Annotated in this window: 55 protein-coding genes and 1 riboswitch (2 of these 56 cut by a window edge); of the genes, 22 read left to right on the forward strand and 33 right to left on the reverse strand. The window is 38.4% G+C overall.

Annotated features, from left to right (window positions below):
- The 8 genes from V6C21_RS06040 to tyrS form a co-directional block, all read left to right on the forward strand.
- Positions 1–183 carry the final stretch of a polyprenyl synthetase family protein gene (locus V6C21_RS06040; RefSeq protein ID WP_034835766.1) on the forward strand. 714 nt of this gene lie to the left of the window's left edge, so 183 of the gene's 897 nt are visible here — the last part of the coding sequence; its start codon lies beyond the left edge, outside the window; its stop codon occupies positions 181–183.
- A 102-nt stretch (positions 184–285) separates the two neighbouring features.
- Positions 286–750, forward strand: coding sequence for a divergent PAP2 family protein (locus V6C21_RS06045; protein ID WP_045085480.1), 465 nt, complete (start codon positions 286–288; stop codon positions 748–750).
- Positions 751–792: 42 nt separating this feature from the next.
- The gene (gene dxs / locus V6C21_RS06050) at positions 793–2,667 is read left to right on the forward strand and encodes a 1-deoxy-D-xylulose-5-phosphate synthase (protein WP_479268571.1); all 1,875 of its coding nucleotides are present in this window, start codon (positions 793–795) and stop codon (positions 2,665–2,667) included.
- Positions 2,664–3,482, forward strand: coding sequence for a TlyA family RNA methyltransferase (locus tag V6C21_RS06055; RefSeq protein ID WP_479268572.1), 819 nt, complete (start codon positions 2,664–2,666; stop codon positions 3,480–3,482). The genes dxs and V6C21_RS06055 overlap by 4 nt, the downstream gene beginning before the upstream one ends.
- A 3-nt stretch (positions 3,483–3,485) precedes the next feature.
- Positions 3,486–4,337, forward strand: coding sequence for an NAD(+)/NADH kinase (locus V6C21_RS06060; protein ID WP_479268573.1), 852 nt, complete (start codon positions 3,486–3,488; stop codon positions 4,335–4,337).
- 2 nt (positions 4,338–4,339) lie between these two features.
- Positions 4,340–4,795, forward strand: a complete 456-nt coding sequence (gene argR / locus V6C21_RS06065; RefSeq protein ID WP_034835777.1) for an arginine repressor — start codon at positions 4,340–4,342, stop codon at positions 4,793–4,795.
- Between the two features lie 38 nt (positions 4,796–4,833).
- A complete protein-coding gene (gene recN / locus V6C21_RS06070) occupies positions 4,834–6,510 on the forward strand; it encodes a DNA repair protein RecN (RefSeq protein ID WP_034835781.1) in 1,677 nt (558 codons plus the stop codon).
- Between the two features lie 40 nt (positions 6,511–6,550).
- Positions 6,551–7,777 (forward strand): tyrosine--tRNA ligase, encoded by a 1,227-nt coding sequence (gene tyrS, locus V6C21_RS06075; protein WP_479268574.1) that lies wholly within the window; start codon positions 6,551–6,553, stop codon positions 7,775–7,777.
- 25 nt (positions 7,778–7,802) lie between these two features.
- Here tyrS and V6C21_RS06080 read toward each other — a convergent pair whose 3' ends face one another.
- A complete protein-coding gene (locus V6C21_RS06080) occupies positions 7,803–8,756 on the reverse strand; it encodes a zinc dependent phospholipase C family protein (protein ID WP_479268575.1) in 954 nt (317 codons plus the stop codon).
- Positions 8,757–8,909: 153 nt separating this feature from the next.
- Between V6C21_RS06080 and V6C21_RS06085 the strand changes: the two genes are divergently transcribed.
- Positions 8,910–9,896 (forward strand): spore photoproduct lyase family protein, encoded by a 987-nt coding sequence (locus V6C21_RS06085; RefSeq protein ID WP_479268576.1) that lies wholly within the window; start codon positions 8,910–8,912, stop codon positions 9,894–9,896.
- A gap of 83 nt (positions 9,897–9,979) precedes the next feature.
- Here the strand turns inward: V6C21_RS06085 and V6C21_RS06090 are convergent, their stop codons facing one another.
- Genes V6C21_RS06090 through V6C21_RS06100 form a run of 3 tightly spaced genes read right to left on the reverse strand, consistent with a single transcriptional unit; the run spans position 9,980 to position 13,086 of the window.
- The gene (locus V6C21_RS06090) at positions 9,980–10,756 is read right to left on the reverse strand and encodes a DUF6873 family GME fold protein (RefSeq protein WP_034835790.1); all 777 of its coding nucleotides are present in this window, start codon (positions 10,754–10,756) and stop codon (positions 9,980–9,982) included.
- Between the two features lie 14 nt (positions 10,757–10,770).
- Positions 10,771–11,964 carry an ABC transporter permease gene (locus tag V6C21_RS06095; protein ID WP_034835792.1) on the reverse strand — a complete coding sequence of 398 codons (1,194 nt, stop codon included), beginning with the start codon at positions 11,962–11,964 and terminating at the stop codon, positions 10,771–10,773.
- A 21-nt stretch (positions 11,965–11,985) separates the two neighbouring features.
- Positions 11,986–13,086: an efflux RND transporter periplasmic adaptor subunit gene (locus V6C21_RS06100; RefSeq protein ID WP_479268577.1), complete on the reverse strand. Its 1,101-nt coding sequence runs from the start codon at positions 13,084–13,086 to the stop codon at positions 11,986–11,988.
- A 156-nt stretch (positions 13,087–13,242) separates the two neighbouring features.
- On the opposite strand from V6C21_RS06100, the gene V6C21_RS06105 reads away from it, so the two are divergent.
- Positions 13,243–13,404, forward strand: a complete 162-nt coding sequence (locus tag V6C21_RS06105; RefSeq protein ID WP_479268578.1) for a hypothetical protein — start codon at positions 13,243–13,245, stop codon at positions 13,402–13,404.
- A gap of 175 nt (positions 13,405–13,579) precedes the next feature.
- Here the strand turns inward: V6C21_RS06105 and radA are convergent, their stop codons facing one another.
- The 3 genes from radA to V6C21_RS06120 all read right to left on the reverse strand — a co-directional run bounded on the left by radA (position 13,580) and on the right by V6C21_RS06120 (position 16,181).
- Positions 13,580–14,953 (reverse strand): DNA repair protein RadA, encoded by a 1,374-nt coding sequence (radA, locus tag V6C21_RS06110; RefSeq protein ID WP_034835798.1) that lies wholly within the window; start codon positions 14,951–14,953, stop codon positions 13,580–13,582.
- Positions 14,954–14,973: 20 nt separating this feature from the next.
- A complete protein-coding gene (gene cwlD / locus V6C21_RS06115; protein ID WP_051492246.1) occupies positions 14,974–15,678 on the reverse strand; it encodes an N-acetylmuramoyl-L-alanine amidase CwlD in 705 nt (234 codons plus the stop codon).
- 89 nt (positions 15,679–15,767) lie between these two features.
- A complete protein-coding gene (locus V6C21_RS06120) occupies positions 15,768–16,181 on the reverse strand; it encodes a hypothetical protein (protein WP_479268579.1) in 414 nt (137 codons plus the stop codon).
- 4 nt (positions 16,182–16,185) lie between these two features.
- On the opposite strand from V6C21_RS06120, the gene V6C21_RS06125 reads away from it, so the two are divergent.
- The gene (locus V6C21_RS06125; RefSeq protein WP_479268580.1) at positions 16,186–16,440 is read left to right on the forward strand and encodes a hypothetical protein; all 255 of its coding nucleotides are present in this window, start codon (positions 16,186–16,188) and stop codon (positions 16,438–16,440) included.
- Positions 16,441–16,572: 132 nt separating this feature from the next.
- Complete coding sequence (locus tag V6C21_RS06130; protein WP_034835803.1) at positions 16,573–17,280, forward strand: L,D-transpeptidase family protein; 708 nt, start codon at positions 16,573–16,575, stop codon at positions 17,278–17,280.
- Here V6C21_RS06130 and V6C21_RS06135 read toward each other — a convergent pair.
- On the reverse strand, positions 17,277–17,777 hold the full coding sequence (locus V6C21_RS06135; protein WP_034835806.1) for a methylated-DNA--[protein]-cysteine S-methyltransferase: 501 nt from the start codon (positions 17,775–17,777) through the stop codon (positions 17,277–17,279). The two genes, V6C21_RS06130 and V6C21_RS06135, sit on opposite strands and share 4 nt — an antisense overlap.
- A 36-nt stretch (positions 17,778–17,813) precedes the next feature.
- Here V6C21_RS06135 and V6C21_RS06140 point away from each other — a divergent pair, with 36 nt between their 5' ends.
- Positions 17,814–18,806 (forward strand): tyrosine recombinase XerC, encoded by a 993-nt coding sequence (locus tag V6C21_RS06140; protein WP_034835808.1) that lies wholly within the window; start codon positions 17,814–17,816, stop codon positions 18,804–18,806.
- A gap of 37 nt (positions 18,807–18,843) precedes the next feature.
- Here the strand turns inward: V6C21_RS06140 and V6C21_RS06145 are convergent, their stop codons facing one another.
- The 10 genes from V6C21_RS06145 to queA all read right to left on the reverse strand — a co-directional run bounded on the left by V6C21_RS06145 (position 18,844) and on the right by queA (position 27,258).
- Entirely contained in the window at positions 18,844–19,662 is an 819-nt protein-coding gene (locus V6C21_RS06145) for a DUF624 domain-containing protein (protein ID WP_051492228.1), read from the reverse strand.
- A 48-nt stretch (positions 19,663–19,710) separates the two neighbouring features.
- Positions 19,711–20,592 (reverse strand): site-specific tyrosine recombinase/integron integrase, encoded by an 882-nt coding sequence (xerA, locus tag V6C21_RS06150; protein WP_479268581.1) that lies wholly within the window; start codon positions 20,590–20,592, stop codon positions 19,711–19,713.
- A gap of 85 nt (positions 20,593–20,677) precedes the next feature.
- Entirely contained in the window at positions 20,678–21,334 is a 657-nt protein-coding gene (locus V6C21_RS06155) for a stage II sporulation protein M (RefSeq protein ID WP_034835814.1), read from the reverse strand.
- 76 nt (positions 21,335–21,410) lie between these two features.
- Complete coding sequence (gene proC, locus V6C21_RS06160) at positions 21,411–22,211, reverse strand: pyrroline-5-carboxylate reductase (protein ID WP_479268582.1); 801 nt, start codon at positions 22,209–22,211, stop codon at positions 21,411–21,413.
- A gap of 159 nt (positions 22,212–22,370) precedes the next feature.
- Entirely contained in the window at positions 22,371–23,738 is a 1,368-nt protein-coding gene (gene scfB / locus V6C21_RS06165) for a thioether cross-link-forming SCIFF peptide maturase (protein WP_045085489.1), read from the reverse strand.
- Between the two features lie 93 nt (positions 23,739–23,831).
- On the reverse strand, positions 23,832–23,969 hold the full coding sequence (scfA, locus tag V6C21_RS06170; RefSeq protein WP_084228740.1) for a six-cysteine ranthipeptide SCIFF: 138 nt from the start codon (positions 23,967–23,969) through the stop codon (positions 23,832–23,834).
- A gap of 94 nt (positions 23,970–24,063) precedes the next feature.
- The gene (locus tag V6C21_RS06175) at positions 24,064–24,480 is read right to left on the reverse strand and encodes a TIGR04086 family membrane protein (protein ID WP_034835824.1); all 417 of its coding nucleotides are present in this window, start codon (positions 24,478–24,480) and stop codon (positions 24,064–24,066) included.
- A gap of 121 nt (positions 24,481–24,601) precedes the next feature.
- Complete coding sequence (yajC, locus tag V6C21_RS06180; RefSeq protein ID WP_479268583.1) at positions 24,602–24,955, reverse strand: preprotein translocase subunit YajC; 354 nt, start codon at positions 24,953–24,955, stop codon at positions 24,602–24,604.
- A 114-nt stretch (positions 24,956–25,069) separates the two neighbouring features.
- Complete coding sequence (tgt, locus tag V6C21_RS06185; protein ID WP_479268584.1) at positions 25,070–26,200, reverse strand: tRNA guanosine(34) transglycosylase Tgt; 1,131 nt, start codon at positions 26,198–26,200, stop codon at positions 25,070–25,072.
- 32 nt (positions 26,201–26,232) lie between these two features.
- On the reverse strand, positions 26,233–27,258 hold the full coding sequence (gene queA / locus V6C21_RS06190; RefSeq protein WP_479268585.1) for a tRNA preQ1(34) S-adenosylmethionine ribosyltransferase-isomerase QueA: 1,026 nt from the start codon (positions 27,256–27,258) through the stop codon (positions 26,233–26,235).
- A gap of 232 nt (positions 27,259–27,490) precedes the next feature.
- Positions 27,491–27,661, forward strand: a riboswitch (Lysine riboswitch).
- A gap of 174 nt (positions 27,662–27,835) precedes the next feature.
- On the opposite strand from queA, the gene asd reads away from it, so the two are divergent.
- From asd to V6C21_RS06210, 4 genes are read left to right on the forward strand one after another with little or no spacing between them, the layout of a single operon-like run.
- Complete coding sequence (asd, locus tag V6C21_RS06195; protein ID WP_479268586.1) at positions 27,836–28,915, forward strand: aspartate-semialdehyde dehydrogenase; 1,080 nt, start codon at positions 27,836–27,838, stop codon at positions 28,913–28,915.
- Between the two features lie 54 nt (positions 28,916–28,969).
- A complete protein-coding gene (dapA, locus tag V6C21_RS06200; RefSeq protein ID WP_034835835.1) occupies positions 28,970–29,860 on the forward strand; it encodes a 4-hydroxy-tetrahydrodipicolinate synthase in 891 nt (296 codons plus the stop codon).
- Positions 29,861–29,914: 54 nt separating this feature from the next.
- Complete coding sequence (gene dapB / locus V6C21_RS06205; RefSeq protein ID WP_479268587.1) at positions 29,915–30,679, forward strand: 4-hydroxy-tetrahydrodipicolinate reductase; 765 nt, start codon at positions 29,915–29,917, stop codon at positions 30,677–30,679.
- Between the two features lie 2 nt (positions 30,680–30,681).
- Positions 30,682–31,149, forward strand: coding sequence for an ACT domain-containing protein (locus tag V6C21_RS06210; protein WP_034835841.1), 468 nt, complete (start codon positions 30,682–30,684; stop codon positions 31,147–31,149).
- Between the two features lie 228 nt (positions 31,150–31,377).
- Here the strand turns inward: V6C21_RS06210 and coaC are convergent, their stop codons facing one another.
- The 7 genes from coaC to V6C21_RS06245 all read right to left on the reverse strand — a co-directional run bounded on the left by coaC (position 31,378) and on the right by V6C21_RS06245 (position 40,162).
- The gene (coaC, locus tag V6C21_RS06215; RefSeq protein WP_034835843.1) at positions 31,378–31,923 is read right to left on the reverse strand and encodes a phosphopantothenoylcysteine decarboxylase; all 546 of its coding nucleotides are present in this window, start codon (positions 31,921–31,923) and stop codon (positions 31,378–31,380) included.
- Positions 31,924–31,930: 7 nt separating this feature from the next.
- Positions 31,931–32,713, reverse strand: coding sequence for a phosphopantothenoylcysteine decarboxylase domain-containing protein (locus V6C21_RS06220; protein ID WP_479268588.1), 783 nt, complete (start codon positions 32,711–32,713; stop codon positions 31,931–31,933).
- Between the two features lie 21 nt (positions 32,714–32,734).
- Positions 32,735–33,502: a type III pantothenate kinase gene (locus tag V6C21_RS06225; RefSeq protein ID WP_479268589.1), complete on the reverse strand. Its 768-nt coding sequence runs from the start codon at positions 33,500–33,502 to the stop codon at positions 32,735–32,737.
- Positions 33,503–33,889: 387 nt separating this feature from the next.
- On the reverse strand, positions 33,890–34,378 hold the full coding sequence (gene ybaK, locus V6C21_RS06230; protein ID WP_034835849.1) for a Cys-tRNA(Pro) deacylase: 489 nt from the start codon (positions 34,376–34,378) through the stop codon (positions 33,890–33,892).
- A 79-nt stretch (positions 34,379–34,457) separates the two neighbouring features.
- Positions 34,458–37,283 (reverse strand): excinuclease ABC subunit UvrA, encoded by a 2,826-nt coding sequence (gene uvrA, locus V6C21_RS06235; protein WP_479268590.1) that lies wholly within the window; start codon positions 37,281–37,283, stop codon positions 34,458–34,460.
- Between the two features lie 70 nt (positions 37,284–37,353).
- Entirely contained in the window at positions 37,354–39,318 is a 1,965-nt protein-coding gene (uvrB, locus tag V6C21_RS06240) for an excinuclease ABC subunit UvrB (RefSeq protein ID WP_034835855.1), read from the reverse strand.
- A 103-nt stretch (positions 39,319–39,421) separates the two neighbouring features.
- A complete protein-coding gene (locus tag V6C21_RS06245) occupies positions 39,422–40,162 on the reverse strand; it encodes a JAB domain-containing protein (protein WP_045085496.1) in 741 nt (246 codons plus the stop codon).
- Between the two features lie 205 nt (positions 40,163–40,367).
- Here V6C21_RS06245 and V6C21_RS06250 point away from each other — a divergent pair, with 205 nt between their 5' ends.
- From V6C21_RS06250 to V6C21_RS06265, 4 genes are all read left to right on the forward strand, one after another.
- Positions 40,368–41,333: an RluA family pseudouridine synthase gene (locus tag V6C21_RS06250; protein WP_034835861.1), complete on the forward strand. Its 966-nt coding sequence runs from the start codon at positions 40,368–40,370 to the stop codon at positions 41,331–41,333.
- Positions 41,334–41,489: 156 nt separating this feature from the next.
- Positions 41,490–41,843, forward strand: coding sequence for a GntR family transcriptional regulator (locus tag V6C21_RS06255; protein ID WP_479268608.1), 354 nt, complete (start codon positions 41,490–41,492; stop codon positions 41,841–41,843).
- Positions 41,840–42,739: an ABC transporter ATP-binding protein gene (locus V6C21_RS06260; protein WP_479268591.1), complete on the forward strand. Its 900-nt coding sequence runs from the start codon at positions 41,840–41,842 to the stop codon at positions 42,737–42,739. Before V6C21_RS06255 ends, V6C21_RS06260 begins: the two co-directional genes overlap by 4 nt.
- A gap of 16 nt (positions 42,740–42,755) precedes the next feature.
- Complete coding sequence (locus tag V6C21_RS06265; RefSeq protein WP_479268592.1) at positions 42,756–44,798, forward strand: hypothetical protein; 2,043 nt, start codon at positions 42,756–42,758, stop codon at positions 44,796–44,798.
- A 187-nt stretch (positions 44,799–44,985) separates the two neighbouring features.
- Here the strand turns inward: V6C21_RS06265 and V6C21_RS06270 are convergent, their stop codons facing one another.
- Genes V6C21_RS06270 through V6C21_RS06290 form a run of 5 tightly spaced genes read right to left on the reverse strand, consistent with a single transcriptional unit; the run spans position 44,986 to position 50,484 of the window.
- Positions 44,986–47,004, reverse strand: a complete 2,019-nt coding sequence (locus V6C21_RS06270; RefSeq protein WP_479268593.1) for a bifunctional 4-hydroxy-3-methylbut-2-enyl diphosphate reductase/30S ribosomal protein S1 — start codon at positions 47,002–47,004, stop codon at positions 44,986–44,988.
- Between the two features lie 23 nt (positions 47,005–47,027).
- On the reverse strand, positions 47,028–47,630 hold the full coding sequence (locus tag V6C21_RS06275; RefSeq protein ID WP_034835870.1) for a lysophospholipid acyltransferase family protein: 603 nt from the start codon (positions 47,628–47,630) through the stop codon (positions 47,028–47,030).
- Positions 47,627–48,310: a (d)CMP kinase gene (gene cmk, locus V6C21_RS06280; RefSeq protein ID WP_034835873.1), complete on the reverse strand. Its 684-nt coding sequence runs from the start codon at positions 48,308–48,310 to the stop codon at positions 47,627–47,629. Before cmk ends, V6C21_RS06275 begins: the two co-directional genes overlap by 4 nt.
- Positions 48,311–48,347: 37 nt before the next feature.
- Entirely contained in the window at positions 48,348–49,628 is a 1,281-nt protein-coding gene (locus tag V6C21_RS06285) for an aminoacetone oxidase family FAD-binding enzyme (protein WP_051492252.1), read from the reverse strand.
- Positions 49,591–50,484, reverse strand: a complete 894-nt coding sequence (locus V6C21_RS06290; RefSeq protein ID WP_479268594.1) for a MurR/RpiR family transcriptional regulator — start codon at positions 50,482–50,484, stop codon at positions 49,591–49,593. The genes V6C21_RS06285 and V6C21_RS06290 overlap by 38 nt, the downstream gene beginning before the upstream one ends.
- A gap of 337 nt (positions 50,485–50,821) precedes the next feature.
- On the opposite strand from V6C21_RS06290, the gene V6C21_RS06295 reads away from it, so the two are divergent.
- On the forward strand, positions 50,822–52,963 hold the full coding sequence (locus tag V6C21_RS06295; RefSeq protein WP_479268609.1) for a sodium-translocating pyrophosphatase: 2,142 nt from the start codon (positions 50,822–50,824) through the stop codon (positions 52,961–52,963).
- 186 nt (positions 52,964–53,149) lie between these two features.
- Here V6C21_RS06295 and V6C21_RS06300 read toward each other — a convergent pair whose 3' ends face one another.
- The 3 genes from V6C21_RS06300 to arfA form a co-directional block, all read right to left on the reverse strand.
- On the reverse strand, positions 53,150–54,778 hold the full coding sequence (locus tag V6C21_RS06300; RefSeq protein ID WP_034835878.1) for a response regulator: 1,629 nt from the start codon (positions 54,776–54,778) through the stop codon (positions 53,150–53,152).
- A 15-nt stretch (positions 54,779–54,793) separates the two neighbouring features.
- Complete coding sequence (locus V6C21_RS06305) at positions 54,794–56,755, reverse strand: cache domain-containing sensor histidine kinase (RefSeq protein ID WP_479268595.1); 1,962 nt, start codon at positions 56,753–56,755, stop codon at positions 54,794–54,796.
- A gap of 488 nt (positions 56,756–57,243) precedes the next feature.
- Positions 57,244–57,671: the 3' end of an arabinosylfuranosidase ArfA gene (arfA, locus tag V6C21_RS06310; protein WP_479268596.1), read on the reverse strand. Its footprint extends 1,066 nt past the window's final position; 428 of the gene's 1,494 nt are visible here — the last part of the coding sequence; its start codon lies off the right edge, out of view — the gene reads right to left on this strand; the stop codon is at positions 57,244–57,246.

The raw sequence follows: 57,671 nt of genomic DNA on the forward strand, positions 1-57,671 counted from the left end.
GGAAAACCTACGGGCAGCGACGACGTCAATAATAAAAATACTTATGTATCGCTGCTTGGCATACAAAAATCCAAAGAGATGGTCGAAAAGCTTACAGATGAGGCGATTGATTTTCTGAAAGTTTTTGATGACAATACATTTTTAGCAATGCTTGCCGAAAAGCTCGCAAAACGTGACCGGTAGTGGTTTTATATATTCCGCTCGAAGTTACAGTTTTGGTAAAACACTGAATATTATTTTGCGTTGCCAGAGGTCGGCGTAGAATAATTCAGGAGGAAAAATATAATGTCAATTCCGCAATATTCGCCGATTTTTAAAGGCATATTTTCCAATACAACACTTTTAGCGGCTTTTTTAAGCTGGGTATTAGCGCAGACCATAAAAACTGTTATCGCAGCTATACGCACGAAAACTTTTGTCCCTGAAAGACTTTTTGGTGCAGGTGGAATGCCGAGTGCTCATTCGGCCATGGCGTGCGCTCTTACAATGTGCGTGGCACATGAATGCGGGCTTGAATCTCCGGAATTTGCCATAACAATATGCTTTACTGCTGTCATTATTTACGATGCAATGGGGGTACGGAGGGCCGCAGGTGAACAGGCAAAAGTAATCAATAAAATGGTCGACATTATGGAAAAAGAGGGTTCTGAGATAACTGAAAAAGAGTTAACAGAATATCTCGGGCATACACCTATTGAAGTGCTTGCTGGAATTTTGCTTGGAATAGTCGTATCACTAATTCTAAATTAATTTTATATAAGCGCTTTTCAAAGCTAATATTGGAGGCATTAAATGGAAAGCGGCAATTTATTAGATAGTATTAATTCACCCAATGACATAAAAAAATTTAATATAAATCAGCTTGAGGCTCTTTGTGCTGAGATTCGTGAAAAATTGATAAGTACCGTTTCCAAAAACGGCGGTCATTTAGCGTCAAATCTTGGCGTAGTAGAGTTGACCGTCGCTATTCATTATGTATTTGATTCCCCAAATGACCAGATTGTTTGGGACGTAGGTCACCAATGCTATGTGCATAAACTCCTGACTGGAAGACGGGAACAATTTGACACCATTCGCAAGTTCGGCGGTATTTCAGGTTTTACGAAACCTCCCGAAAGCAAACATGATCCATTTGGCGCGGGCCATAGCAGCACATCTATTTCTGCCGCTGCGGGGCTTGCAAAGGCTAAAAAATTGAAGAACGAACCGGGTTCTGTTGTGGCCGTTATTGGCGATGGCGCTCTTTCCGGTGGGCTTGCATTTGAGGGTATTAATAACGCCGGTCGAAGCCATGATAAGCTTATTATCATACTGAACGATAATAAGATGTTTATTTCCCGCAATGTTGGAGCAATGGCAAGACATTTGGCGCTAATTAGGACAAAACCATGGTACTTTAAGGTTAAGGATAATGTCGAATTTATATTGCAACATACACCACTCATTGGATCTCCAATAAGAAATGCGCTTGTCAAATCAAAGTCAATAATCAAAAATGCACTTTACCACAGCACAATATTCGAAGAAATGGGTTTGTTATATTTAGGTCCTGTTGACGGTCACAATCTTGCCCAGATAATTAGAGTTCTTCAACGTGCCAAATCTTTAAATAAACCCGTACTAATTCATACATTAACAGTCAAAGGAAAAGGCTATCAATTCGCCGAAAGTAATCCGGGATTATACCACGGAGTTTCGAAATTTGATGTTGATACAGGCGACCCGATAGGTCCCCCGCACAGCGAGACATACTCAGAAATTTTTGGTGAATCTCTGTGCCTATATGCCGGAGCCGACAAGAGGATTTGTGCAATTACAGCAGCAATGAAAGACGGTACAGGGCTTACCGAATTTTCAGAAAAGTATAAAGACCGATTTTTTGATGTCGGGATAGCGGAAGAGCATGCTGTTGTTTTTGCGGCGGGACTTGCACGCAACGGGATGAAGCCTGTTTTTGCTGTTTACTCGACTTTTTTGCAGCGTTCTTATGACCAGATTTTACATGACGCTGCCCTTCAAAAACTAAATGTTGTTTTGGCTGTTGACCGTGCAGGCATTGTCGGGGAAGATGGCGAAACCCATCAGGGCATTTTTGATGTTGCAATGTTAAGCAATATACCCGGCATTATCATTTACAGTCCTTCTACAAAATCTGAGCTTCAGAATTTTCTTTATTCTGCTTTATATGAATGTGAAGGTCCTGTCGTTGTAAGATATCCACGAGGGACTCCGGAGATCGAACCTGATGGGTTTCATGCTGATTTTGGAAATTACAACTTATTCACATTAAGTAAAAATGCCAATATATTAATAGTAACATATGGTAGATTATTCTTCCATGCGGCTCGGGCAATGGAAGATTTAGAAAAAGATAATATTCATACTTCTGTGCTGAAGCTAAACCGTATAGTTCCTATTGATCCAACCTGTTTTGAATTTGTTAATAATTACGACAGGATTATTTTTTTCGAAGAAGGAATCAAGAGAGGCGGAATAGCCGAACATTTTGGTATCGAACTTTATGAACATGGATTTAACGGCAAATATAGTATCCATGCAATTGACAATAAATTTGTAAAGCAAGGACCAGTAGACAAATTGCTGTCGCTTTTAGGACTTGACACAGAAGGCATGGTAAAGGCAGTAATTCAGGAGTGTAAAAATTGAGTCAAAAACAGCGTTTAGATACATTATTGCTAAGAAAGGGCCTTGAAACCAGCCGTGAGCGTGCAAAAGCACTTATTATGTCTGGTGTGGTTTTCGTAAATGGACAGCGAGTGGATAAAGCAGGTGAAGAGGTAGACGTTGATGCTGAAATCGAGATACACGGCGGTCTTAAGTATGTAAGCAGGGGAGGGCTTAAACTCGAAAAGGCCCTAAAATCTTTTGATCTTGACCTTAATGATAAAGTATGTATGGATGTTGGAGCCTCAACAGGTGGATTTACCGATTGTATGCTCCAAAATGGCGCAAAGAAAGTTTATTCGGTCGATGTGGGATATGGGCAGCTTGCATGGAAATTAAGAACCGACAGCCGCGTTGTAAACCTCGAGCGTACAAATATCCGCTATCTGACGGCAGATAAGCTCAATGATACTATCGACTTTTTTACAATTGATGTTTCATTCATCTCTTTAACACTTGTGCTTCCAGTCGTTAAAGGCTTTTTATCTGAAAATGCAAGCGGAGTTTGTCTAATTAAACCGCAGTTTGAAGCAGGCAAAGGTAAAGTCGGGAAAAAAGGAGTCGTTAGAGAACCGAGTATACACAAGGAAGTAATAGAGAAAATATGTAATTTTGCTTCTTCTATTGATTTCAGCATTGAGGGACTCGATTTTTCTCCGATTAAAGGGCCGGAAGGTAATATTGAATATTTATTGTACTTAAAAACCGCTTCCCCTGACAGCAAAAAGACTATTACAATAGATATTATCTCTGATTTGGTTGATATTTCTCATAATAAGCTTGACGGTGGTGCTTGACTTTTGAAGATCGCAGTCATTGCAAATCACGAAAAAGATAAAAACTTCAAATACACAGGACTAATATGCGCCCGCCTAACGGAACTTGGAGCAGAAGTGATGGTAACTCCTCAAGCTTCAGAGTTTATTAAAAATGCATCTATTTTTGTCCATAGTAGAGAAGAAATAATAAATAAGGCTGATATTGTCCTGGCGCTTGGCGGCGATGGCACTATTCTGCACGCAGCAAAAGAGGCTGCATTGTCAGGTGTACCTGTCCTGGGCGTAAACATCGGCCATCTGGGTTTTATGGCTGGCTTAGAGGTTGATGAACTTGAAGAGCTCAAACGGCTGTTAAATGATGATTTCATCACAGATGACAGAATGATGCTTGAAATTACGTTTGAAAACAGACCGGGAGTTAAATATTATGCCCTCAATGATGTTGTGATTTCAAAAGGTGCGCTTTCAAGAATTATTGACATAAGTATTTCTTGCAATGGTCGACCGGTTAGTGGATACAGGGCTGACGGTGTTATTGTATCCACTCCAACTGGATCTACCGCATATTCATTATCGGCGGGAGGACCGATAATAGATCCTGTATTGGAATGTATTGAAGTAACGCCGATATGTCCGCATTCATTGCTGTCTCGTACAGTACTATTTACACCACAGACAGTAATTGGCCTGCAGGTAAAAAAGCTTGTTGACAAGGACGCATATCTTACAATTGATGGCCATGACTCTGTAAAATTAGAAGAATATGAAAAAGTAAATATATCAAAAGCTAAACAAAAAGCAAAACTCATACGGCTTAAAGATATTTCATTTTACGAGGTTCTGAATAATAAATTTACGGAAAGAGGTGTTTGATTTTGAAGCAGAGCAGGCATGACCGTATACTTGAAATAATCGCAGAAAATGAAGTCGGAACTCAGGAAGAACTCCTTGCCTTATTAAAGAAAAGCGGTTTTAACGTCACTCAAGCAACAGTATCCAGAGACATAAGGGAATTACGTCTTGTGAAAACGCTTTCAAGTAAAGGTGAATATATCTATACTGCTGCAAAATCAGACCAAAACAATTTATCATCAAAATTAGATACGCTGTTTTCGGAATCGGTAATAAAAGTAGATTATGTTTTTAATCAGATTATTATTAAATGCTATGCTGGACTTGCAAATGCTGTCTGCGCGGCAATTGACTCGCAGCATTTTGATGGTTTGGTTGGAACGATTGCCGGTGACGATACAATATTGCTTATCATGAGGGGCGAGCCACAGGCTCACAACTTATATAATATGTTTCAAAAGAAGCTTTTGAGATCTTAGCAATTGATTATTGAAACGCATGAATGGGGGGTGCTCAAATGCTTTCTCGCCTGCACATAGAAAATATAGCCGTCATAAAAAACGCTGACCTTGATTTAACAAAAGGTTTTAATGTGCTTACTGGCGAAACTGGGGCAGGAAAATCCATTCTAATTGACTCAATTAACCTCGTATTGGGTGAGCGAGTTTCAAAAGATATAATAAGAAGCGATTCAAAAACAGCACATGTCAGCGCGTTGTTTACCGATGTATCTGAAAAAGCTTTGCAGACACTTAAAGAATTAGGTTACGATTGCGATGATGATATTTTAATTCAGCGTGATATTTCCGTCGACGGCAAAGGTTCGTGCAGAATATCAGGACGCCCCGCGACTGTTTCAATGGTCAGAGAAATTGGTAGGATCCTTGTAAATATACATGGACAGCATGATAATCAGACTTTGCTTTCACCTGAAAAGCATATCACATATCTCGACAGTTTTGCGTCAGTTGGCGATTTGCTTGAAGAATATAAGCAAGCATATAGTCAGATGAAGCAAATTAAAGCTGAGCTGTCAAAGATACAGACCAATGATGCGCTGAAAGAAAGACGGATTGACCTTCTGAAGTATCAAATTGAAGAAATTGAATCGGCAAACCTCAAAAAAGACGAAGAGGAAGAACTGAAAGCACGAAAGCTGAGAATTGTCAATGCAGAAAAAATAGCATCGTCCGTAGGCGGTGCTTATGAGGCGTTATGCGGTTCCGATGACAAACCTGGCGCCCAGGAACTCCTTTCAGAAGCTGACAGTGAACTTGACAACATAGTAGATGTTTTGCCGGAAATTAAGGAACTTTCTCAGCGTATCAAGAACCTTACATACGAACTTGAGGACTGTACTGCGGAACTACGGGATTTTGTTTCTCAAGAAGAATATGACCCGCAGGAAATCGAATATATTGAAGAACGACTTGATACAATATATAGACTGAAAAGAAAATACGGCAACAGCATTGAAGAGATATTTGAGTTTCTTGAGAAAGCAAAATCAGAACTTGAGAGTATCGAAACAGCAGATGAACGGGCAGAAATCCTCACGAAAGAGTTAACTCAGGCCGAAAAAAAGGTATATTCTTTAGCTGAGAAGTTGTCAGAAAGGCGAAAAGCCGCTGCCCGTGAATTGTCTGAAAGGATAATTAAAGAACTCAATTTTTTGGACATGCCGCAGGTCAAATTCTCAGTTAGAATTGACCGTTTAAAGGAGCCGTCACAAAATGGGCTTGACGATGTGGAATTTTTAATTTCTTCAAATCCCGGCTCACCGGCACGGCCATTATCAAAAATTGCTTCTGGCGGTGAAATATCGCGTGTAATGTTGGCAATTAAAGCTGTACTTGCAAACAGCGATGGCATAGATACGCTAATCTTTGATGAAATTGATACTGGTGTCAGCGGACATGCAGCACAAAAAATTGGAAACAAGTTAAAACAACTTTCACAAGATTGTCAGGTTATCTGTGTCACGCATCTTGCGCAAATTGCAGCACAGGCCGACAGGCATATATTAATAGAAAAACAAGTAACAGACAATAATACTTATACCCATTTGAAAACACTTGATTATGACGGGAGAAAGCAGGAATTAGCAAGAATTATAGGCACGAAAGTGACTGAAAAAACGCTTCAGACAGCCGATGAAATGTTAAGTATTTCAGGTATAAGTAAAGTGCCATAATTCTATGCAATAAATAGATTATCTGGAGGTAACTATTGTAATGACGCTTTTTGAGGAACTAAAAGCACGAGGCCTTATCGCACAGATGACCGATGAGGAAAAAATCAAGCATTTATTGGATAATGAGAAAATAACATTTTATACTGGATATGATCCTACTGCTGACAGCCTTCATGTAGGACACTTTTTGCAACTTATTGTTATGGCTCATTTACAGCGTGCAGGGCACAGACCCATTGCAATATTAGGCGGCGGAACGGCCATGGTAGGCGACCCAACAGGCCGTACCGAAATGAGAAAAATGATGACAAAAGAAACAATTGATCATAATCTTGAGTGCTTTAAGAAGCAGATGTCGCGGTTTATAGACTTTTCAGATGGAAAAGCACTTATGTTAAACAATGCCGACTGGCTGCTCAAAGAAAAATATGTGGACTTTTTGCGTGAAATAGGCATACATTTTTCAGTTAATAGAATGCTGACATTCGAATGCTTTAAGACCCGTATGGAGCGTGGACTATCTTTTCTCGAATTTAACTACATGCTCATGCAGAGTTATGATTTTTATAGATTACATGAAGATTATGGTTGCATTTTGGAATTGGGCGGAGACGACCAATGGGCAAACATAATCGGCGGAATAGAACTTATTAGAAAAAAGACTGGAAAAGACGCTTATGGTATGACTTTTACATTACTTACGACCAGTGATGGCAAAAAAATGGGGAAAACAAGCGGCGGCGCTGTATGGCTTGATCCGAATAAAACCTCACCATATGATTTCTTCCAGTACTGGCGCAATGTTGAAGACAGCAATGTAATCAAACTGCTTAAGATGCTCACTTTCTTGCCGCTTGATGAAATAAAGAAATATGAAAAACTCGAAGGCAGCGAACTGAATAAGGCAAAAGAGGTCCTTGCTTTTGAAGTTACTAAGCTTGTTCATGGTGAAGAGGAAGCGCAAAAGGCACTTGATACAACGCGGGCCTTGTTTGGATCGGGCGGTGTTGCAGCTAATATGCCAACCACATATCTGACTGAATCAGATTTTACTGATGGCAAAATCACTATTATTGATCTTCTTACCAAATCAAAACTTGCTCCATCACGCGGAGAAGCGAGAAGATTGATAACGCAAGGCGGCATCACTGTAAACGATAAAAAAGTTGAATCAATAAACGAAGATTATACTATTTCTGATTTTAACGATAATTTTATAATTCGAAAAGGAAAGAAAGTATATCACAAGTTTAACTTAACTAAATAATACAATCGCAATAAAGGACAGAGCTTTAAGCTCTGTCCTTTAATTTTTCTCTGCTTTCTATCGGCTCACCATAATCAAAAGTTTTATAAAAACCGAAAGAAGTATAGTTTTTAGATTTTAACATTTCATTGCATTTGTCATAGACGTTTAATACTTCTTTTCTTGCGTTTTCAAATAAATCAGGTATTGAATATGTAAATATATCATCAGGATAATTAATATTAAACCATTCTTTGTGTTTGAGATTGAGAGTATCGCGTGTTATATGATCTTTTTTAATAAAACTGCTCAATAATTCGGATTTTTTTACAAGCGTCATGGCACTTTGAATCAATGCTTGTTTTGCCTTGCTGTCATAATCGGATCTTTGCAATAAGTATGCAAGCCGGTTAACGGATAAACATATTGAAAACCCGCTTTTTATTTCTCTTTCATTTACTGTTTTATCAAAAAGTTTTTTAATTAAAAATACGTATAGGTTAGCAATAGGTTCAACAAAGTTGCCGTTAGGCTCATAATAATCGCTTAATTCAAAATCGTTTATACTTCGACCCATATGCTTCAGCATAAGACTACCGATTTCATTTTCAATTAGAATATGATGCGATTTTAAAATTTGTTCGTCAATTTCATATATCAAATAATAAACATATGGATGAATAGTTGAATCGAGTATGTAATGACAAATGAAGCCATAAAAGTAACTAAGCAGTTGTGGATAGCATTCTTCTGACTGTGATTCAATAAGATATTCAGAAATAGCAGAAAACAACAATTCGGGATCAACACGATGTAATGCAGAACCACATCTCGCAGTTTTGCCTGTATCGCGATAAAACTTTGAATAAAAAAGAAAATCCGGACCCTGCAAGCCCCAATTAAATTCTTGAGGATATGCGTCAATTTTATATTTAATTTTATTATCTACTTTCTCTTTAATATATTCACCAAAAAGGTAATGTGTCGTAAAATCCGGCATATTTTCCTCTAAATCCTCCTTCTTATAGATATAATAGCACACCATTGACTCTAATTAAACATAAATTTGTAAATAATTGTCCATACACATAAAATACTGCAGGCTTCAGATACTAACATAAAAATAACGTAATTATTATAATAGGAGATAACAATGTATTTTCAAAAGTTTATATTTGAACCGTCCGCTCTAAAAACAGAATATGGACGTGCTTTTTTTAACTCTCTTTCATCAAAAGGACTTAATCCCCAAATAGGAAAAATAAAAGCAAGAACGGAATGCGGATATGAGCAATTCAGGGAAGGGAAGAGGACACTAATAATAGGTTCCCGCAATCTATCTCGTTTTGAAACATGCAAACCCTCCGCTAATTATCAATTGCCAATACTCACAGGCTGTCCTGGAATGTGCGAATATTGTTATCTAATAACGAGAATGGGCGAAAAACCATATGTAAAAATCAACATCAACATTGATAATATTTTAACAATTATACAAAATTATATTAATCCAAATTCAATAACATCATTTGAATTATCAGCTTCATCTGATCCTTTGCCGTTTGAGGAGCCTACGGGCATTGTCTCAAAAATGATTGAAAATTTTGCAGATATGCCAAATGGAAAACTACGCATATGTACAAAGTTTGAACCAGAAACATCAATACTTAACGCGAGGCACAATGGGCACACAGATTTTCGTTTTAGCTTAAATACAGAAAATGCGATAAAAGAATTTGAACACGCGACACCGAGCCTCGAAAGAAGAATTATAGCAGCACAAAAAACAATTGATGCCGGTTATAATGTTGGAATAATGTTAGCACCAGTTTTTTTGAATGATTCCTGGCAAAACGATTATAAACTACTTTTAGATAAAATAAAAGATAAATTAGGCGATAATATAAGAACATTTGAAGTTGTGACTCATCGTTATACCAGCAGAGCAAAAGGCGTTATTACAAATATCTTTCCGGAAACAAAGCTTGATATGGAGGATTCCAAAAGAAAATTTAAAATGGGGCAATTCGGATATGGTAAGTATGTTTATGAAAAAGACAAAATAAATGAAGCAAGAGAATTTTTTAAAAGCGAAATTGAGAGAAGATTTAAAAGCGCTGAATTATTATATGTCGTTTAAGCGCTCCTTATGATTGCTTAATTCTTCCCAATTATACAAAATAGATATTTTGTATAATTGGGAAGATAAAATTTCAATTATCCCTATTTCTGCTCAATTAAAGGTATTATGGAGCCTATATCGTGCAATTCTGACTTTTCATCAAGAATAATAATTGAAACATTATGTTCTTTTAAAAAATCCTGAATACGATTATATTCAGGATGCTTTTTTATATTCCCGCAGAACGCTAAAATGTTTTCGCTAAGTTTTCCGCAGCAGCCTCCTATAAAACCATAATTATAACCGTTCAGCTTTATAAACCCTTCTTTTATAAGCAGCACATCTATCCCAACATTCATGGCCGCTTTGGCTATACTTTTATCCGCTGTAATTATTGCATTCTCACTTACTACGCAGACAGAACATTTTGCATATCCTTGTTTTATATCTATAATTTTTATATTCTCATTATTATAATAATCTAAATTATAATAATCTAATAATTCTGTTGCCGTATTACCCATTTTGCAAAAAATATAATTACCAATTCTGGCTGCATTTAAAGCTATATCCTCAGGATATTCTTTCGCAAGTTTTTTACTTATTGGTATTAACTCAAAGCCTAACTCTTTTAAACGCTCATAAACGTCCCGATTGCTGTCTGAATTATAGTAAACAATTTTGTTATTACCAACATGGTGAAAAAGCATATCCGGATGTGCCGATACCTGTGGCTGAATATCTGGGCATGGATTTACCGTAATTGGCTCAATTCCAAACCTTTTTAAGTCGTCTAAGACCGCTTGGCCTGCATCGGCTGATATTAAAACCGCTTTAACTTTACTTTTTGGCAAATTTGGACTGTTTACGAATTTCAAACAAGCTGTCTCTCCTATTCATGACGCAAGGCGTCTACAGGTTTTAGATTTGCCGCCTTATAAGCTGGGTATACACCAAATACTACACCCGTTAATAACGCAAATATTATTGAATAAATAATCGAAGATGCTTTTAAACAAAACTTTAGATTTATTGCCTTTGAAATGATAAGTGAGATTGTTGAACCAAGCAAAACCCCAATGACTGCTCCGATTATCGAGATTGATAATGCTTCAAACAAAAATTCGAACAATATATAGATTTTTTTCGCTCCGATTGCTTTCTTAATTCCAATCTCTTTGGTTCTTTCATTTATAGAAAATAATAAAACTGTCATAATGCCAAGGCCTGCAACGATAATCGAGATTCCTCCGAATGCGGATACAACAAGCGTCAAAATACTGAGAATATTAGACATATGCTCTTTTTGTTTTAGCATATTAGAAAATGTATATGTGTTGCCGCCATGAAAATTGGATAATGCAGTCACAATACTATTTCCCGTATTTTCTATGTCCTCGTTGTCGGTTCCTTTTATCATTATTTGGTCATAACCATCTCTGAGGCGCAAATCTTCTGCCGTCGTATAAGGCAAATAGACAAAAGTAGGCATATATTCCCCTACAAAATTATACAGCAAACTGCTGCCGGACTCAACAATACCGCATATCTTAAATGTTTCATATTCATTGCCTAAAAAGAGAGATACTTCTTTTCCTGTAATATTCGGTCTTTTATAAATTTCTCTCGCAAAAGTGTCATCGATAAGACAGACTTTCGCATGTGATTCTACTTGAGACTTAGAAAACATTTTCCCGTATGATATTTTGAGAGAAATCATATCTTCTGCACTGCTGTCAACGCCCCATAACAATGCGTTTTTCTGCTGTCCTCTGAGAACTGCATTGCCAGCCTGCATAATAAGCGGCATTGCATTCTTTACGCCTTTTATTTTCTTGCAAATTTTTAAGTCTTCGTCGGATAGCATTGCGTTAGTATCATACATATTTTCTTTTTGCTGCGAAATATTTATTCCGTTGATTCCAAGATTGTCAAGCTGAGCTGTTACAGAATTTTTTGCGCTATTTCCGATTGCGCTTATTATTATCACCGACGCTACGCCAATGACAATGCCGCTGATTGTAATTATACTTCTGAATTTTTTGCGTCCAAGATTACGCCACGCACAGATAAAAAACTCATGCACCGGCCGTCCCCCCTGCCCTTTTCAGCTTATTCTAACAAGATCACCGTTTTTTAAATTATCAGGAGAATCATCAATAACAATTTCGCCAGATTTAATACCATTAATTATCTCTATTCCACTATCGTCTTCACTGCCTGTTTTCACTATCCTCTTTTCCGCTGTTCCATTTTTAAAAATAAAGACATACTCATTGCCGCTATCATCCTGTCTTAAAGCTGAATATGGCACTTTTACAACATTGCTTTTTTCAGAGGTTTTGATCGCCAAGTCTACCGAGGCTCCAGGCATCAAATTGCAATTTTTCTTGTTTATAGAAACAATTATGCCAACCATGTTTTTCGTACTATTATCAGTTGTCACTTTTTCTACCACAGGGTATATTTGCTTTACCGTACCGTAATATGTTTCTGTAAACCCTGAGCCTGTTATTATAGCAGTTTGCCCCACTTTTACATTTTTAATATTATTTTCATCAACCATTGCCTTAATTTGAAGGCTGTTAAGGTCGGAAATCGTAGCAACTACTGTACCGGCCGGTATTATACCTCCGGCTCCGTCTGCAATACTTGTAATTACTCCTGATATAGGTGCTTTTATACATTCTTCAATTGTTTTTATTACATTCTCTTTTTCTTCGTTGTTTATGAAACTATTGCTGACAGTATCAGTTTCATAACTTTCTGAATTATTTTTAATTTTATCAGTCAAACTATTGTATGTGTCATTTGTAATTATGCCAGAATTCAGTGCTTGCTGAAGTGCATTTAAAGCATCGCTGCTTGACATCTGCGCATTAGTTTCAGGCTTTGAAAATGTTACACTATTTGTGGCATTTGCTTCCTTAGTTACAGTCTCATCGATATCAAAAAGTATACTCCCCTTCTCTACCCTGTCTCCTATATTAAAAAGGTTTTGATTGATTTTAACTTGGTATGGCAGCGCAATCTCCCTTTTAACAAGAGCTTCTACAGTTCCAGAACAATTAACTGTAGAAATTACGCTTGTATTCATGATTTTTATTGCCTTTACCGATTTATATGAATTTTTTATACCTATAGGTATAAAAATTGAGCCAACAATTAACAGCGCTGTAACAGCAAATAAGCATATATACTTTTTCAATAATATCACCTCTTAGAACTTTACTCCTGAACAGTATTATTTTAACTAAACAGTTTAATATTATTAGGGCTATATGAAAATTAATCCAAGAATATTTACTATTTTATATGATACAATATTTGTAACTACACTATATAACGCAGTGGAGGGGTTTAATTGAGTTTTGTGCATTGCTCCTGCGACTGCAAATATCAAAAAGACGGATATTGCAATCTTGAAAAAGCTTCAGAAATTACAAATGTCAGAAAAAAAGACGGATGTCTATTCTATGTTTCCTCATCTGAACGGAAAAACGAAGGTTATTCTATGAAATATTAATGTTAAATATGGGGCTGTATCAGATCGCATATAAATTCTGCGTCGGATACAGGCCTTTGTTTTATAAAATTTTGAAAGTAGATACAATATTATTAAAAAAATAAGCCTTATGCCGATCTAATATCGGCATAAGGCTACGTAATATCTATGTTATTATGCCAAGTGATGAACAACATCATTCTGCTGAAATTGCTTCATAAGCTTGCCTGACGGTCTTAACTGGAATAATCTCTAAGCCAAAGTCTTTTTGTTTTAATGTCCTCATATTCTGATATGGAATAACAACTCGTTCAAAGCCTAATCTCGCAATTTCAGAAATTCTGATGTCAGCCCTGTTTACAGCACGCAGTTCACCTGCAAGTCCAACTTCTCCAAAAGCTGCTGTTTTTGAATCGATCGGCTTATCTTTTAAACTTGAAATTAGCGAAATCGAAACAGCTAAATCAGCGGCAGGTTCATCAAGTTTAAGCCCGCCAACTACGTTTATATAAGCGTCCAAATTTGAAAAATAGTACCCTGCCCTTTTTTCAAGAACAGCAAGAAGCACTGCCATTCTGTTATAATCAAACCCTGCTGACATTCTACGCGGCGTACCAAATCCGGTTTTTGACACGAGAGCCTGCACTTCCGCCAAGACTGGACGTGAACCTTCCATAATGCAAGCCACGCAAGTTCCCGATACATTTACAGGTCTGCCCGACAAAAGCAGCATTGATGGATTATCAACTTCCCGCAAGCCATCGTCGGCCATTTCAAACACGCCAATCTCATTAGTTGAGCCAAACCTATTTTTTGCAGCCCTTAATATGCGGAAAGGCATGTTTCTTTCGCCCTCAAAATAAAGTACAGTATCAACTATATGTTCCAGCACCTTTGGGCCGGCAACAGCGCCCTCTTTATTTACATGACCCACAATAAACAGCGCAGTCTTGCTTGCCTTGATAACTGACATTAGCTCCTGTGTGCATTCTCGTACCTGACTTACGCTTCCCGGCGAAGATGATAATTCATCTTTATACATCGTTTGAATAGAGTCAACAATAGCAATATCAGGAGACTGGTCAACTATTGTATTTGACACAATATCTATGTCAGTTTCAGCAAGCAGCAAAAGATTCGGATTTGTAACACCCAGCCTTTCTGCACGCAGTTTTATTTGCCTTACAGACTCCTCGCCGGTTATGTATAATATTTTTTTATCTTCGCCAATAGAACGGCATACCTGAAGCAGTAATGTAGACTTTCCTATTCCGGGGTCACCGCTTAACAGTATCAATGAGCCTTCTACAATTCCTCCACCGAGCACCCTGTCAAGTTCTTTTATCCCCGATGTTATACGCTTTTCAGTTTCATAAGATAATGAATTCAGTGTTATAGGCCGTCCAACCGCTGCTTTTCGTTCAATATTTTTGACTGAAACGCGCTCTGGCTGAACAATTTCTTCAGTCATGGAATTCCATTCACCGCATTCAGGGCATTTTCCGGCCCATTTGGGAGACTGAAACCCACATTGTGAGCATACAAACATTGTTTTAGCTTTATTTGCCACTATTACACTTCCGTTTCTGGCTAAGAACAATAATCTAATGTTCCGCAATAAATTGCAAAAGCCATTTTATATTGATATTCACTACTGTTTAATTTTTTTGCTTCATCCGGATTTGATAAGAAACCGCATTCTACCATAACTGCCGGTATTTTTGCGTGATATAGAATATATAAATCCTTTCCTGCCGGCTTGATTACCCTTTCATTTTCGGGCTGAAGCAACTCTTTTACATTCGACTGTATAAGTGAAGCAAGTATCTTGCTGTCTTCATTGTTTTTTGAATAAAATACCTGCGTTCCTGAATACTTTGATTCAGTATACATATTCTGATGGATACTTAAAAATATAGCATCCGGGTATTTCTCAAGCAATTTGGAACGGTTATGTATGTCTGAAACCTTTTTTTCCCTGATTGTTTTGCTGTCCTTATCATGTATAGAACGGTCATCTTCCCTGGTCATCACTACATTAAAACCGGATGCTTCAAAGAGGGTCCGCAGTTTAAGGGATATCGAAAGATTAATATCCTTTTCGACAATATCGTTATATCCTACTGCTCCCCCATCAACCCCTCCATGGCCTGGATCAATTATTATAGTATTCTTTTGCTTTTCTATATTGTTGGCTGCAAATACATTCTTTACTTGGTCAATGGAAATAACTCCTGCTGCTATCAAACAAACTCCAACAAATGCAACAATCAATCCAATTCTAAGTTTTAACATTGCTGCGGGCGTTTTGATAATGCGGATTTTCAAAAGACCACCCCTCGAAAACATTATGCGAAAGGTGGCCAAAGTATAACGAGTTATGTTTACATATTTTTCTTAGACTGAGACTTGGGAGCCGGTTTATTCTTTTTATAAATCAGTTTTGGAAGTATCGCAAAATGATACCATCCGCTGATATATCCTAATCCTGAAAAAAGCGGTATTATGAGTAAAACAGCGAAACAAGCAATGGGGATTTTCATATATCCGTCCCCGAGAATAATAAATTGAATATTTACAATATGATATATGACATTAACAACATTGCTAAAGATATTATTTAAATCCGCTGTGGCTAACACCAAAATAGTTAAAATTACATTAGGTATGATTGATAATAAACCTGCAACAAAACCTTTGGCCATGAACTTTTTCATATGTCCATATTTTACTCTGTTAGGGTCTCTGTTGCCTTCTCTCCACGCAGAGCTGTAAATAGCCCCTTCTGTTATCAACATAGCAATGGCCGCTAAGAATATTCTTCCGCCCGTAGTAGCAACAAGTCCGCCCTCTGTTGCCTCATTTTCAAAATATGAAACTGAATTCGACGATGAAGATGTCGGTGCTGAGGAAGATTTCGAAGACGGTGTTGCACCAAGGGGAGCCAATGAAATAATTATAAAAAATGATAAAATAAAACCAACTACAAATGACCCTAATATTGAAAGCGAAAGCTTAAATGTTGTTTTTTTTAACATCATTCCACCTCAAACTTAGTCGTCTTTCAAATAATTATAGTACAAACCCTTTCAATTGACAATGAAACTTTCAAACTTTAGCACATAGTAATAGTAAAAATAATTTTTAAAACATATTCTTTAACGATATAAAAGTTTTTAGGGGGCCAATATGAGCAAACTTAATAATATTGCATTTTATGTACTTGTTTTTACGCTTATATCGGCAACAATACTTCTGTTTTCCCGAACACTCTCACTTTATATAACTTCAATGACCAAATCGCCTGTCCCAAAGAACCATTATTCAATATTAATTGACTTGGAAGAAAAGAAGCTATATTTATTAAACAACGGAAAGCTTTATAAAAAGTACCCTTGTGCCGTTGGAGCTCCGTCTACCCCTTCCCCAATCGGAAGTTTCAAGATTAATAGAAAAGAAAAATGGGGTGAAGGTTTTGGCGGTTATTGGATGGGCATTAATTGTAGCTGGGGAAATTACGGCATACACGGTACAACAATGCCGTCGACAATAGGCAGCGAAGCGTCCCACGGATGTTTTCGGATGTATAATAAAGACGTTGAAGAGTTATATAACCTTGTTCCGATAGGAACGGTTGTTTCTGTTACCGGAGGATGTTATGGCGCCTTTGGAAAGGGATTTAGAGTAATAACCCCGTATATGTATGGACGCGACGTTCAGGTGGTCCAGCAGCGTTTAAAAAAGTTAGGGTATTATGACAGTTATTGTGATGGCATATATGAATCTGAATACTTTAAACGCGCGGTTCATAGATTTCAGCGCGACCATGGGCTGCCAATATCCGACAACATCGATATGAAAACTCTAAACGCTTTAGGGTTCATAATGATGGATTAAAATGCTATCCCTTCAATTTCAAGCAAGCGCTGCTTTAAACTTATAAGATTACTTTTACCGCAAAATCCTCCTATCATCCCGTCAGAGCGGATAACTCTATGACATGGTACTATAATCGGTATTGGATTTCTTGAAACAGCTCCGCCAACAGCACGCGCTCCTTTTACCCCTGCCATAGATGTCAGTTGACCATAAGTAACAGTGGTGCCATACGGCACTGTTTTTAGAGCGTTATATATTTTCTGCTGAAAAAGTGTAGCATAAATTTTAATTGGAACAGTAAATTTTTTAAGTTTGCCGGCAAGATAACTTCTTATTTCTCTTTCACATGCCTCGCACAAATTATTTGAACCACAGAGCTCATAGTTTTTAATATTCTGTTTCAGCCATAAGTCAGAATTGCCAATTCCAAATGAAAGATTTATAATATAATTGTCAGTACATATGACTTGAAAATCAGTTATATCTGTTTTAAACGTTTTCATATAAAGTTTCATAACAATTTCTCCTTAAATAAGGGGTTAGAAAAATAAATGGATATACGTTTATATAATGCATCGTGCAAAACAGTTAAAGATTTCCTCGTGTATATGGAAACAATAAGAGGAAAATCACCAAGAACTGTTAACGAATATGCATTGGATCTAAGAACCTTTTTTCGCTTCATAAAACGAAAACGCGGTCTTGTTGATAGTAAAGTAGACTTTGAAGATATAACTGTAGACGATGTAGATGTTGAGACTATTGCTTCCGTTACACTTGGAGATATCTATGAGTATCTGATATATATACAAAATGAGCGTCATAACAACGCTTCGACAAGGGCGCGGAAGGTTTCAAGCCTTAAAACATTTTACAAATACGCCTGTGATAAGGTTGGAATTGTAAAAGAAAATCCGACAATTAATCTTGAAACGCCGAAAAAGAAAAAATCACTGCCCAAGTACCTTTCGCTTGAAGAGAGTCTAAAGGTCCTCGAAGGTATTGATGGCGAATACAAAGAAAGAAATTACTGCATAATCACTTTATTTTTGAACTGCGCTTTGCGGTTGTCTGAACTTGTAGGGATAAATTTTGGAGATATACATAAGGATTATATAAAGGTTACTGGAAAAGGAAATAAGGAGCGAAATATTTACCTTAATAAAGCTTGCATTGATGCTATTAACAGATATAAAAAAGTAAGACCTTATAATAACGTAAAAGATAAAGATGCATTTTTTATCAGCAGACTTGGCAAAAGGATTAGTCCGAAAACTGTTCAGTGGATCGTTTATCGGTTTCTTGATCAAGCTGGGCTCAGTGGAAAAGGTTATTCTGTACATAAGCTGCGCCATACTGCAGCAACTCTTATGTACCAGCAAGGCGGCGTTGATATCCGTGTCCTTAAAGAAATTCTCGGCCATGAAAGCCTGTCTACAACGGAAATATATACTCACCTGTCAAGCACTCAGGCAAAACACGCCGTGGAAAGTTCTCCCCTTGCCAATGTAAAATTCAATAAAGAGAAAGATAAGACTGAATAACAAAAATTCCATGTGTGTTTACACATGGAATTTTTTATTATCTTTCGCGGCCTCTATCTTTAAAGATGATATCTTCATCATCTTCATTATCTGAATCCTCATCCTTTGGCATCATGTATTTATCAATTACATGCCATGAATTAAATACGATTATAAAACCAAATGTACTCAGTATAAGAAACGGGATCAGGAACAACGTCAACGGACTAAATAAATAAACGACTAATGCCAACAAACCGCAAAAGAATGTTATGACAATGTTGTAACCTAAACCTGCAAAAGCAAAAATAAAAGCATTTTTTAAAATTTGCCTAATGTTAAGATAAAATGTTATGAGCATTGGGAAAATGTAATACTGCATAAAAACAAATATTACAGTAAACAGGATACTTAAAACAAAGGGAATAGAAAATATATTGTTTGTTGATATCTGTTGATAGTAGAAATTAAGTGAAAAGCTTATGATAAAGAATGCAACGAAATCAATCGTACCGATTATCAAGGACTGTTTCCAGTTCTTTTTCATCGTGTCAATGAAATCAGCCCAAATAAATACAGGCATTTCACGCGCAAAGTTACGCAGTACATAAGTAAAACCAGAGGTGACAACTGCAATACCTATAAATGGTATCATTGAAATATAATATAAAACTGGATTAGGGAAATACGTGTTTACCAAAATGAACGGGATAAAAAAAGGTATGCATAAAACGAAGTAAAGCATATTTACTTCGATAAGTTTCCAAAATTTCCTGAAGTAAAGTTCAAAAAACAGAAAGAAGCTTTTCTTCTTTGGCTCATCCTTGCTGACGCCCCGTCCAGGTTTAGCATAGTTTCCGAAACCTAAAAAACCCATTTACTACTCCTACTTTATTTAAATTTCTTTAATTATTATATCATAAAATCATGCTCTTGGGTGACATTTATTATAAACTTCTCTGAAATGGTTGCTTACAATCTGTGTATACACTTGTGTTGAAGAAATATCGGCATGACCGAGCATTTCTTTAATTGACTTCAAATCAGCTCCATTTTCAAGCAAATGAGCGGCAAACGAGTGCCTCAAGGTGTGAGGCGTTATCGTTTTATTTATCCCCGCTTGTTTCGCATATTGCTTTATTATTTTCCAAAAACCTTGTCTGGACAATCTTCCGCCGTTATGATTGACAAAAAGTGCGCGATTGCCGTCTAATTGATATTCATTGCCCAATAAAACGAGGTAATTCATTACTGCATCAATCGCGTCTTTATATACGGGAATTATTCTACTTTTATATTCGCCTCGGCAATAAAGTATGCCCAATTCAAGGTTTATATCACTTATATTAAGCGAAACCAACTCTGACACTCTTATACCCGTAGCATATAAGAGCTCAAGCATAGCTTTGTCACGACAGCCTTTAAAATCCTCGCATGAAGGTTGGCTGAGCAGTAAATCAACCTCTTCACTTGTTAGTATTTCCGGTAAACGTTTCTTTTCATGTGAAAGCATTAGCCCTAACGCGGGATTTTGATGTGCTTCTCCTATCGCAATAAGATACTTATAAAAGCACCTTACGGATGCAGCACAGCGTACTATCGTCGACTCCGATTTTCCTTTCTTTTGCAATAATTCAATAAAGTCTAAAACATCAGAAGTGGAAATATCGGAGAGATTTTTCTTTTTAATATTTATAACATAATCTAAATATTGCGATATATCACGTTTATAAGCGTCAATCGTATTGGCTGACGCTGATTTTGTAGTCTCTAAATAGACAATAAATCCTGTTAAATAATCGACCACTTAATTTCATTTCCCTTCTGTTTCCATAAGAATGCTCTTTAAATGAAATCAAATCCGCGCAAAAGAAGTAAAGCTGCAGTCTATATTAAGAAAGAAATATTTTAGAAAAAAGTATTATGGATAAAGCTTGAATTATTGAGGCAATGGCAGCTAATACAAAACATATCGCATATTTAAAACAATATGTCCGAAACATAATAGTGAGGTTCTTTTGCACCCCACGCAAAACCACATGTGATATCTGCTTTGAAAATTTGAAACCTTCCCTGCTTGCAACAATTATTGCAAGCACTGTAATTAATGCCTGAGGTAGAATAAACAGCAAACATATAAGAAGGCCCTTTGCTCCAAATCTTATATATATAGAAGCCATTGATGCGCCAGTAAATGTTCCATACAGAATCGGTATTACAAATTCAAAGGGAAATCCGACAGCACAGAGACCTAACAAGTAAGATATACATATAAGCGCGGCAGAAGGAAAAAATGAACAAACAGCAAGAGACAAAAATCCTTTTGACGCGGCTTCTGATGAAACTAAATCCTGCATAAAAAAACCGGTACCTTCAAGTGCCGACTTTGTTACACCGGCCGAATTGATGTATATAGAACCCGTTAAAATACCGGCTAATACAAGAACCATAAACAGCAAATACTGCCTAAGCAGAGCTCGTTTTACATTTTTAGAAAGCTGCGTATTTTGTCTTGAATGTTCTTTAATCCGTGTTCTATTACGTTCCAAGGGCTTGACCTCCTTTTGCATATCTTTTTGAAATTTATATGCAAAAGGAGTTTTTCTTATAACCTAAGGGTTTTGTCTATTTGCCGAGTTCCTCCGCCCGTTTAGTACAGCGCTGCATTGCATCAATTATCGCGCCCTCGAAATCATGCTCATAAAGGGCTTCAAGAGCCTTCAGAGTTGTGCCACCCGGCGAAGAGACCATTTTAATTAGCTCATCCGGCGAATAACCGGAAGACATTATCATCTTAGCTGAGCCTTCAAGTGTTTTTGCAATAAGACCTTTTGCAGTATCGTAATCAATTCCCTGCTTGACAGCGCCGTCGATTACTGCCTTTGCAAAAAGGTAAACATAAGCAGGGCTGCTGCTATTGACCGAGATAACAGCATTCATTTTATCTTCCGGCAGAATATCAACACTGCCGCCCGCTTCAAATATCCTCTTTACTTTATCAAATTGCTGATCCGTTACAGGCGCTACATGGCAAAGCGCCGTCGCACCACATCCGAGAAGCAGCGGAGTGTTCGGCATTGCGCGTACGACAAGGCTGTCCTTGCCCAATTTGGATTTTATAAATTTTGTAGATATTCCTGCGGCAATACTGACTATTATTTTGCCATCGGTGTATCCGCGGAGAGCATCAAGGACTTCATCATAATTCTGCGGTTTTACAGACAGAAAAATAATATCGCTGTTTTTTGCAGCAGCTTCATAGGTGTCATATACATTAATTCCACGTTTGGCAAATTTTTTGCATTTTTCACGGCTTATATCAATTACTCCGATATCTGATGCTTCACAAACCTTTTTGGAAAGTATGCCTTCAATTATCGCACCAGCCATATTTCCAGCGCCAATGAAACATATTTTATCAGCCACACTATCACCTGCCAAATAAGATAAAAAACGCGGATACTCAAAAAATATGATAATACTTTTTGCTTTTCTAATCAATAAATGGAGGCATATTTATCTAAAATTGTGACAAATTCACAAACATTACGACATAATTAAAGTTAATATGACAAAACTACGATGTTAATTATCAGCAAGAGCAGCTTTTATCATAAGGGCACATTCGAGCCTTTTCTTTTCCAATTCGCAGGAAATCTCCAAAGGCATCAACATATCTCCGTTATAAAGCTGGTTATTGGCATTGCAGCCACCGGAACAGAAAAACCTTGCCCAACATTCAGAACATTTTTTCTTTGTAAAAATGTTCGTCTTAGAGAATGTTGTCTTTAAATCGTTGTCAAAGCTGCCGTTTTGATCCAGTACATTGCCCATCTTGAAACCTTTTTGGCCAACAAACTGGTGACAAGGATAGATATCACCGTCAGGCGTTACAGCAATATATTCATTGCCGCAACCACAGCCCTTAAGCAGTTTAAGAATACACGGGCCTTCGTTTAAATCAATCATAAAGTGGAAGAAGTTAAAGCCCTTCCCTTTCTTTCTGCGTTCAAGATACGCTATTGCAAGCTTTTCATACTCTTTGAAGATCTGCGGCAAATCTTCTTTTTTTATGGCATAAGGTGAATTTTCATCACAAACAACAGGTTCTACAGAAATCTGGTCAAACCCCTCGTCTGCGAGATGAAGGACGTCCGAAGCGAAATCGAGGTTCTGATGGGTAAATGTGCCGCGCACATAATATTCTCCCCCGTTTCTGCGTTCGACGAGTTTTTTATACTTGCCGATTATCTCGTCGTAACTGCCCCTTCCGTCTGCATGAGGGCGCATTTTATCATTAACTTCACGACGCCCGTCGATCGACAGTACGACGTTCTTCATTTCGCGGTTTATGAAATCAATTTTCTCGTCGTCAAGCAATACGCCGTTTGTTGTTATCGTAAATCTAAAATGCTTATTATACTCTTTCTCTAACTTTCTGCCGTATTCGACTAATCGCTTTACAACGTCAAAATTCATTAACGGCTCTCCGCCAAAGAAATCAACCTCAAGATTATGCCTTGATCCAGAATTCTTTACAATAAAATCAAGGGCTGCTTTTCCGACCTCAAACGGCATAAGTTTTCTTCCGCCGCCAAAGTCACCGGTTGACGCAAAGCAATATTTGCAACGAAGGTTGCAGTCATGCGCAACATTTAAGCACATTGATTTTATCGGAGCTTTGGAAGTATCACCTGCGAATTGCTTAATGTCGTCTTTTGAGCAGAATACCCCATCTTTATGTAATTCATAAAGCTCAGACCATGCTTCTTTAAGTTCACTTTCAGTATAAGTATTTGAAAGTTTATCAAAGGCTTCTTTGGGAAGCTCATTTGTCATATTCTCATCGGCAAAAGCAGACAATTCATAAGAAATATCGTCTAAGACATGAACAACGCCTGTGCATACATCCAGCACAATATTATATCCATTAAGGGAAAATCTATGTAGCATAAAGTTGCTCCTTTATATTATCCACGACAGTATTTTTAAGCGTAAAAATTCAGGGACGCTTAACGTCCCTGAATTATGAATTAATTTGAAGAGTTACTTTTCGCATTTCTGATTAGCTACCGTACAAGAAGTCTTGCAGGCTGATTGGCACGAAGCCTGACATTCTCCGCATCCGCCTTTAGCGGCAGTGGCTTTGAGATTCCTATTGTTAATTGTTTTAATGTGTTTCATGTTTAAGCCTCCGATAAATGCTTTTACATCAATAATCTGTATTAATTGATGGCAATATTATAACACAAGCAATATTGATTTTCAATTTATTGAGTCATAATTTTTGACTTCTACGACTGTTTACGCCGACAACACCGCCGATTCCACCGGAAACCAGGGATACGACCGCTTTTATTAATGCGGATACTTTCGCACCATTACCCTGAACTGCAGCGCCTGCGAGCATCATAATTAAAAATAATACTAACCCTATCAAAGCGCCGACAATGAGCCCTGATTTTCCGAACATTTTTGCACTGACAAATCCGCCAACAATGCTTCCAATAGAAACTGAAATAGCAGATAAGGTCGGAACCACGCCTTCAGGAATATCGCGTACAGTCATTATGAAAGAAAATATCAGGAGTAAGATTATACTCGTAATTATTCCTACAATAAGACCGGTAAGAAAATTTGCTGCAGCACGCGATATGTTTTTTCGGCTATTTGCCGCGGTTGTATCGGCTCTCAATTAAATCCCCTCTTAATCTTAAACTTTGCTGTTAAGCCAGTGTTTTACTGTCATTCATATATATTTAAAGTAAATCGAAACTATGACAAGATGTTTTAAGGGGATTTTCTATTTAACAAAATCAATCATCATGAATTGTTTCAACCGACTGAATTGCCCATTTCTTAATACGGATCTTATTGCGGTCGGCACCAGTTTCAATAACAACAGAGTCTTCCTTTATTGAAACAACACGCCCAATAATTCCACCGACAGTTGTTACATTATCGCCAACTTGCAGCGAATTGCGCATTTCCTGTACTTTTTTCTCCTTCTTGCGCTGCGGTCTTATAAAGAAAAAATAAAACAAGACGAATATTAAGATAAGAGGACCAAAGGTCACCAACATGGCAGCAGCCGTATTTTCATTAGTTGCTGCTGATGAGGTTGACGCTGAGGCGGCCGCACCGACAACAAGGTTTTCAAAATACATCATTAAATTTCACACCCCCGAATTTATATGCCGCTCAAACAGCATAAGTACACTTTATTATAAACATATTTTTCCCCAATGGCAAGACTTGTGAACCACTAAATTCAAAGAAATATTTCAAATACGTTTATCAATTTTTTCAGAAACACGTTTTCTAAACTCATTAAAGGTTCCATTGTCTAATGCATCCCGAATCTTTTGCATCAGCGTATTATAGAAATAAAGATTATGCATAACCGACAGCCTCATTGCCAGCATCTCCTGTGCCTTAAACAGGTGGTGTATATAGGCTCTCGAAAAGTTCCGGCATGTCGGGCAATCACATTCAGGATCTATCGGCAACGTATCTCTTTCATATTTGGCATTCATAAGATTCCGCTTGCCGGACCATGTGAATACATGCGCATGGCGGGCATTACGGCTTGGCATTACACAATCGAAAATATCTACACCCAACGCCACGGCTTCAATAATATTAAGCGGTGTACCTACTCCCATAAGATAGCGTACTTTATGCTGCGGCATATATTGTTCAACGCAATCTATAATGTGGTACATTTCCTCCGCGCTTTCGCCGACAGCCAGTCCTCCTATTGCATATCCATCAAGGTCAAGTTCTGCAATTTTTTTCATATTATCTATGCGCAGGTCATCATATGTTGCACCTTGATTTATGCCAAAAAGCATCTGTTCTTTATTTACAGCAACGCCATCCGCTTTAAGTCTGTCAAGCTCTTCTTTGCAGCGGTATAACCACCTTATAGTCCTCTCCGAGGATTTTTTTGCATATTCATATTCTGCAGGATTAGCCACACATTCATCAAAGGCCATTGCAATCGTTGAACCGAGATTTGCCTGTATCCTCATGCTTTCCTCAGGGCCCATGAAAATCCGGCGCCCGTCAATATGCGAGGCGAAATGCACGCCTTCTTCTGTAATTTTTCTGAGAGAGGATAAAGAAAATACTTGAAAACCACCGCTGTCGGTGAGAATTGGCCTTTGCCAGTTCATAAACTTGTGCAGCCCGCCGAGATCGCGAATAACCTCATCGCCAGGCCGCAGATGAAGATGATAGGTATTGCAGAGGGCAACTTGACACTTTAACCCAACAAGGTCAAGCGCTGATATGCCGCCCTTTATAGCGGCACTTGTAGCAACATTCATAAAGGCAGGCGTCTCAACCTCTCCATGAACAGTCTTTAACCTACCTCTGCGGGCTCTGCCCTCCATCTTTATAAGTTCAAACATAAATGTTTATTATCCTCCGCGAATATTTTAAATCAGTATATAAACATAGCGTCGCCAAAGCTATAGAACCGATATTTTTCTTTGATGGCTTTCTCGTAAGCTGCTAATACATGTTCCCTGCCTGCAAAAGCTGAAACAAGCATAATTAAAGTGCTCTCCGGCAAATGGAAATTAGTAATCAACGCGTCTATCGCTTTGAACTCATAACCAGGATAAATAAATATGCCTGTCCAACCTTCTGAAGCCTTTATTCCGCCGTCAAGATGAGCAACCGTTTCAAGAGTCCTGCAGCTTGTGGTACCAACCGCTATGACTCGTCCGCCTTTCTTTTTAGTCTCCAATATAAGATCAGCAGTTTCTTGCGGCAGCTCATAATGCTCAAAGTGCATTACATGGTCTTCTATATTTTCAGTTTTGACTGGTCTGAAAGTTCCTACTCCAACATGAAGGGTAACAAATCCAATTTTTACACCTTTGGCTTTTATGCGTTCAAGAAGTTCAGGCGTGAAATGCAGACCGGCAGTAGGAGCCGCGGCCGAACCCGGCTTTTTTGAATAAACAGTTTGGTAACGCTCTTTATCCTCAAGTTTATGTTTAATATAATGCGGAAGCGGCATTTCCCCAATTTTCTCAAGCAATTCAAAGAAATTTCCGTCATAAGTAAACTTAACTATCCTGTTGCCGCCTTCTACAATTTCAAGGATCTCTGCCTTCAGAAGTCCGTCTGCAAAAATAAACCTTGCTCCCGGTTTTGCAATACGTCCGGGTTTAAGCAACACTTCCCATGTATCTTTGCCCTTTTGTGTCAAAAGGAGAAATTCTATATGGCCTCCTGTCCCTTCCTTGACTCCATAGATACGCGCCGGCAGTACCCTGGAGTCGTTAAGAATAAGACAGTCCGAGGGGTTCAGCATGTCTACGATATCATAAAAATGATAGTCTCCTGTCTCACCTGTTTTCCTGTTTAGTGTCATTAGCCTTGAGGCGTCACGCTGTTTAAGTGGCTCCTGAGCAATAAGCTCTTCAGGTAGGTCGTAATAAAAGTCCGATTTTTTCATATTCTCCTCCTAAAACAGCCGCACATAATTGACCGTCGAACATTTTCATATTTGCTACATCATTTATTGCTATAAACGATATAAATGTTTGAACCTGCAATAAATTTTAATCCAAAATGTTTGACATAAGAGCGGTAAAATGATAATATAAATAAAAAATATTTTAGCAAAGTATTATTTTCTGAATTTTAATAATGAAAATAATACATAACTGCTTTTTTATTTTGGCATATAATGTGATAGAGGCGCGTTTTTAAAGAGTAACTATACTGAAGCTGCCAGAGCTAGTGATGTATAGTGAAAGGTAAAAACGCCGAAGGGATCTGCTGGCAACAGATTGCCTGGTTGTTTGGCCAATAGCCAACCGACTGTCATCATGCAATGATGAAGAGCTATCGCTTATTGTGCATACACCATAGACTGGCACATAGCGTCAGCTTTTATATTATATTGCATGAAAGGCCGGTTTTCAACCGGTTTTTTTATTGTAATCAATTTTAAATCAATTGGCAACATTTTATTTAAGCATTTTTGTGAGCAATTTAGTAACATTAAATTACGTTATGGAGGAATATTAATGAAAAAATACAAAGTCGGTATAATCGGAGCAACAGGCATGGTTGGCCAGCGTTTTGCAACCCTTCTTCAAAATCATCTTTGGTTTGATATTGAAGTTCTTGCTGCAAGCGCAAGATCGGCCGGCAAAACCTATGAAGAGGCTGTTGGAAACAAATGGGCTATGTCGGTCCCAATTCCTGAAAATTTAAAAAACAAGATTGTTTTAGATGCTTCTGCCGACCTTAAGAAAATTGCTTCAAGTGTAGATTTTGTATTTTGTGCTGTAAATATGAAAAAAGACGAGATAAAATCTCTTGAAGAAGCTTATGCAAAAGCAGAATGTCCCGTAATTTCAAACAACAGCGCAAACCGTTTTACACCTGATGTGCCAATGATTATTCCTGAAATTAATGCGGATCACGCTCAAATTATTCCTTTTCAGCGCAAACGACTCGGAACAAAGCGCGGGTTTATCGCGGTTAAAAGTAACTGCTCCCTTCAAAGCTATGTTCCGGCACTCAATGCGCTAAAGGAGTTCGGTGTTACAAAGGCATTGGCCTGTACATATCAAGCAATTTCTGGCGCAGGCAAAACATTTGAAACTTTCCCCGACATAGTAGATAACGTAATTCCTTATATCGGCGGCGAAGAGGAAAAATCAGAAAAAGAGCCGTTAAAAATCTGGGGCAGCATAAAAGACGGTGTTATTGTTCCGACAACAACTCCATCTATCACGACCCAGTGCATCCGCGTTCCTGTTTCTGATGGACATCTCGCAGCGGTATTTGCAAGCTTTGAGAAAAAACCAGAACTTGATGAGATTATTAATAAATGGGTTTCATTTAAGGGCCGAGCTCAGGAACTCGAATTGCCAAGTGCTCCGAAACAGTTCCTGCACTATTTCGCAGAAGACGACAGGCCGCAGACGAAACTTGACCGCAATCTTGAAGGCGGAATGGCTGTATCAATAGGGCGTCTGCGCCGTGACACTCAGTACGACGTTAAATTTGTATGCCTTTCTCATAATACAATCCGCGGTGCTGCCGGCGGCGGCATACTTATGGCGGAGCTCCTTTGCAAAGAAGGCTATATCGACTGATTTTGTATTTATTTTTCGTGGCCAATTTAATTATTTATTCGGAGGCTTTTTCTAATGAAAAAGACAATTTTTACAGGCGCTGCTGTTGCGATTGTAACGCCTATGAATGACGATTTTTCGGTAAACTATGAAAAGCTCGGTGAATTGATAGACTTTCAAATCAATAATGGAACTGACGCAATTGTCATATGCGGTACGACCGGCGAATCTGCTACACTAACGCATGAAGAGCATACAAAAGCAATCGACTATACGGTTAAAAAGGTTGCAGGACGTGTTCCTGTTATAGCTGGAACAGGCAGCAATGATACAAGATATGCAGTTGAACTTTCCCTTGAAGCACAGAAATCCGGCGCCGATGCTCTTTTGCTTGTCACACCCTATTACAACAAGACTACTCAGGCCGGACTTGTCCGCCATTTTACATATATAGCTGATAGAGTCAACCTGCCGATGATTGTTTACAATGTCCCAAGCAGAACAGGCCTTGACATAAAACCGGAAACATATTATGAACTTTCAAAACATCCGAATATTGTTGCCGCAAAAGAGGCAAACGGCAATATAACATCTGTTGCGAAAACAGCTTCACTGTGCGGCGACAACCTCGATATTTACTCTGGCAGTGATGAATTAATCGTTCCGATTCTTTCTCTCGGTGGAAAAGGCGTAATTTCGGTTCTGTCAAATATAATGCCGCGCGAAACGCATGAAATTTGTGCAAAATTCTTCAGCGGTGACGTAGAAGGCTCTAAAAAGCTCCAACTTGATTGTATGTCGCTTATTGAAGCACTGTTCTGTGAAACCAATCCGATTCCTGTAAAGGAAGCTCTAAACCTTATGGGATTTGGTGTAGGCAATTGCCGTATGCCTCTTTGCCGGATGCAAGAGAAAAATATTGCAGTACTTAAAGAGGAACTTAAGAAGCATAATCTCATTTCTTAAACCTTATTATAAATTAGATGATTTCAAGCTTTTTATTGTTAGGATGTGCATTGAATGGTAAGAATTATTTTAAGCGGATGCAATGGAAAAATGGGTCATGTCGTATCAAATGTAGTCTCAGAACGAGATGATTGTCAAATTGTAGCCGGCTTTGATATTGACAGCGATATAAAAGAACCATTTCCGGTCGTATCCGATCCTGACCATTTCGATGGAAAAGCAGACGTCATCATTGATTTTTCACACCCTTCTTTCCTGTCAAAGCTTTTGAGTTTTGCAAAAAAGAATAAGATACCCGCTGTTATTGCAACGACCGGTATGACTGACGAGCAAATTGAAGCTATAAAGGAAGCTTCAAAAGAAATTCCGATATTTTTCTCCGCAAACATGTCACTCGGAGTAAATCTTATTTTGAATCTCGCTAAAAAGGCTGCCGCGGTGCTTTCACCGGATTTTGATATTGAAATCATTGAAAAGCATCACAATCAGAAAATTGATGCTCCAAGTGGTACAGCACTTATGATCGCTGACAGTATATCTTCTGTGCTTGAACATAAGCCGGAGTATATTTTTGACAGACACTCTTCGCGGGAAAAGCGTTCAAAAGATGAGATAGGAATTCATTCTATCCGCGGCGGGACAATCGTGGGAGAACACGATATTCTGTTTGCCGGAAAGGACGAAGTAATAGAAATTAAGCACACTGCAATGTCAAAGCAGATTTTTGCTGTCGGTGCAGTTAATGCTGCTATTTTTCTGACAAAAAGCAAACCCGGATTATATAATATGAGCGACCTCATCGCTTCTATAGGAGGGTAACAATGGGTACAGTCACCAAGATTAGCACTTTAGAAGACGTGGCGCTGATTACGCTTAGAAATTCACCGGCCGATATCAAATTTATAGCTGGAGTGTTCAAGATGATTGCCGGGCGCGGAGTTAATGTTGATATGATTTCCCAAACCGCTCCGCAGGGAGGCAGAATCAGCCTTTCATTTACCGTTTCTGGTGACGATCTCGGGAACATTCTTGAATTGTTCGCTGTTCTGAGAAATAACAACCCAGAACTGAAATCTGATATAAGTTCCGGTAATTGCAAGATATCTATTTACGGTGACGAAATGCGTAGTATACCGGGTGTTGCTGCGGAAGCATTTGATGCTATTGCAAAACTCGGAGTTGATGTAAGGCTGATTACAACTTCTGAGGTTGATATTTCTATCCTTGTCCCAAAAGCAGATTTTGAAACTGCTTATGAAGGGCTGTTAAAAGCATTTGACCTGCAATAAGTAATGTAGAAGCAGTTACGCTTTATGCATAACTGCTTCTTTTTTAATTTTGGCGAGCATTCATTCCTGTTTTTTCGTACTTCCGCTCACATAACCTTCCTCTGTGTCTTCCCTTAGGCACTTATTTATCTGTAAATGTTATTGCCTTTACACTACTGTCTTTACCTTTTTCCTAATAATGTTTGCAAAAATGTCCGGAACCTAAGCGTTCCGGACATTTTTTATGGGTTAATTACTATCATTCAGAAAACTCTTCACTGTATTTACTATTGTATCGACGTCTGCCAATGCTCCTTTGCCAAGATCGCCGCAGGCGAGCCTGTCCTCTTTAGGTTCGATTATTTCAAATCCATATTTTTTGAGCTTTTTGAGGTTGTCTTGAACAATTGGATTTTCATACATATTGGTGTTCATAGCAGGTGCAATTAAACGCGGGATATTTCTTATCGCCAAAATTACGGAAGTTAGCATATCGTCTGCAATTCCGTTTGCTATTTTCCCGATTATGTCTGCTGAGGCAGGTGCTACAAGAAGTAAATCCGCTTTCTTTGCAAGTGAGATATGCTTTACTTCCATTGGGTAGTCTTCTTGAAATACATCTGTGTATACTCTGTTTTTTGAAAGTGTTTGAAGCGTAAGCGGGGTTATAAACTCCATTCCCCCTTTTGTCATAATCACGTCGACGTTATATCCATCCTTCGTAAGTATATTAACTATATCTGCAGCCTTATAAGCGGCTATACTTCCAGTTACACCTAATATGATATTCTTCATAACACTCCTACCTTTTGTCTACCATATTCAAAATTTTCTGGACAATCCCATGTGCTATTTCCTCTTTAGACTGAAACTGAATATACGATTTATCTGGTGATATAAGATACGCAATATGATGATCATTACTAATATTCAGTGAATCATTAGCAAGAACAAAATCGCAGTCATTCTTCTGCAGCAATTCATACCCTACATCAATGAGATATTGTTTTTTGACACCGCTCAGCAATTTAAAACCAACCAGTATCGCTGATGGCTGCAACTTTTTTATCATGCTAAGAAGCTTCGGTGTCTGTTTCAAAAGTAGCATCAGGTTATTGACATTTGAACTAATCTTCTTATCATTGTCAAGCAGTCTATTATTCTCTTTTATGCAGCCAGTGATAAATTCAGTAAGTGACCTTTCGGTCTGAAAATCTTCCTTATGAGAAAAAAGCTTTTGAGAAATAAATTCCGCAAGATCGTCAACTGTGGTCACACTGTCAACAGTATAATCACTAACAGCCATCGAATGGATTACTGCATCAATTTTATTATCAGTTAACAGTTTAGTTAGAGTACACTTTGTTTCATTTACACCCGATACCAAATTGACTTTCAAGCAAGGCAAATTTGGAATTATGGTGCCTTTCTCGCAGACATAAAAGATATTACTAATTTTATTTTTGCCTTGCCTTACAAACTCTTCTGCTATAAAACTGCCTAATCTTCCAGTGGCTGTATTCTTAATTTTTCGCACTGGATCAATATTCTCTGTCGTACCTCCGGCTGTTATCAGAACATTCAATTTTTACCCTCCAAAAATAGATTAAAAATCTCGCCTATTAGCCAAATATATATCAGCCAATCCATGCATAAGCAAATCCGGCTCATATATTACTTTTGTTTTTATGTACGGTCTGACTACATCTGCGCTGCCGCCCGTCAGGATTACATTTACACTTTCGCCTATTGATTCTTCTATATCTTTGACTAAGCCATCCAACATTGCCGCTGTTCCGTAATAAGCTCCAGATAATACGCACTCTTCCGTGTTATGACCTATAACTTTTGTTTGCTTCCCAAAATCTATTTTAGGGATTTGAGCAGTTTTTCGGTTTATTGATTCAAGACACATTTGCAGGCCTGGGAGTATCGCGCCCCCAAGAAAAACACCGTTCCGATCAACAACATTGAATGTTGTCGCGGTTCCCATGTCAATCACAACGAAAGGTGCCTTACATCTATTCCAAGCAGAAACGCAAACAGCGATACGGTCACTACCGAGCAAGCCTCCGTAATTAGAAAAATCAACACTGGTTTTTATATGCTTGTCAATCACTATAGGCTTTTCCCCAACAAAAGTCGTAAGCGCATTAATGCATGGTTCCGTTCGTTCCGGCACTACAGATGCAAGAATCGAGCCATCAAGTTTGCAACTCTCTACCTCATGCTGAGATATTAAGGCAAAAAGCGCCCTTTCAAAATCTTGTGCTGTCTTAAGCGTTTCAGTTCGCTCTTGTAAAATAAAAATCTCCTGATCTTTAACAAGCCCAATTTTAGTATTTGTATTACCAATATTGATCGCAATAAACATGAAGTGCTTCTCCCCATAGATGTCGTAACAGAATAAAATAAAATGCCTTTTTCATCTGCTCAATCCTGGATAAACAGATCCCTTGCAGACGAAAAAGACATAATTTCGCCATGCCATTCCATATTGGTTTATCTCTGTCTTTGTCGCTAAGGATCAAAGCAGAATCTAAATGAAACGATATTCTACTGTGAGATACTACGTACAGTTCTGAAGATACTGTCGTAGAATCATTTTAAAAATACTATATAAAGGTATTATATGTTACTAATACATTAAAATCAAGTCTTTCCAGACTTGGTCTAATAAGAAAAGCAGTGATAAGTACATATTTTGTACCTATCACTGCTGTATGTTTTACTGTAAAGTTATATACCATTACATATGATTTTATCTTAAATCGTATTGCTTAGTAATGCTGCAAGGTATTGCGCCTACAAATTCTATTAAATCTTTTGGATTTAATATTATCTGCAATCCACGCTTGCCGCCGCTTATTGCTATTTTCTCGAAATTTTGAGCAGTTGAATCAATAAAGGTGGGATATTTCTTTTTCATACCTATTGGCGAACAGCCGCCGCGAATATAACCTGTTATGCCAAATAATTCTTTGACATGTATCATTTCAACTCTCTTGTCCCCTGCGTTTGCCGCAGCTGCTTTGAGGTCAAGTTCAGCAGTTACGGGAACGCAAAAGACAAGTATGCCCTTTTTCTCACCTCGTGTAACAAGTGTCTTAAAACACTGTGCTGGTGTGAGCGTTTTTATCTGTGCAGCGGCGTGAAGTCCTATCAATTCGTCGTCGTTGAACTCATATTCAAATGTTTCGTAAGGAATCTTGGCCTTATCTAACATTCTCATTGCATTTGTCTTTGTCATAAACTCGCTTCCGATCATCAAATGAATTAACAACCGTAAGTTACCCCATTGAGAAACACAGGCTGGTTCTCCAGAGATATTAATTAAGATACTTCTTAAGATATTTTCCTGTATAAGATTGTTCGCATTTTGCGACCTTTTCTGGAGTTCCGCATACAACAACTGTGCCTCCGCGGTCACCGCCCTCAGGGCCCAAATCAATTATATAGTCAGCGGTTTTTATTACGTCAAGGTTGTGTTCAATAACAACTACAGTATTGCCGGCATCAACCAACTTTTGCAATACGTCAATAAGCTTGTGCACATCTGCTGCATGGAGACCGGTTGTAGGTTCGTCCAAAATGTAGATTGTTTTGCCGGTTGGCCTCTTTGACAGCTCTGCTGCAAGTTTTACTCTTTGTGCCTCGCCGCCTGAAAGAGTTGTAGCGGGCTGACCGACTTTAATGTATGATAGTCCAACATCGCACAGAGTTTTTAGCTTCCTGTGTATTTTTGGTACACTTTCGAAAAACTCCATTGCTTCTTCAACCGTCATATCCAGGATGTCACTTATGTTTTTCCCTTTATATTTTACTTCAAGCGTCTCCCTGTTGTAGCGTTTACCCTTACAAACGTCACATGGTACATATATGTCAGGCAGAAAGTGCATTTCAATCTTAATAATTCCGTCGCCCTGACATGCTTCACATCGGCCACCCTTAACGTTAAATGAGAACCTTCCCGCATTATATCCACGCATTCTAGCGTCCTGTGTCGTCGCAAAAATTGCTCTAATATCTGAAAAGACACCAGTATATGTCGCAGGGTTTGAACGTGGGGTTCTTCCTATAGGTGACTGGTCGATGTTAATGACTTTATCAAGATATTCGACGCCTTCAATACAATCGTGAGCACCGGCCTTTCCTTTTGCTCCGTTCAGTTGCACAGCAAGGCTCTTATATAAAATCTCATTAACGAGCGAACTCTTGCCAGACCCTGAAACTCCTGTGACACAGACAAATTCACCGAGAGGAATTGTTACATCTATTCCTTTAAGGTTATTTTCCCTTGCGCCTCTTATAACCAGCGATTTGCCATTGCCTTTTCTGCGATGTTTCGGAACTTCAATTTTTTTCACTCCGCTCAAATACTGGCCGGTAATTGAGTCAGGGCATTTCTTTATATCCTCAGCAGTTCCAGCACAAACAACCTTGCCGCCGTGGATACCCGCTCCCGGCCCTATATCAACTATCCAGTCTGCAGCGTACATTGTGTCTTCATCATGCTCAACCACAATGAGCGTGTTACCAATATCGCGCAGATTTTTTAAGGTTGCAAGTAACTTATCATTATCACGCTGATGTAGGCCAATACTGGGTTCATCGAGAATATAAACGACGCCTGTAAGTGATGAACCTATCTGAGTGGCAAGACGTATACGCTGGCTTTCTCCGCCTGAGAGTGTTGATGCAGAGCGTGCAAGTGTCAGATACTCAAGCCCAACATTCTTTAAGAACCCAAGGCGTGATTTTATCTCTTTGAGAATACGGTTGGCTATAAGCTCTTCTTTTTTTGTCAGTTTTAATCCTTCAATAAATTTGAGTGCATCAGTAACCGAAAGATGGCAGAAATCATTAATATTCATTCCGCCGACTGTAACAGCCAATACCTCTTTTTTGAGTCTGGCTCCTCCGCATTCCGGACACTTTTCTGCGCTCATATAAGATTCTATCTCTTCGCGCATCCAATCGCTTGACGTTTCTTTGTATCGTCTCTCAAGATTGCCAATAACACCTTCAAAAGCGGTGTAATAAGTACCACTGCCAAAATCACTTTTTCTCTCGATTTTGATTTTTTCGCCGTTCGTGCCGTATAAAATAACGTCTATAACTTTTTTAGGCAAATCTTTAACTGGAGTATCGAGCGAAAATCCGTAATGCTTTGCAAGCCCTTCGTAATACATTTGCGCAATTGAAAAACTTTCACCCATATTCCAGCCGCTGCCCTTAATTGCACCTTCCCTGATGGACAGATTCTTGTCCGGAATAATAAGATCAGGGTCTATCCTCATAAAAACACCCAGGCCGCTGCATTTAGGGCAGGCACCATACGGATTGTTAAACGAGAACATTCTCGGTTCAAGTTCTTCAATGCTGACACCGTGCTCAGGGCATGCATAATTTTGTGAAAACAGGATTTCATCGCCGCCGACTACATCTATAATTACCAATCCACCGGAAAGTCCAGATGCAGTTTCAATAGAGTCAGTAAGGCGACCTTGGATCTCAGGCTTTATTACAAGCCTGTCCACAACTATTTCAATATTGTGCTTTTTATTCTTTTCAAGCTTTATTTCCTCGGAAAGATCATAGATAATGCCGTCAACACGGACGCGTACAAATCCTGACTTCCGTGCCGACTCAAACTCTTTTACATGCTCTCCCTTTCGTGCTCTGACAACAGGCGCAAGCACTTGAATTTTTGTGCCTGTTTCAAGTTCCATTACCTTATCGACAATTTGGTCAATAGTCTGCTGCTTGATCTCGCGACCACAGATTGGACAATGCGGTATGCCTATTCGAGCATACAGTAACCTTAGATAATCATAAATTTCTGTTACTGTCCCGACTGTTGAACGGGGGTTTTTTGACGTGGTTTTCTGGTCGATAGATATAGCGGGTGAAAGGCCCTCAATGGAGTCAACATCGGGCTTGTCCATTTGACCTAAAAACTGCCGAGCGTAGGATGAAAGGGATTCTACATAACGGCGCTGCCCCTCGGCATAGATTGTATCAAAAGCAAGTGAGGATTTTCCGCTTCCGGAAAGTCCCGTAAAAACAACGAGTTTATTACGCGGTATCTCAACATCTATATTTTTAAGATTATGTTCGCGTGCTCCCTTAATTTTAATTGAATTTGGGGTCATCTTTAAAGCTCCATTCTGTTTGATTATCTATATTGATTTATGATTAATTCATACAGTCTGCCTCAAACTGTCAGTCGTTGCCCTTAAGTTCTTTTATCTTATCGCGCAAAAATGCTGCATGTTCGAATTCAAGCATTCTTGAAGCCTCTCGCATTTCTTTTTCGAGCTTCTTTATAACGGCTTCACGTTCACGTTTTGACAGCTTCTTAAATGTTTTTCTATCAGGCGTATCTTCTTTTTTAGTAATCTCAATAATATCATGAACGTCTTTAACGATAGTTTTCGGCGTTATGCCGTGTTCTTCATTATATTTCATCTGAATAGAACGGCGCCTCAAAGTTTCGTTAATTGCGCGTTCCATCGACTCTGTAACGCTGTCAGCGTACATAATGACATAGCCAGAGGCGTTTCTCGCCGCCCTGCCTATTGTCTGAATAAGAGATGTTTCACTGCGCAGAAATCCCTCTTTATCAGCGTCAAGAATAGCTACAAGCGACACTTCAGGGATATCCAATCCCTCGCGAAGCAGGTTAATACCGACAAGAACGTCAAATTCACCAAGGCGAAGATCGCGTATAATCTCCATACGCTCGATTGCATCTATGTCATGGTGCATATATCTTACTTTAACACCCATGCCATCAAGATAACGTGTCAAATCTTCCGCCATCTTTTTAGTTAACGTCGTAACCAGTACGCGCTCTTTTCTCGCTGTGCGTTTATTGATTTCTGAAAGAAGGTCATCAATTTGGCCATTGGTCGGCCTAACGCTGACTTCTGGGTCAAGCAGTCCGGTCGGACGTATAACCTGCTCGACAATCTGGGCACTCCTGCTCCTTTCATATTCGCCGGGCGTAGCGCTGACATAAATGACCTGATTTATGCGTTCCGTAAATTCATCAAAGTTAAGCGGACGGTTGTCATATGCTGAAGGCAGGCGGAATCCGTAGTCAACAAGATTCTTTTTTCGGGCCCTATCTCCGCCGTACATGCCTCTTACCTGCGGCAGTGTGACATGTGATTCATCCACAAACAAAAGATAATCGTCGGGGAAATAATCAAGCAGCGTAAATGGAGCGCTCCCAGGTTTACGGCCCGAAAGCACTCTCGAATAGTTCTCGATGCCACTGCAAAAACCAACTTCACGCATCATTTCGATATCGTATTTTGTCCTTTGCTCGATACGCTGCGCCTCTATAAGCTTGCCATGCCTTTTAAACCATTCAATACGCTCTTCCATCTCCTGCTCGATTTCCATTATCGCCCTTTCCATCTTATCGCGGGGAACGATATAATGAGAAGCAGGATAGATTGCAACATGGCTTAAAACGCCTTTAACTTCACCGGTCACGGTATTTATTTCGGTAATTCTGTCGATTTCGTCGCCAAAAAATTCTATTCTAATTGCGGAATCACCAGAATACGCCGGAAATACTTCCAGAACATCTCCCCTAACCCGGAATTTATTGCGGGTGAAATTGATATCATTGCGTTCGTATTGAATTTCCACAAGCTTTTTTATGATGTCGTCGCGGTCTCGCACCATGCCGGGACGCAATGAAATGACAAGATTTCGGTAATCAATCGGGTCACCGAGGCTGTAGATACATGAAACACTGGACACAATAATAACGTCTCTCCGCTCCGACAACGCGGAGGTCGCGGAGTGGCGCAGCTTGTCTATTTCATCGTTAATCGAGGAATCTTTTTCGATATACGTATCTGTCTGAGGAATATATGCTTCAGGCTGATAATAATCGTAATAGCTCACGAAATACTCAACCGCGTTTTCGGGAAAAAATTCTTTAAACTCGCTACACAGTTGGGCTGCAAGCGTTTTGTTGTGTGCGAGCACGAGAGTAGGTTTGTTTACATTTGCGATTATATTTGCCATCGTAAAAGTCTTGCCAGAACCTGTTACACCGAGCAAAGTCTGTTCTTTGTAGCCTTTTAATACGCCGTTAGTAAGTTTTTCGATTGCTTCCGGCTGATCACCGGTGGGACTGTATTTTGAAACCAGTTTGAATTTATCCATTTCTTCACTCCCAAAGGGAACATCGTTCGTTTGTATATTATATCATAAACTTTGCTCTATGGCAAAATAATCTCAATTAATTGTTTTTAACCATATTGTCAGTCTATTTAGCAATTGTAAAACCGTTCCTTTGCGGGAAAATTTCGCTCACTGAAGGTGTAGCCGCAAGAGATACCCAATCCTTCCCAGATACTATTATGTGGTCAAGCAAATCTATATTAACAGTTTTTAAAGCATCCGAAACCTTTTTTGTTAATATTATGTCTTGTTCAGAAGGGATAGCAACGCCACCCGGATGGTTATGCGATATTATCATATCGGTTGCGGCATAACGAACCGCAATTTCTACAAGACGCCTTATACCGACTGCAACAGCGTTAATTGACCCTTCTATAACAGTGTTGCAGAAAAGTAATTTCCCTTTCGCGTCAATGCACATAACTGCGATCATTTCATTCGTTCTGCCTATAAACAGGGGGATAAAATATTTTGCTGCGTCTTTTGACGATTTAACGATACTCCCCGTCTCCTGCATTTCCATCAAATACCGGCGGCAGACTTCCGGGAAAAGTTTTATTAATGTCGCAGTGTTGAGCCCAATTCCATCAACTTTCATCAGTTCCTCGATCGGTGCGTCAAATACATTAATAAGAGAGCCTCCGAAATATTTCAGCAGGTTGTGCGCGATTGGGTTTGTATCACGCCTCGGAACAGAATAAAACAATATCATTTCCAGCACTGCGTGCGGTTCAAAATTATCTAAACCTTCCGCTAAAAAGCGCTTTTTTAGTCTTTCCCTATGTCCTTTATGAATTTGTGTGTCATTTTCTTTAGCATCAGGCATTCTGACACATCCTTTTTGTCATCTATTAAATTGGAACTTTTATTATTGCTATTATATAATACATTCGATTTTTTGAAAAGATTTAACACAGCAGCACCAGAATGCGATTATTTACTTTGAAAACAATGTTTGTCTTATTTTATGGTATAATTCATATGTCAGTTGAATAAACGAATTTGTATTGAAATCATTTCGGAGGTATTTAATGAAAGAACTGATAATTGATAAAAATGACGCTGGTCAAAGACTTGATAAATTCGTGCAAAAAGCAGTAAAAACCCTTCCGCAGTCTCTCTTATACAAATATGTCAGGATGAAAAGAATTAAGGTAAACGGAAAGCGCAGCGCAATCTCCTACAGGCTTTGTGAAAATGACCGCGTTCAGCTTTATATAAATGACGAATTCTTTGAACAAGGCGGTGAGAACACATTTTTAAAAGCGCCGGCCAAAATAGATGTAATATATGAGGATAATAATATTATGCTCGTATATAAAAAAGCGGGGCTTGTCGTACATGAGGACGAAACCGGCACTACTGATACGCTGATAGCCCGTATTCAGCATTATCTTTATGACAAGGGCGAATACGACCCTGAGCGGGAAAATTCATTTGCCCCTGCGCTTTGCAACAGGATTGACCGCAATACTGAAGGCATAGTTATTGCCGCCAAAAATGCAGAAACATTGCGTATTATGAATGAAAAGATTAAGTCACGGGAGATAAAAAAGATTTACCTTTGTATTGCTCACGGAATATTTGAAAAAAAATCCGACCTCCTAACTGGCTATCTTGAAAGAGACAAAAAGGAAAAAATGGTTTATATACACAACCGCCGTCAACCGGGAGACCTTGAGATTAAAACAAAATACCGCGTTATTGGTGAAAAGGATTCACTGAGTTTGGTAGAAGTCGAACTTATTACTGGCAGGACACATCAAATACGCGCGCATTTGGCTTCTATTGGCCATCCCCTGCTCGGTGACGGCAAATATGGGTCAAATGAGATAAACGCAGGTTACAAGCTTAAACATCAGGCGCTTTGCTCATACAAAGTTAAGTTTGATTTTAAAAGTGATGCGGGCATTCTCAATTATCTGAAAGGAAAAACCTTTGAAGTCGAAAATATCTCATTTGTAAATGACTTTTATAATGGAACACTGAAAAAATAAAATTAAAAATTTGCTAAAAATAACTTGACAACAACAATAATACAATTTACTATAATAACTGTACTATGATTTATAGTACAGTTATTATAGTAAAGGAGGGAAATTATTACGCTCAACGTAGATAAACAATCAAGCACCCCCGTTTACGAACAAATTATTGAACAAATCAAACGTATGATACTTATAGGTAGCTTGAAAAGTGACGAGCAGATACCATCTGTTCGTTCTTTATCACTTGAACTGTCTGTTAATCCGAATACAATACAAAAAGCCTATAATGAGCTTGAAATCAGCGGTATAACATATTCCGTACCTGGCGTGGGGCGGTTTGTCTCAAAAGACGCAAAGCAGAAAATAGGCTCAGACTATAAAAACAATATTGATAAAATTTACGAAATCTCCTATTGGCTCGCCCTCTCAGGAGTTGAGCACAATTTAGTCATCGATATGGTTAATAAAGCATATGATGATGCCTTAAATACAAACAAGGGAAAGGATGAACATCAATGATAAAGGCTGTTAACTTAACAAAAAAGTTTGGCAATTTCACAGCATTATCAGCAATCAACTGCACAATTCCCGAAGGCTGTATATACGGGCTTGTCGGCTCAAACGGCGCAGGTAAATCAACTTTTATTCGGCTCTTGGCCGGCATATATCGCCCTGACTCAGGAACCGCTACTATTGATGACAAATTAATTTATGAAAATCCCGAGGTAAAAAAGAGGATTGCCTATGTATCCGATGAACTTTACTTTTTGCCACAGGCTTCTATGAACAGGATGGCCAAACTCTACAGCAGAACATTTGAGAATTTTAATTTTGAAAGGTTTCACTATTTGACCAATGCCCTTAAACTTAACCCAAATGTCAATGTAAATAGCTTCTCAAAGGGTATGAAACGTCAAGCGGCCACAATCCTCGCGCTGAGCACTATGCCCGATTACATTCTTTTTGATGAGACTTTTGACGGACTTGATCCGGTTATGCGCAACACAGTCAAAAATATTATTTATTCTGATGTATGTGAGCGGAAAAGTACAGCCGTGATTTCCTCGCACAGCCTTCGTGAACTTGAGGATACTTGTGATCAGTTGGCTCTTCTCCATAAAGGCGGAATAATCTTTGAAAGCGATATCGAGAACCTGAAAACATCGCTGTTTAAGGTTCAAATTGCTTTTAACGAAGATTATGAAAAGGATAAATTTAAGGGTATCGAGATAATCAATTTTCAAAAGAAAGGTTCAGTAGCAAACCTGATTATACGCGGAGAACGTGAAGCAACTGTAGAAAAGTTAAAGCTTATGAAACCTGTCCTGTTAGACGTACTTCCACTGACCCTTGAAGAAGTCTTTATCTATGAAATGGATGCGCTTGGTTATGCATTCAAAGACCTGATGATATAAGGAGTGAAAATGCGCAATGAAAAAGAAATTAATTGATAAAAATCTCGTAATAGAAGGTTTACTTCAACTTAAAATTGCCGGTATTATATTATTTATAATTTCATTCCTCGGAACTCTTATCGTGCCTATTATGAGATTCAACGATATATTATATTATAAGAAAAACGGACTTCCAACTACAAATTTAATGATGCCCATTAATATTAGCGAAATAGCGCCTATACTAATTACATTTATGTATTTAGCGCCATTTATATTTACGCTTGTCTTGTTTTCATTTCTTAATAAAAGAAATTCTTCTGATTTCTACCATTCATTATCATGCAATCGTATAACATTATTCAACAGTTTTGTAGTTTCAATAATAATCTGGATTGTTGCTACAATAATCATCTGCGTAGCAGCCGGAAGCATCGCTTACACCGCAATAGGCATCTATGTTAAATTCTCGTATATAATGTGGCTAATAGGCACACTGTTGGCAGGTACACTGCTTATAATGTCTTGTACCCTATTTGCAATGACAATTACAGGAACATTATTTACCAATATCATAGTTTTCGGCATAATCTTTTTCCTTCCTCGTTTTATTTTACTTATGTTCAGTAAAACACTGCAAGACTGCGTAAATATCTATATTATGAATGATGCCAACATAGCAAATTACAAAAACAATATTCCTATTATGTTTATCTTTAAATTCTTGGACAACATTAACATTAGTTCGAATGCCTTGTTCTCTTCTCCATCCGCAATAATCTATACGCTATCATTAGCAATTATTTATTTCCTAATTGCCGGTTTCTTATTCAATATACGTAAATCTGAAATAGCTGGAACCAGTGCTCCAAATAGAATATTACAGCACTGTTATCGTTGTATTGTAGCTCTCCCGTTCGCATTAGCTGTTCCAATTTTTCTCATGGCCAATAACTTTGAATCTCGGCCAATATATATAACTATCTTCGTATTACTTTCACTGTTTGTGTATTATTTATATGAGCTATTGACAACAAAGAGCTTTAAAAATGCACTTAATGCAACACCATATTTATTGGTTGTTGTAGTATTATCAGTCATTTTCGGCGTTTTGCTTAATATCTCACGGAACAACATTCTTAGTTTTTCACCATCAACATCAGAAATAAAATATGTAACTTTTCTGCCCGGAGATTCTTTTTATCATGGAAACGATTATTACACAGTAGCAGCCAGCAATATAAATTATTCGGAAGACAATACAAAGAACAAAATCTCCGATATTCTTAAAAACAATATTGAGACCATCAAGAAAAATAAAAATGTTTTCCAGGAGTCGTCTGTTTTAGTTAAGATTACATTAAAGAACGGCAAGGTAGCTAAACGTAGGCTATTCATGACGGCAGACGAGTATTCATCGCTTAATGAATCAATGATGATGAACGAAAAATATCATGACGTTATGAATAGTCTGCCCTCAGACAATATAATCAGCCAGGTCATGTCTGATGAGCTGGATGATAGCAGAAGTATCTGGAACAGCTATAAAGAGGAATTTGCAGCGTTGCCGGATTCAGTAAAGCAAAAGGTAATTATGGTTGGGCAAAATTCTTATTATGATAGTACCAATAACATCGGTTCAATAACCGTGATGGGTTCTCTATACATGAAAAACTATATGCAGAACTATCGAATAACTAAAGATACACCGCAAACAGCTAAGCTTTACATCAATACCGTTAATGCAAACAATAAATCAGCATATAAGAATTTTATAGACTCCTATGGCAGCAACGATATTCTGAACTTTCTTTATATCGAAATGATTAATGACAGCGGAAGCAGTGAAGAAAAGGCTGAAAATCCTGAAACTAACCATATTGTCCTGTATGATAAACCTTATTCTGACAGCACCTTAATGGAGATAATGAATATTCTGAAAAAGTCAGATGAAAGTCAAATTAATCCATCCAATACTTTACTCAGAATATCGGCTTTTTGCAATGAGCATAATTTTAGTTACTTCCTCCCAATATCGCCGGATGACGCAAAGAAACTTAAAAAATATTGCAACAAATGATTGTATCTGATTGATTATGCTGGTGAATTGTCAATTTGTACTGAAAACTTACCGTAGTGCAAAAATTCGTTGACAATGAACTTTAAGCAATAAAATAGCACCGCACATATTCTAACTTGAATATGTGCGGTGCTTCTCTTTTCCAATAATAAATCGCCCCAGTCTGAAAGCTGGGGCGATTATTATTTTACTCGTTTGTGGTTTCAGCAGGTTTAGCTTCTTCGGTTGGCTTAGTTTCTTCAGGCTGTTTTTGTTCTTCATCCGATTCAGTCTGCTCTTCGCTCTTCTCTTCTGAACCCTGAGCCTCACGGATTGAAAGGCTTATACGTTTTTTCTCCTCATCAATCTCAATGATTTTTGCCTTTACAATTTCGCCAATCTGAAGAACATCCTGAGGTTTTGCAATATGTTTATCCGAAATCTGTGATATATGGATAAGGCCATCTACACCTGGGATTATCTGCGCAAATGAACCGAAAGGCATAAGGCTGACTATCTTCGCGTCAACGATATCGCCGACTTTGAATTGAGCCATAAACTTAGCCCACGGGTCCTCACCTTTATCTTTATACCCAAGTGAAATCTTCTTTTCTTCTTTGTTGAAGCTCTTCACATATACATTAACGGTGTCACCGACATTTACAACTTCGGAAGGATGCTTGATGTGTGACCATGACAGCTCAGAAATATGAATCATGCCGTCAACGCCGCCAATGTCGACAAACGCGCCGTAATTAGTCAGAGACTTTACAACACCTTTGTATTCCTTGCCCTCTTCTATCTCGTTCCAGATGGCTTCCGCCTGTTTTCTGCGTTCTTCACGAAGAACCTGACGGATTGAACCTACAGCACGTTTTCTGGATTTATTTATTTCAATAATTATTAATTTTACATTTTGATGCAGGAACTTATCGAGTTTTTCATCGCGTGCCGCACCACTCTGAGATGCAGGAATGAACACTCTTACGCCATGAACAGAAGCAAGGAGACCGCCCTTAACTACATCTGTAACAACACCTTCCAAAACTGTGCCGTCTTCAGATGCTTTTACGATATCTTCCCAGCCCTTGATTGCATCATAGCGTTTTTTGGATAACATGACAGTGCCATCCTGGTCATTAACACGCAAAACGACCAAATCCAGCTCATCGCCGACCTTAACAATCTGTTCCGGCTTTGCCGACGTATCATCGGTTAGCTCTGAAAGCGGAATATACCCCGCATGTTTTGTTCCAATGTCAACTTGAACTTCGTTTGGCGATATACCAACAACGACTCCGCGGACAATATCATCTGCGTTGACGGTTTTTAGTGTCTTTTCCAGTGCCTCGGCAAAGCTGATATCATCGTTATCCATGTTGTCTAAATCGGCCATAGCAATAAGAACCTCCTTTATTATGCAGGCCGGCGTGGAAGCCCCTGCTGTAACACCAATCTTTTGCGCCCTTTTTAAAGGCTCAATTGGCAAATCAGAAGCTCCCTCAACTAAGTAAGAAGGACAATATGCCGAACAAGCACTAACCAATTTTGATGTATTGGAACTATTGCGTCCTCCAATTATTAACATTAAATCGGAGCGTGCGGCTATTTCCTTTGCTTCTTTTTGCCTGATTGATGTTGCACTACATATTGTATCAAAAATTCTCGCATTTGTATATACTTTTTTGATAAAATTATTACACTTATCCCAAATTTCAGTGTTAAAAGTTGTTTGTGCAACTACCATTACAGGTTCATTAACAATATCTGGATGGCTTTCTGTTATCTGTTTTAACTCTTCGAGCGTCTGGAAAGTAAAGCACTTGCCTTTGCAATGACCAGTTATGCCTTGCACTTCAGGATGTTTAGGGTCCCCCGCTATAAGTACAATAGAATCAGGCATCTCTTTGCTTACTAATTTATGGATTTTTTCTACGAAAGGACAGGTAGCGTCCAAAAAACTGTTTCCTGTCTTTTTTATCTCATCCATAACTGATGCAGAGACGCCGTGAGTACGAATTACAATTGTTTCATCACTCTTTGCCTGTGACGGGACATCAATAATCCGCGAACCTTTTGCAGAAAGCTCATGCACCATTCTTTCATTATGAATAATGGGACCGAGCGTGCAAACCTTACAGCCGCGGTCGAGCAAATCATTTACCATGTTGATTGCCCTGTTTACGCCAAAACAAAACCCAGCCGATTTTGCAACTTCAATTTTCACTGGAGGATAGCACTCCCCGATTACTAAAATTTATTTTCATTTATAAGCGCGGTTACCCTCTCACGAAGAATGGTGCTTACACTACGCAGTTCTTCAGCACTTCCTTCTTTGAAGTTAAGTTCATCATAAGTTATGGGTTTCCCAATAGCAACTATTATCTTTTTAAATGGCCTAACAGGACCCTTTACGATAATAGCTACCGGAAGGATGGGTGCATGGGTTTTATAAGCAAAAAGTACAGCACCGGATTTAAACCTGCCCGGCTCGCCGCCTAATTTGTTGCGCGTGCCTTCAGGGAACATCGTCAGGGCATTGCCGTTTTTAACTAATTCGATGGCTTTTTTTACAGCTTCTGAATCGCCCTTTCCGCGATTTACGGGAAACGCGCCAAATGCGGTAATTATTCCTCTTAACAAGGGATTCTTGAACAATTCAGCCTTTGCCATGAACTTCAGGTCTCGGTTCAAAGATGCCCCTAAAATCACCGGGTCGAAGTTTGACAGGTGATTGGAACAGATGATAACTGGGCCTTCGGCAGGTATATTCTCAACACCTTTTCTTTCAATGCCAAATATAAGCCTTATAGGAGCAGCAAAAAGCATTCTTGCACATTTAAATAATGTCATTTCAGACGTTCCTTTACTATTTTTATCAGCAGTTCAAGGGACTGTTCAAGGTTATATTCCGTTGTATCTACTATAATTGCGTCTTTAGCCGGTTTTAAAGGCGCAATTTCTCTACCTGAATCTGCTTCATCGCGCTTTTTTATATCATTAAGTACACTTTGATAGTCAACATTCTGCCCTTTTGCAATCAGCTCATCAAAACGCCTCTTCGCCCTAATTTCAGGTGAGGCAGTCAAAAATATTTTTATCTGGGCGTTCGGTAAAATAACTGTTCCGATATCCCGCCCGTCCATTATTATGTTGTTTTTGGCCGCAATATCTTTTTGCAAATCAAGCAGAAAGCTTCTAACATTCGGTATGGCGGAAACTGCGGACGCCGCCATTGAAACCTCTGGAGTCCGAATCAGGTTTGAAACATCTTCGTCATTCAGAAAAACATGCTGCGTGCCAGAGATAAATTTGATCTCGATTCTTATTTCTTTAAGAAGCTGTGAAACTTTTTCCGCATCTTTAGGATTTACGCCTTTTCTCAAAGCATATAAACCAACTGTACGATAAAGCGCACCGGTATCAACATAAATATATCCAAGCTGCGATGCGAGCATCTTTGAAAGTGTGCTTTTTCCCGCACCAGCAGGACCGTCGATAGCAATATTAATCGTCTTTTGTCCTTTTTCCATTAATCCAAATCCTCTCGCTGATATTTTAGATAACGGTTTACATCTGTTCTTCAAGCACTGATATTCCAGCCGCATGCCCTGTGCAAAATGCAATTTGAAGATTATATCCGCCTGTGTATGCGTCAGCGTCCAAGATTTCACCTGCGAAATAAAGCCCTTTTACAAGCTTTGATTCCATTGTGGTAGGATTAATCTCTTTAAGCTTGACACCGCCCGCGGTGACAACAGCTTCTTCAATCGGTCTGAGACATTTTGCAGTAAGTTCAAGACCTTTTAAAATTGATACTGCTCTCAAACGCTGTTCCCTTGAAATCTGGTTAGTTTTTATGTGGGCAGGAATACCTGAAAGCTCGGTAAAAACCGGAATCAATTTCGATGGCAGCAGGCCACCGAGTGAATTGATAAAATCCCGATTTGCGTTTTCAACAAAATCACGCTGCAGCCTTTTATCAAGCTGCTCGTTAGAAAGTGCCGGCTTTAGATCTATTTTGAGCATGTATTTCCTGCTCTCAAGTGTTTGAGTATCGCGCATCAGCGCACTCGCACTGAGTACAAGGGGACCGGAAACTCCAAAATGCGTAAACAGCATTTCTCCGAGTTCTTTGAAAATTGTTTTATTACGGCGTTTATCGATTAATTCAAGGGTGACGTTCCGCAGAGAAAGCCCCATAAGTCTCCGCGGCCACTCCTCGCAGGTCTCTATAGGCACAAGAGAAGGCCGCAAAGGTGTTACCGTATGGCCGGCCTGTCTTGCAAATTCATAGCCGTCGCCCGTTGACCCAGTGAGCGGATATGATTTTCCTCCTGTGCATACAACTACAGCGCGTGAAATGACTTCACGCCCGTCTTCTAATTTTACGCCGCCTACTTTGCCGTCTTTTATAATTAACTCCGAGGCTCTGCCAGTTACTATGCGGCATCCGCTTTTTCGGACAAATCCTTGTAGTGCATCAACGATATCTACTGCTTTATCTGACTGAGGAAAGACTCTTCTTCCCCGCTCCACTTTGAGCGGTACACCGAGTTCTTCAAAAAAGGACATAACTCTTCTCGGCGGGAAACGCGTGAATGCACTGTAAAGGAATTTACCTCCACAAGGGACATTATCCATAAAATCATTTATATCGCAGTCATTAGTGACATTGCACCGTCCCTTGCCAGTAATCATAAGTTTTCTGCCCGGGCGCGGATTTCTCTCTATCAATATAACATCGAGTCCCCGTTTCGCTGCAAAGCCAGCCGCTGTCATACCGGCTGCTCCGGCACCAATAACCGCTACATCACTCTTTATTTTCATCATCACTTTCGTTTTCGTCATCTGTTTTTTCATAAACGCCGTATTCATCCCATATACGTTCAAGCGCGCTAAAAGTATTGTAAACTTGATCTTTGCACTTTATTCCAACGGCGACGATAAGCGCGTTTATAAGACTTAATGGAGCTACAAGGGAATCAACAAATGATGCCATATCGCTCTTTGCAATCAGCTTATAAGTTGCATAACGGTAAATAGGCGAAATATCACTGTCGGTAATTGCGATAACTTTTGCACCTCTATCAGATGCAAATCTCAATGCTTTGACCGTTCTGGTTGAATAACGCGGAAAACTAATGCCTATTACAACATCATTTTCATTAATACGCATAATCTGCTCGAAAACTTCGCTTCCGCTCGTAGTGTTTATAAGCACAACATGGTCGAATATGTAATTGAAATAAAGGCCGAGGAAGTTTGCTAGCGCAGAAGCACTCCGCACACCGAGAATATATATCTTGGAAGCGTTTACAATTGCATTGACTGCACCATTAAAGTCATCACGTGAAAGCTCGGCTATTGTCTTTTTTATCTTTTCAATATCAGAATTGAGGACCTTTTCAAGAATATCCCTCTCGCCCAGCCGGTCTGTAGACACTTCAATGCGCTGGACAGACGTAAGCTTGCTGCGAGTAAGCTCCTGCAGCGATTTTTGAAGTTCAGGATACCCCTCATAACCGAGTTCAGAGGCAAACCTAACCACTGTCGATTCGCTGACTCCAACAATACTGCCGAGTTTAGACGCTGTCATAAACGCAGCCTTTTCATAATGATCTATTATAAATCTTGCGATATTCTTCTGACCTTTAGAAAATGTCGGGTATAAACTTTGTATCTGGCTTAATAAATCTTTATTCATACTTTCACCTCATATATTATCTTATCCATACAAACGCCAAAAATCAAGTTAAGATTCTTTTTGTGCATAATGGCACAACACTTTTCAGCATCCATATATTTTTAATGTTGTATTATATTATCATTAATTATAATCATTTCCTTTTCTAAAATAAATTATTTTTAATATATTTTTTTAAGAAATTTTAAATATACTATGGAATATTTGTTAATGTTTTATTATAATATAAATGGTTTAATTAACTTATAATTTATTAAATTTCAACAAAAAGGTCGTGATCTAAAAGCACTACAAAATTGCGCAGATTAGTAAATCTAAAAAGGGGTTGTATTGAATGATCGCTGTGTACTACGCTATTATCTATGGAGTAATTGTTATCTCGGCAGCTATCATCGGCTATTTGATGTGGTATGTCTTCAAACAATCTAAAGGTACCGAAGACATGCAGTCCATCTCAAATGCCATCAAAGAAGGTGCTTCTGCATTTCTTAAACGTCAATACAAAACAATCGCCTGGATTGCTCTCATTTCATTAGTTATCATTTGTATAGCGACATATTTCGGCCGTATAGCTGAAAATGCCTCTTCATCAGAAGCATTAAGTTACGCGATACATACCGGAATCGCGTTTATTACAGGTGCTTTTTGCTCAGCACTGTCTGGATTCCTCGGAATGTATATGTCCGTTAACAGCAATATAAGATGCGCAGACGGTGCAAAAAAGGGTTTAAACCACGCACTCCAGATTGCTTTTAAAGGCGGAGCTGTAACTGGTCTTGCTGTTACAACTCTTTCACTTCTCGGTGTTACAACGCTGTTCTTAATTTATGGCGGATACACCGGAGGTAATATAAAAGAAGCTCCTTCGCTTATTGTTGGCTTTGGTTTCGGCGCCTCACTTGTTGCTTTGTTTGCACAGTTAGGCGGCGGTATTTATACAAAGGCCGCGGATGTCGGTGCTGACCTCGTCGGAAAGGTAGAAGCCGGTATCCCAGAAGACGACCCAAGAAACCCTGCAGTTGTTGCTGACCTTGTTGGTGACAATGTCGGTGACTGCGCAGGAAGAGGTGCTGACCTTTTTGAATCAACAGCAGCAGAGAATATAGGCGCTATGATAATTGGCGTCGGATTATATCCTGTGTTCGGTGTTGCAGGCATTCTGTTCCCGCTTGTAGCTCGTGCACTTGGTATTATCGCATCAATCATCGGAATATTAACTGTTAAAGTTAAAGATGAAAATTCCGATCCTATGAAGTCATTGACAAAAGGCTTCTTCATTACGGCAATTATAATGGCCGTTGTATTCCTCTTTAATGTTAAATTAATGCTCAGCGGCACAAATGGTTCAGTTAACTGGATCGCCCTTTATGGATGCGCACTGATTGGTATATTGTTAAGTATTGTATTCGTGTTTATTACTGACTATTATACTTCTTACAGAAGAAGACCTGTTCTTGAAATGGCAAAATCCTGCAAGACAGGTACTGCTACAAACATCATCACTGGCGTTTCAATGGGTATGGAATCCGTTGGACTGCCTGTTCTCTTCATTTCGCTCGCTATTTTCGGTTCATACAACCTTGGACGTCTTGCATTAGGTGATGTTTCTGGTATTTCTGACCCGGGTATATTCGGAACAGCAATCGCGACAATGGGTATGCTTTCTACCTGCGCGTATGTTCTTGCTATGGATACCTTCGGTCCTATCACTGATAACGCCGGCGGTATCATAGAAATGTCTGGTGCTCCTGAAGAAGTCAGGAATACAACAGATAAGCTCGATGCCTGCGGTAATACTACAAAGGCATTGACAAAGGGCTATGCGGTTGGTTCCGCTGCTCTTGCTACTTTCCTTCTCTTCTCGGCTTATATAGATGAAGTCAAGAAGCTTATTGGCCTGGATGCCTCGGCAAATTACTCTGTCGATATTGGTAAGCCTTCAGTATTTATTGCTTCCCTTATAGGTGCATGCGTTGTATTCCTCTTCAGCTCAACTGCAATCAGAGCTGTTGGTAAGGCTGCGCAGTATGTTATCGTGGAAGTACGCCGTCAGTTTAAAGAGATACCCGGTATTATGAAAGGCGAGTCTAAACCTGAGTACGGTACCTGCGTTGATATTGTTACAAAAGGCGCATTGAGAGAAATGGTCATTCCTGGCCTTATCGTTGTTCTCATTCCTATTCTCGTCGGTATCCTGCTCGGTAAAGAAGCTGCCGCAGGCTATTTGATGGTTGTCACTATAGCAGGCGTCATACTCGCTTTGTTCTTAAACAACAGCGGTGGTGCTTGGGACAACACGAAGAAATATATTGAACTTGGAAACTATGGCGGCAAAGGTTCAGACGCTCATAAGGCCGGTGTTGTCGGCGATACAGTCGGTGATCCGTTCAAAGATACCGCTGGTCCGTCACTGCACGTCCTTATAAAACTGACGAGCACAATCACACTTGTCTTCATCGTTCTGTTCTTTGCTGCATAAGTAATTGAGAATAGTAACGGGGCTGTATCAAAACGCCGAGATTATCGGCGCCAGATACAGCCCCTTTTTTATGTAAATTTAAGCTATGCTATATCAGCTTGGATTTCGCAAGTCTGTTAGCTTTGGTGTAATATTGTGCGAAAATGGTCAGCAAAGACACTTAAGTTAATAGAAAATGTTTTTTATCTAACATTTTATGATATCTTCATAATCTTGAGGTGTCATACCAATAAAATCTTTGAAGACTTTAAAGAAATACGTATAATTATTAAATCCCACCTTCTTAACAATATCCTTCAGTTTGTAATCACCACTCTCAATTAACTGTTTTGCATGTTCCACTCGGATATAGTTGAGGTATTCATTAAACCCCTTATTACAATCTTTTTTGAATACCCGGCTTAAATATGAACTGCTGATGCCTATGTAATCTGCAGCATCGTTTAAAGATATGTTATTCCCATAATTTCTTTGAATAAATTCCAAAGCTTTTTTAGTTGTTTCTGAATAGCTTGGATCAATATTTGAAACTTCAATGAGTTTGAACAGCTTATCGTATATACCTATTATCCATTGCTTTACGTCTTCAATAGTTTCATATTTCTTCATTTCATCATACGGAATGTCTTCATTTTGGTATATTGATTTGATATCTATCCCCGATTCTCTTGCCACTTTATTTACGATATTAATAAGCTCTGCACATATCATCTTGATAGACCTTTGACTCACTTTGCAAACTAATAGATTATCGAATATCTTTTTAATGCAATTTTCAAGGCTCTGTTTATCAAGGGTCTTTAATGATGATACTATCGTTTTTTCATCTTCTACTTCAAGATTCAATATTTCTTTTTCAGTTTCACTCTTTATTTCGCCTTGAATAACTATATTTTTCCCTTTATAAAATTTACCTTCCAAAGCTTCTACTGCTTTTTTATAATATCTATGTAAATCTTGAATGCTGTCAAAAGTATTACTTATGCTAAAGCAAGCTGTAATATTCAAATATCTTTTAATACTTGTTCTTATTCTGTTTATAGCTGTCATAATGTAATCATGTATCTGAAGATCGCTCCGCATATTGCCAAGCGAAAAAATGATTATGAACCTCTCATTTTCAATATTGGATATAACTGATTTGCCCATATCCTTTAATATTTCTGTTGATATATCCATAAAAGATGAAATGAGTTTGATCATGCCTTTAGCCTGAAGCTTCTCTTGTAAAAAAAGAAAATCATCAATTTCAACAACTACTACAACCAGGTTATTTAATTCAAGGTCTATATTTAACTCATCTATCTTCTGTTTGATTTCATCTATTTCATCAATCCCACCCAGCGCAAGCTGGTAAATAAACTCTTTCACCATAACATTTCTGCTATTCATAATCTGCTTTTGCAGCCTGCATTTATTTTCGTTTTCTTCTTTATCATGAATAATTAAATGTCGAGCTATGTTTAATACATTTAATAATGTTCCTGCATCCAGTTTATGTTTCAGTATATAATCAATAGCCCCATTCTTCATGCTCTGCCTGATAAAATCGTATTCATCATATCCACTTAACGCTATCACCTTAATATTCGAAAAATTCTCCACTATGTAGTCGATAAGCTCAATTCCATTCATTACAGGCATGCTCATATCGGTAATTACTATATCAGGCATTGAATCTCTTATAATTTGAATAGCAACTTCCCCATTTGCAGCCTCTCCACATATTTCAAAGCCATTTTGGTTCCAATCTATCATTGTTTTTATATTTGTACGGGCGATAGAGTCATCATCTACGATTAATACTTTAATCACAACAAAATCCACCTTTCACATAACGATAGGAATTGTTATTTCTACAGTTGTGAAAAGATTTTCTACACTCTGTATGTCCAAGCCGTATTCTTCGCCAAAATACATCTTGATTCTTTCGTTAACATTAAAGATTCCTATTCCGCTAAAGCTGGATTTGTCATTATTTCCTTCACGCGTTAATATATTAGCCAGTTTATCTTCTGGAATCCCTACGCCATTATCTGTAACCGTGATTTTTATAGTATTGTCATACATAAAACCTTTTATAACAACTATTCCCTGACCTTCCATAGGTCCAATTCCATGTATTAGGGAGTTCTCAACTATAGGCTGAAGGGTAAATTTGGGGATTTTATAATTCAGTATCCTTTCTTCTATTTCATAATTAACCTTAAATTTATTGAAATATCTGTATTCTTGTAAATTGACATAGTCTTCTATATATTCAAGCTCTTCACGTATGCTTATCAGCGTATTTCCTTTACCCATATTTGCATGTAAAAGATTTATAAGCGATGTTATAATACTCTCAATATTATCGGCATTTTGCAAACCTGCAAGCCATTTAACAGTATTCAATGCATTTGAAAGAAAATGTGGATTTATTTGAGCCTGTAAGGCTTTTAATTCGGCGTCGCGCTTCTGCCTTTCCTTATACTTTACATCATCCATTAATTGCCTTACTTTATCCAGCATTATGTTGAAGTTTTGAGTAACTTCACCTATCTCATCCTTACTATCATCCTTAATACTTATAGAAAGATTTCCTTTTTTAGCTTCATTCATTGAAATTATTAACTTTTTTAAAGGCATCGAAATACTTCTTGAAAACACGTAAGACAATATAACCGCCAACACAAGGCATGCCAAACTAAGCAGCAGTATATTTATACCAATCTTCTTCGATTCTGAATTAAGATATGAATATGGTATCGTACTCACGACATACCAATCAGTACCCTCAATAGGAGCAAACGCTACTAAAAAACGATGATTGTCCATTTTAAAGTCGAAAGATCTATTTTCTTGCTTTTGGTTTTCAATTACGGACGTTAGCAATGCGTTGTTTTTATATGGTTTGGATACCTCAATATCTGATTTACTGCTGGAAACTACCGTACCTTTTGAATTAATGATAAATATGTGCCCGCCTTGCCCTATATCAAGATTCTTATATATACTTGAAAAATATCTTTCATTTATTCTAATTATCAGATAACCTATTATGTCTCCACTGTTCAACGACTTTACTGCTCTGCCTATGAGTACTCCATTACCTTTATTTAAAACCGCATCTTCAGTCGCAAAATTAACTTGGTATTCTTCATCTCCCTTGCTTATTGGAGTCCAGATAGGCCTTCCTGCACTTTTATAAAGTTCACTAATATAGGTATCGAGAAAATTCTTTTTCAATTTGAACTCAAAGTTATAATCTCCATAAGCTATTATTTTATCTTTATTGTTCGTATACAATAAGACATCTGAAACATCATGAAGATATGAGAATTTCTTTACCAGCATTTCTTTCATGTCATACTGAGTCTTTGATATTTGCCATAAACTCATGTTGTTATAATTGAGCAGTATGTGCTGCACAATATCTGAAAACTCTATATCAACACTATCATTTTCCAACCTTTGTATATCCCTTTGAATGTTTTCTCCCACTTGATCCATAGCCTGGACTGAATAGGTATTTATTTTTGCTTTTATTGCATCGCTTGAACTTTTATAGGAAAATATACTTGTAATTAAAAGTGGGATCAATGAAAGAATAAAAAATAAAAGCAAAAGTCTATATTGAATCTTTATATTCCTAAATAGTTTTCCTAATTTCGAAATCTGTTTGGAAAACAAATTATGTAGAATCATCTTTTTTGCACCTCTTGGTACATTTTTTCCATTGCTACGACTATTATCTACATATATAAAATCTTCCGATAATATTATATCACAAGCTTTTTCTATTTTTGACATTGTTATAAGTTACAACTTTTATTTTAAATATGTTTACCATATCAATTTACATTTCTTTTTATGTTTACTTGATTTTTCAGCCATCTGTTATAGCCTGATTCACTAACTTCCAACGATTTGCAAATCTCTTTTACGGTGAATTCTCTTATAAACTCCCTTGCAAACAGATACCTCTTTACTTTTAGTAGGGTTGGCTTTTATTCCGCTTTCATGGATCCTTTGCCAGTCAGCAATGGGGTAACAATAAATACCAAGATGTGTCGCAGCCTTTTTTGATTACGTTGGACAACTTCAGTGCTTTTTCCACTCATTCATCTATCTATAATATCAGTCAATGAGTTTTCAAAGCATGCATACGATGATTCAATTAACGTCTTCTCTGGAAGTTTAAAAATATACAGCACATCACCCTGCTTTTCACCATATGACAGGTATATCTCAAGCCCTGAAGAGCTTGAGATATACCATGATTGTCCTGCGTATAATATTTATTTATTAATATTAAATCTCAAAACATTCCACGATAGTTTTGGTATTTTAATGTTCATCACGCCATCAGCTTTCTCGACATCAAGAACCCGCGGTTTAACTGCATCTGGATTTTCAAATGTATTCTTTGCATTCAAATCGGGCCCATCCATTATAATATGTTGCATAAATTTAACTTCTCCAAAAGATCTTATGTCAAGTGTAAGTTCCGTATCTTCATCCTGCCCGCAGTTTAATATAAATACTGTAAGGGTCCCATAACTTTCATCATAAGCCGCAGCAGTTTGAAGTATTGGCGCATCTCCATATGATTTTGTTTTAAATTTCGGGCAATTAACAAGTGTCTTCAGTGCTACACCTCTACCATATAACGATACCTGTTGGAATGGATAATATATTGCCTGTTTTATGGCCTTTCCACCCTTTT

This window comes from [Clostridium] cellulosi (genome assembly GCF_036762875.1).
Taxonomy (GTDB): domain Bacteria; phylum Bacillota; class Clostridia; order Oscillospirales; family Ethanoligenentaceae; genus Ruminiclostridium_D; species Ruminiclostridium_D cellulosi.

What these genes read in the sequence shown, in the direction of transcription:
- V6C21_RS06275 (WP_034835870.1), bottom strand. Translation starts at nt 47,630, where the DNA reads ATGACATTATTTAAATGTGCAAGAATGCTTTTTGCTGCTCCTATAAGG.
- V6C21_RS06045 (WP_045085480.1), top strand. Translation starts at nt 286, where the DNA reads ATGTCAATTCCGCAATATTCGCCGATTTTTAAAGGCATATTTTCCAAT.
- uvrB (WP_034835855.1), bottom strand. Translation starts at nt 39,318, where the DNA reads ATGGATAAATTCAAACTGGTTTCAAAATACAGTCCCACCGGTGATCAG.
- tyrS (WP_479268574.1), top strand. Translation starts at nt 6,551, where the DNA reads ATGACGCTTTTTGAGGAACTAAAAGCACGAGGCCTTATCGCACAGATG.
- V6C21_RS06285 (WP_051492252.1), bottom strand. Translation starts at nt 49,628, where the DNA reads ATGACGAAAACGAAAGTGATGATGAAAATAAAGAGTGATGTAGCGGTT.
- V6C21_RS06125 (WP_479268580.1), top strand. Translation starts at nt 16,186, where the DNA reads ATGGCCGCTAAGAATATTCTTCCGCCCGTAGTAGCAACAAGTCCGCCC.
- recN (WP_034835781.1), top strand. Translation starts at nt 4,834, where the DNA reads ATGCTTTCTCGCCTGCACATAGAAAATATAGCCGTCATAAAAAACGCT.
- cwlD (WP_051492246.1), bottom strand. Translation starts at nt 15,678, where the DNA reads ATGTTAAAACTTAGAATTGGATTGATTGTTGCATTTGTTGGAGTTTGT.
- V6C21_RS06080 (WP_479268575.1), bottom strand. Translation starts at nt 8,756, where the DNA reads ATGCCGGATTTTACGACACATTACCTTTTTGGTGAATATATTAAAGAG.
- yajC (WP_479268583.1), bottom strand. Translation starts at nt 24,955, where the DNA reads ATGATGTATTTTGAAAACCTTGTTGTCGGTGCGGCCGCCTCAGCGTCA.
- asd (WP_479268586.1), top strand. Translation starts at nt 27,836, where the DNA reads ATGAAAAAATACAAAGTCGGTATAATCGGAGCAACAGGCATGGTTGGC.
- V6C21_RS06305 (WP_479268595.1), bottom strand. Translation starts at nt 56,755, where the DNA reads ATGTCAAAAATAGAAAAAGCTTGTGATATAATATTATCGGAAGATTTT.
- coaC (WP_034835843.1), bottom strand. Translation starts at nt 31,923, where the DNA reads ATGAAGAATATCATATTAGGTGTAACTGGAAGTATAGCCGCTTATAAG.
- cmk (WP_034835873.1), bottom strand. Translation starts at nt 48,310, where the DNA reads ATGGAAAAAGGACAAAAGACGATTAATATTGCTATCGACGGTCCTGCT.
- V6C21_RS06225 (WP_479268589.1), bottom strand. Translation starts at nt 33,502, where the DNA reads ATGTTTATTGCGATCAATATTGGTAATACAAATACTAAAATTGGGCTT.
- dxs (WP_479268571.1), top strand. Translation starts at nt 793, where the DNA reads ATGGAAAGCGGCAATTTATTAGATAGTATTAATTCACCCAATGACATA.
- V6C21_RS06130 (WP_034835803.1), top strand. Translation starts at nt 16,573, where the DNA reads ATGAGCAAACTTAATAATATTGCATTTTATGTACTTGTTTTTACGCTT.
- ybaK (WP_034835849.1), bottom strand. Translation starts at nt 34,378, where the DNA reads ATGACAAAGACAAATGCAATGAGAATGTTAGATAAGGCCAAGATTCCT.
- scfA (WP_084228740.1), bottom strand. Translation starts at nt 23,969, where the DNA reads ATGAAACACATTAAAACAATTAACAATAGGAATCTCAAAGCCACTGCC.
- V6C21_RS06250 (WP_034835861.1), top strand. Translation starts at nt 40,368, where the DNA reads ATGAAAGAACTGATAATTGATAAAAATGACGCTGGTCAAAGACTTGAT.
- V6C21_RS06085 (WP_479268576.1), top strand. Translation starts at nt 8,910, where the DNA reads ATGTATTTTCAAAAGTTTATATTTGAACCGTCCGCTCTAAAAACAGAA.
- scfB (WP_045085489.1), bottom strand. Translation starts at nt 23,738, where the DNA reads ATGCTACATAGATTTTCCCTTAATGGATATAATATTGTGCTGGATGTA.
- tgt (WP_479268584.1), bottom strand. Translation starts at nt 26,200, where the DNA reads ATGTTTGAACTTATAAAGATGGAGGGCAGAGCCCGCAGAGGTAGGTTA.
- V6C21_RS06265 (WP_479268592.1), top strand. Translation starts at nt 42,756, where the DNA reads ATGAAAAAGAAATTAATTGATAAAAATCTCGTAATAGAAGGTTTACTT.
- V6C21_RS06245 (WP_045085496.1), bottom strand. Translation starts at nt 40,162, where the DNA reads ATGCCTGATGCTAAAGAAAATGACACACAAATTCATAAAGGACATAGG.
- queA (WP_479268585.1), bottom strand. Translation starts at nt 27,258, where the DNA reads ATGAAAAAATCGGACTTTTATTACGACCTACCTGAAGAGCTTATTGCT.
- V6C21_RS06260 (WP_479268591.1), top strand. Translation starts at nt 41,840, where the DNA reads ATGATAAAGGCTGTTAACTTAACAAAAAAGTTTGGCAATTTCACAGCA.
- V6C21_RS06140 (WP_034835808.1), top strand. Translation starts at nt 17,814, where the DNA reads ATGGATATACGTTTATATAATGCATCGTGCAAAACAGTTAAAGATTTC.
- dapB (WP_479268587.1), top strand. Translation starts at nt 29,915, where the DNA reads ATGGTAAGAATTATTTTAAGCGGATGCAATGGAAAAATGGGTCATGTC.
- V6C21_RS06135 (WP_034835806.1), bottom strand. Translation starts at nt 17,777, where the DNA reads ATGAAACTTTATATGAAAACGTTTAAAACAGATATAACTGATTTTCAA.
- V6C21_RS06120 (WP_479268579.1), bottom strand. Translation starts at nt 16,181, where the DNA reads ATGTTGATAACAGAAGGGGCTATTTACAGCTCTGCGTGGAGAGAAGGC.
- V6C21_RS06145 (WP_051492228.1), bottom strand. Translation starts at nt 19,662, where the DNA reads ATGGGTTTTTTAGGTTTCGGAAACTATGCTAAACCTGGACGGGGCGTC.
- uvrA (WP_479268590.1), bottom strand. Translation starts at nt 37,283, where the DNA reads ATGACCCCAAATTCAATTAAAATTAAGGGAGCACGCGAACATAATCTT.
- V6C21_RS06210 (WP_034835841.1), top strand. Translation starts at nt 30,682, where the DNA reads ATGGGTACAGTCACCAAGATTAGCACTTTAGAAGACGTGGCGCTGATT.
- V6C21_RS06290 (WP_479268594.1), bottom strand. Translation starts at nt 50,484, where the DNA reads ATGAATAAAGATTTATTAAGCCAGATACAAAGTTTATACCCGACATTT.
- dapA (WP_034835835.1), top strand. Translation starts at nt 28,970, where the DNA reads ATGAAAAAGACAATTTTTACAGGCGCTGCTGTTGCGATTGTAACGCCT.